Origin of the sequence: Micromonospora phaseoli (assembly GCF_900109115.1) — a bacterium.
Classification (GTDB): domain Bacteria; phylum Actinomycetota; class Actinomycetes; order Mycobacteriales; family Micromonosporaceae; genus Micromonospora; species Micromonospora phaseoli.
The window spans coordinates 226926-272136 of the sequence record NZ_FNYV01000009.1 but is presented as its reverse complement, the minus strand read 5'-3'; the positions used below and the strand labels follow the sequence as shown (position 1 = coordinate 272136).

Below are 45211 nucleotides of genomic sequence, written 5' to 3'. Positions count from 1 at the left end.
TGCTTCAAGATGAGGTATCCCACCATCTTCGGATGGGTAAGGCCCCCAGCTAGACGACTGGGTTGATAGGCCGGAAATGTAAGCCCGGTAACGGGTTCAGTTGACCGGTACTAATAGGCCGAGGACTTGACAACAAAGATTTGCTACGCGTCCACTGTGCAACTCACAGCAAACAAACAAGACCCCAGGATTTTCTGGTGTGGTGTTGTTTGACATGTTGATAAGGTTACGGCGGTCATGGCGGAGGGGAAACGCCCGGTAACATTCCGAACCCGGAAGCTAAGCCCTCCAGCGCCGATGGTACTGCACCCGGGAGGGTGTGGGAGAGTAGGACACCGCCGGACATTCTTCGATTCAGGGCCACCCTATACAGGGTGGCCCTGAATTCGTTTCTACGGCAGGGAAAGTGGCCGCGCGGACCGCGACCATCGTCGCCGCGTCGAGTGGCGAACTGCGGGATGGCGCCCGCTTCCTCTGACATCGGAACGATCCGCGACTCGCTGCTGGCGGCCCCGCTGCGCCGTCGCCTCGGCTTCCGGGCGCGCACCGCCCGACCTCGTGGCCAGCACGGAGTGCTCAGTCGCGGGTCTGCACGGCCTCGCGGATCTCCCGGAGCAACTGCGCGGACTCGTCGACCGAGCGGAGCGGGAACATGGCGATCGCCACGCTGCCGTGGTCGGCCCAGCCGCAGACCGCGAAGTCACCACCCTCGCCGCTGGTGCTGCCGCACTTCATCACGCCGCCCAGCCGGCCCGGCGACACGTCGCGTAGGCCGTTCACCGCACCGGCCTCGTCGGCCATCAGCCCGAACAGGCTCTCCAGGTCGCGCTCCGGCTGCCACAGCAACGTCGTCCCACCGAAGAGCAGCACCGAGCGGCCGGCGTCCGCCGGATCCTGGTAGACGGCGCCGAAGCTGCTGTCCAGCTCGATGTCGGCGGCGAGACCGCTGCGCAGGTAGTCGGCGGTGCTCGACGCCCGCTCGCTGCCGTCCCGGGTCAGGCCGGCGACCTGGTCCGGCGTGGTGATCTGCGCGTCCTTCTGCTGCACGATGCGCCAGCCCCAGGTGCCCAGCGTGCCGATGCCGGCGAGGGCGAGGACCACCAGGACGGCGACCACCAGGCGCCGTCGACGGGAGCGGGCCGCCGGCCGGTCGGCGTCGTCCTCCGGATCGCGGCCGCCCAGCTCGATCGGCTCGTCGGTCAGCTCGACCGGCGGAGCACCCTCGGCGAGCTGGCGGGCGGTGAGATGTGCGTCGGACATAGCCGACACCGTACGCGAACGACCGGTGGTGCACGTCGGGTCCGTCGAAGCGCTCCGTAGACTTTGAGAGTGACCGAGAGCCTGGATGCCCACCGCCCCGACGCCCCGACCCTCGCCGGCCAGTACCAGCCGGGCGAGGTAGAGCAGCGACGGTACGAGCAGTGGGTAGCCGACGGTCGCTTCCGGGCGTCGGCGGACAGTGATCGGGAACCCTTCACCATCGTCATCCCGCCGCCGAACGTCACCGGCTCACTGCACATGGGGCACGCCCTCGACCACACCATGCAGGACGCCCTGGTGCGGCGTAAGCGGATGCAGGGCTTCGAGGCGCTCTGGCTGCCGGGCATGGACCATGCCGGCATCGCCACCCAGAACGTGGTCGAGCGGCAGCTGGCCGAGCAGGGGCTGTCCCGTCACGATCTGGGCCGGGAGAAGTTCGTCGAGCGGGTCTGGCAGTGGAAGGACACCTCCGGGGGCACGATCCTCGGCCAGATGCGCCGCCTCGGCGACTCGGTGGACTGGGACCGGGAGCGCTTCACCATGGACGAGGGCCTGTCGCGCGCCGTCCAGACGATGTTCAAGAAGCTGTACGACGACGGCCTGATCTACCGCGCGAACCGGATCATCAACTGGTGCCCGCGTTGTCTGACCGCCCTCTCCGACATCGAGGTGGAGCACACCGACGACGACGGCGAGCTGGTCTCGATCCGCTACAGCGACGATGTGGTGGTGGCCACCACCCGGGCCGAGACGATGCTCGGCGACACCGCGGTGGCGGTGCACCCGGACGACGAGCGGTACCGGCACCTGATCGGCACCGAGGTCGAGCTGCCGCTGACCGGTCGGCGGATCCCGATCGTGGGTGACCCGCACGTCGACCCGGCATTCGGCACCGGCATGGTGAAGGTGACCCCCGCACACGACCCGAACGACTTCGAGATCGGTCAGCGGCACGACCTGCCCGCCTTGACGATCATGGACGAGCGGGGCGTCATCACCGCGCACGGTCCGTTCGAGGGCCTGGACCGGTTCGAGGCCCGCCCGGCGATCGTCGCCGCGCTGCGCGCCCAGGGGCGGATCGTCGCGGAGAAACGGCCCTACGTGCACGCCGTCGGGCACTGCTCCCGCTGCCGGACCACGGTCGAGCCTCGACTCTCCCTGCAGTGGTTCGTCAACACCTCGCCGCTGGCCAAGGCCGCCGGCGACGCGGTCCGGGACGGCCGGGTGCGCATCGAGCCGCCCGAGCTGGCGAAGCGGTACTTCGCCTGGGTCGACAACATGCACGACTGGTGCATCTCCCGGCAGCTGTGGTGGGGTCACCGCATCCCGGTCTGGTACGGCCCGGACGGCGAGGTCGTCTGCGTCGGACCGGATGAGGAGCCGCCGAGCAGCTCCGGTGACGGACCGGGCTGGCACCAGGACGAGGACGTCCTGGACACCTGGTTCTCCAGTGGGCTGTGGCCGTTCTCCACCCTCGGCTGGCCGGAGCAGACCCCGGAACTGGCCAAGTTCTACCCGACCAGTGTGCTGGTCACCGGGTACGACATTCTCTTCTTCTGGGTCGCCCGGATGATGATGTTCGGCCTGTACGCGATGGACGGCAAGCAGCCGTTCGACGTGATCGCGCTGCACGGCATGGTCCGCGACGACCACGGCAAGAAGATGTCGAAGTCGTTCGGCAACGTGGTCGACCCGCTGGACTGGATCGACCGCTACGGGGCCGACGCCACCCGCTTCACCCTCGCCCGGGGCGCCAACCCCGGCGGCGACGTGCCGGTCAGCGAGGAGTGGTGCCAGGGGTCGCGGAACTTCTGCAACAAGCTGTGGAACGCCACCCGCTTCGCGCTGATCAACGGTGCGCACGCCGTCGGTCCGCTGCCGGAGGCGGAGCGGCTGTCGACCGTCGACCGGTGGATCCTGTCCCGGCTGGCCCACGTCACCGCCGAGGTGGACGAGCAGTTCGAGTCGTACGAGTTCGCCAAGGTCTGCGACCTGCTGTACCACTTCGCCTGGGATGACGTCTGCGACTGGTACGTCGAGCTGAGCAAGCCGGTCCTCGCCGGCGGCGGTGAGTCGGCCGAGGTCGCCCGCCGGGTCCTCGGCCACGTGCTCGACCAGCTGCTGCGGCTGCTGCACCCGGTGATCCCGTTCGTCACCGAGGAGCTGTGGACCGCCCTCACCGGGGGCGAGACGGTGCTGACCGCGCCCTGGCCCGTCAGCGACCGCGCGCTGGTCGACGACGCTGCCGAGGCAGAGGTGGCCACCCTGCAACGGGTCGTCACCGAGGTCCGCCGGTTCCGCTCCGACCAGGGTTTGCGCCCGACCCAGCGGGTCACCGCCCGGCTGGACGGGCTGGCCGGCGCGGGTGTCGCGGCGCACGAGCCGCTGATCCGGTCGCTCGCGCGGCTCGACCCGGCCGGCGAAGGCTTCCAGGCCAGCGCGACGCTGGCGATGCCGGGCGAGGTCAGCGTGGCCCTGGACACCCGTGGCTCGATCGACGTGGCCGCCGAACGGGCACGGTTGACCAAGGACCGCACGGCGGCCGAGAAGGAGGCCGGGCAGGCTCGGGCGAAGCTGGACAATCCGGCGTTCGTCGGCAAGGCTCCCGAACAGGTCGTCGCCAAGATTCGCGAACGGCTGGCCGTCGCCGAGGCCGACCTGGCCCGCATCGACGCCGCTCTGGAGGCGCTTTCCTCGTGACCGACCGCACCGAACGGAACAATCGCGCCGAGCACGCGGCCTTCACCGAGGTGGAGGCCGAGTTGGCCGGGCGCGGCTTCACCCGGATGGTCTTCGAGTTGGACCGCATCTCGTCCCTGCTCGACCTGCTGGGCAGCCCGCAGCGGGCGTACCCGTCGATCCACCTGACCGGGACCAACGGCAAGACCTCCACCGCCCGCATGATCGACTCGCTGCTGCGGGCGTTCGGGCTGCACACCGGGCGGTACACCAGCCCGCACCTGGAGACCGTCCGGGAGCGGATCAGCCTGGACGGCGAGCCGGTGGACGAGGCCCGCTTCACCACGGTGTACCAGGAGCTGAAGCCGCTGGCCGAGCTGGTCGACGATCGCTCGGCCGAGCCGCTGACCTACTTCGACCTGACCACCGCGCTGGCGTTCGCCACCTTCGCCGACGCTCCGGTCGACGTGGCCGTGGTCGAGGTCGGGCTCGGCGGTGCCGAGGACGCCACGAACGTGATCCAGGCCGGGGTGTGCGTACTCACGCCGATCGGGCTGGACCACACCGAATGGCTCGGCGACACGCTCCAGGACATCGCGGTCGCCAAGTCCGGCATCATCCACCCCGGGGCGACGGTCATCTGTGCCGCCCAGGAGGAGGAGGCCGCCCGGCCGATCCTGCAACGCTGCGCCGAGGTGGGCGCCACCGTCGCCCGCGAGGGTTCGGAGTTCGGCGTACTACGCCGGGCCGTCGCCGTCGGCGGGCAGGTGCTCACCCTGCAAGGGCTCGGCGGGGTGTACGAGGAGATCTTCGTCCCGCTGCACGGTGCGCACCAGGCGCAGAACGCGGCGGTGGCGCTCGCCGCCGTCGAGGCGTTTCTCGGCGCCGGCGCCCGACGGCAGCTCGACGTGGAGGCGGTCCGGGAGGGCTTCGCCGCCACCAGTTCCCCCGGCCGGCTGGAGCGGGTCCGCAACGCCCCGACGATCCTGCTCGACGGCGCGCACAACCCGCAGGGAATGGCCGCCACGGTCACCGCCCTGCAGGAGGAGTTCGCGTTCAGCAAGCTCGTCGCAGTGCTGGGCACACTGGCCGACAAGGATGCCGCCGGCCTGCTGGAGCTGCTGGAGCCGGTGGTCGACCAGCTGGTGGTGACCCGCAACAGTTCACCCCGGGCGCTGCCGGTGGAGGAGCTGGCCGCGCTCGCCGCGGAGGTGTTCGGTCCCGACCGGGTCGAGGTGGCCGAGGAGATGCCGGACGCGATCGAGACGGCGGTGGCGCTGGCCGAGGAGGACGTGCCCGGTGAGCTGTCCGGGGTGGGTGTGCTGATCACCGGCTCCGTCGTGACCGTGGCGGACGCCCGCCGGCTGTTGAAGCGATGACCGACGAGCAGCCGCGGCGTCCCGTCGCGGACTCCGACGACGGTCCGTCCGGCCCCGTGGCCGGCGACCCGCAGCCGCGCCGATCGGGGCTGCGCGACCCGCAGCGGGCGGTACGCGGGCTCGGCGCGGGCACCCTCGCCCTGGAGGCGTTGGTGCTGCTGCTGGCGATCCAGCCGATCCGGGTGGTCGGTGGTGATCTCGGCGGTGCGGCGATCGGCGTGATCGTGGCGCTGGCCGTGGCCGCCGCGGTGCTGGCGGGTCTGATGCGCAGGCCGTGGGCCTGGCACGCCGGCACCGTGTTGCAGGGGCTGCTGCTGCTGTCCGGGCTGCTGCACTGGTCGCTGTTCGTGCTGGGTGTCATGTTCGCGCTGGTGTGGGCGTACGCCTGGCACGTGCGCCGGGTGATCCTGGGCTGATCCTCCGGCGCACCGTGCCCGTCACGCCTCGGCGCGTTCCCGCCACTGGGTCAGTGCGATGCCGTGGCCGTCGGGGTCACGGAACGCCGCCGCCCACACCTCCAGCTTGTTGCCCCGGTTGACCACCCGGGGCGCGTAGGTGAACCGGACGCCGGAGTCGCGCAGCCGCTCGTACGCCGACTGGATGTCGTCGACGTCGAGGTTCACGTGGACCAGACGACGGCTGATCGGCTGGGCGCCAGTCACCTCCCGCAGCACCAGCCGGGTCGCACCGGAGGCGAGCACGGCGTTGCCCGTGCCCCGGTCCACCTCGGTGAAGCCGAGCCGGTCCCGGTAGAACTCCAGCGAGCGGGACAGCTCGGTGACCAGCAGGGTGATGCCCACGCCGCTGATCGGTGCGGCCAGGTCGGCGGCGTCCGGGTCGAAGCCGAAGATCGCCTCGTCCAGCTCCCGGTCGGCGGCGGGCGGGTGCGGTTCCGGGTCGTCCAGCGGCAGGTCGAGCGGGTCCGTCGGATCCGCCGGAGCAGGCGGCGGGTCGGCGAGCCGGGTGGCGGACGGACCGGCGAACTGCCCGGCGAGGGGCGGGTCGGCGAACGCAGCGGGTAGGTCTTCCTCGGCGGAGGCCGCGAACCGTTCCTCGGCCGGCGTGCGGGGGGCGGGCGTGGCCCGGCGGGGCAGCTGAGTGTCGCTGCTCTTCTCCACCACGGTGCCCTCCAGCACGACCGGTCCACCCGGGCGTTGGCGCACCCGGACCGGCTCCCGAGGCTCGACGGGCTCGACCGGGTCGTCGCGCAGCGGCCCACCGTGCGGATCTCCCACCGGGTCGTGGAAGTCGTCCTCGGGCGCCCGGTCGGCCCACGGCGGTGCCTCCTGCCCGATCAGCACCTCGTCCGGCGGTACCTGACCGGTGAACTCGGCGGCGAACTCGGGCGGCAGGTCGGCCGTGCCGGCCTCGGCGTGGGTGAGCACCTCGTCCCAGAGCACCCGGACGTGTCGCGGGTCGTCCAACGCCACCCGGATCGGCAGGGTCTGCCCCAGCATCGGCCACTTGGAGACCGGCACCCGCGGCTCGATGATCTTTTTCGAGCGCGGCGGCAGCCCGGGAGCGTCGATCACCAGTTGGAGCTCGCAGCGCCCGAAGGCGTACTGGGTGGGCGGCTCGGTGGCGCTGTGCACGTGCCCAGCACCGACGACCCAGGTGCGACCGCCGCCGCGCACCGTGGCCAGCGCGATCGCCAGCACCAGGAGAGCGACTCCGAGCGCCACGATGGCCCAGCTGGTCATGCCCAGCCCGAAGAGGATCACGAACGTGGCCACGGTGCCGAGCACCGCGGCGATCAACTTGCGTACCGGTGCGATGGGTCGGTTCCCGCCACCATTCGCCACAGTGGACCTCCCGAGGGTCAGGGCCAGGCTAGGCCGGATCGGGGGCCGGGGGAAGGACCGACCACCGCGCCGGCGCCGGGACCGGGTCGCTAGGCTGACCGTACCCAGCCCGACCGGCATCCGCTCTCAGGAGGAACCCAGCGTGTCCAGCAGCATTCCGGACGAGCGCACGCTCGTACTGATCAAGCCCGACGCGGTCCGCCGAGGGCTGGTCGGCGAGATCATCTCCCGCTTCGAGCGCAAGGGGCTGCGGATCGACGCGATGGTGGCCCGGACGATGGACGTGGCGTTGGCCGACGAGCACTACGCCGAGCACGTCGAGAGGCCGTTCTACCCGCCGCTGAAGACCTTCATGACCAGCGGACCGCTGGTCGCCATGGTGCTCTCCGGCGACCAGGTCATCGAGGTGGTGCGCGGCCTGATCGGGGCCACCGACGGGCGCAAGGCCGCCGCCGGCACCATCCGGGGCGACCTCTCCCTGTCCAACCGGGAGAACCTGGTGCACGCCTCCGACTCGACCGACAGCGCAAAGCGCGAGCTGGCGCTCTGGTTTCCCGAGCTGAGCTGACGCCTCAGGCCGCCCACGACAACTTCTCCGGGTTGGCCACCAGGTAGATGTCGGTGATCCGGCCGGCCGAGGTGCCGAGCGTGACCGCGTACGCGAAACCGGTAGCGCTGAGCACGACGGCGGCCGGCTGGCCGTTGAGTTCCCTGCGGTGCACGGTCAGCGGCCCGCTCTTGTCCCGAATCCCCAGCAGGAACCGGGCGACCCGGTCGGCGCCGGTCACCGGGTTGCGGGCGGCCCGCACCCGCCCGCCGCCGTCGCTCCAGGCGGTCGCGTCCGCGGCGACCAGGTCGGTCAGCGCGGCCAGATCGCCCTCGGTGGCGGCGGCGATGAACGCCTCCAGCAGCCGCTCCTGCTCCGCCCGGTCGGCGGTGAACCGGCGCTGGTCGCGCCCGATCCGGACAGCCGCCCGGTGGTGCAACTGCCGGCAGTCCTCGGCGGACCGGTCCAGCAACTCGGCGATCTCGGCGTACGGCAGCTCGAAGGCGGTGCGCAGCACGTACACCGCGCGTTCCGGCGGGGTCAGCCGCTCCAGCAGGTGCAGCAGCGCGGTGGAGAGCGAGTCGCGTAGCTCGGCGCGTTCCAACGGCCCGAACGGTGACGGCACGGTCGGCACCGGCTCCGGTAGCCACGGACCGACGTACGACTCCCGGGAGGCCTGCCGGGCCCGTAGCCGGTCCATCGACAGGTGGGTCACCACCCGGGACAGGTAGCGGCGCGGCTCGGCGACCCCGGCACGGTCGACCCGCACCCAGCGCAGATACGCCTCCTGGAGTACGTCCTCGGCGTCGTACCGACTGCCCAGCAGCCGGTAGGCCAGCCCGAGCAGCATCGGCCGGTGCGCGTCGAGCGCACCGGCCGCCTCCGCCGCGTCGACCGGGCTCACACGTCCGTCGGCAGCTCGTTGCGGAAGGTCACCGCGATCCGGTTCCACACGTTGATTGTGGCAATCGCCAGGACCAGATCGGCGAGGGCCCGCTCCGACCAGACCTTCGCGGCGGCGTCCCAGACGTCGTCGGGCACCCCGTGCTCGCCGAGCTGGGTGACCGCGTCGGTCAGCGCCAGGGCGGTCCGCTCCCGCTCGTCGAAGAAGGGGGCCTCGCGCCAGGCCGCCACCGCGAACAGCCGCCGGCTGGACTCACCCGAGTCCAGCGCGTCCCGGCTGTGCATGTCGACGCAGTACGCGCAGCCGTTCAGCATCGACGCGCGCAGCTTCACCAGCTCCAGCACGGTGTGGTCCACGTTTGCCCGAACGTACTTCTCCAGCCCCATCACGGCGCTGAAGGCTTGCGGGGCCACCTCGGCCACGTTCATCCGCTGCATGACAACCTCCCGGTAGATCGGCGTGACACCGACACGACGGGTCGGACTCGCCGCCCCGTGACAGGTCGGGCCTGTGACGCCGGTCATGTGTCGTTCGGCCGCATGTGCCCGACGCCGCCTGGCCTGTCATGGCAACAACCTCATGATCACCGCGTCGGGAATCCGGAGGTGGGGCTGGGGAGGGTGGGAGTAGGATGAGGGCGGCGATGATCCGGCTATCACCGGGGAGCCTCCGGAAGAACGGCCGGGTGACCGGCTCAGTAGAACCGGACGGGTCCGGCCCGTCACAGCCGGCCAACGAGCGGGCGGTCGATCCTGACCGCCAAGCGGGGTGGTACCGCGGGTCCGACCCGAGGCGCCGGTGACGGCGTCGCGGAGCGGGCTCGTCCTCGCAGACCCACGACTAGTGAGCGTCAGCGAGGAGAACGACCCCGATGGCCTATCCGTTGCACGAACCGACCGCCACCGGTGTCCCGGCGAGCCCGGACCTGCCCGCGGTCGAACGCCGCGTGCTCGAACACTGGACGGCCGACAAGACCTTCGAGGCCAGCGTCGACAGCCGGGCGGCCGGCGCGGACGGTGCCAACGAGTACGTCTTCTACGACGGTCCGCCGTTCGCCAACGGCCTGCCGCACTACGGCCACCTGTTCACCGGGTACGTCAAGGACGTGGTGCCGCGTTACCAGACCATGCGCGGCCGGCGGGTGGAGCGGCGCTTCGGCTGGGACTGCCACGGCCTGCCCGCCGAGGTGGTCGCCGAGAAGCAGCTCGGCATCACCAGCAAGGCGGAGATCCTCGACCTGGGCGTGGCCCGGTTCAACGAGGCGTGCCGCGCCTCGGTGCTGGAGTTCACCCAGGACTGGGAGCGGTACGTCACCCGGCAGGCCCGCTGGGTCGACTTCGCCAACGACTACAAGACCCTCGACCTGGACTACATGGAAAGCGTCATGTGGGCCTTCAAGACCCTGCACGACAAGGGCCTGGTCTACGAGGGTTTCCGGGTGCTGGCGTACTGCTGGCGGTGCGAGACGCCGTTGTCGAACACCGAGACCCGGATGGACGACGTCTACCGCGACCGGCACGATCCCACCCTGACCGTCTGGTTCCAGCTCACCCCCGACGAGTCCGCGCCGGAGCTGGTGCGTGGGCCGGTCCGGCTCGGCGTCTGGACCACCACGCCGTGGACCCTGCCGTCGAACCTCGCGCTCGCCGTCGGCCCGGACATCGAGTACGCGGTGCTGGCGCGCGACGGCGTCAACCACCTGGTGGGCGCGGCCCGGCTCGACGCGTACGCCAAGGAGTTGGAGGGGTACGAGCAGGTGGGCACCGTGCGCGGCGCGGACCTGGTGGGGCGCCGGTACACGCCGCTGTTCGACTTCCTGGTGGAGCACGCCGGCGACAACGCCTACCAGGTGCTCGGCGCGGAGTTCGTGACCACCGAGGACGGCACCGGGATCGTGCACCTGGCGCCGGCTTTCGGCGAGGACGACCAGAACGTCTGCAACGCCGCCGGCATCCCGACCATCGTCACCGTGGACGACCACACCCGGTTCACCGGGCTGGTTCCGCCGTACCAGGGCGAGCAGGTCTTCGACGTCAACAAGCCGGTGATCCGGGAGCTGAAGGACCGGGGGGTGGTGCTCAGGCAGGACACCTACACCCACTCGTACCCGCACTGCTGGCGCTGCGACACCCCGCTGGTCTACAAGGCGGTGTCGTCGTGGTTCGTGGCGGTGACGAAGTTCAAGGACCGGATGGTCGAGCTGAACCAGCAGATCAACTGGACACCGGGGCACATCAAGGACGGCTCGTTCGGCAAGTGGCTGGCCAACGCCCGGGACTGGTCGATCAGCCGGAACCGGTTCTGGGGCTCGCCCATTCCGGTGTGGCGCTCCGACGACCCGAACCACCCCCGGATCGACGTGTACGGGTCGCTCGCCGAGATCGAGCGGGACTTCGGGGTACGCCTGACCGACCTGCACCGACCGGCGGTGGACGAGCTGGTCCGGCCCAACCCGGACGACCCGACGGGCCAGTCGATGATGCGCCGGGTGCCGGAGGTGCTGGACTGCTGGTTCGAGTCCGGCTCGATGCCGTTCGCCCAGGTGCACTACCCGTTCGAGAACGCCGACTGGTTCGAGCACCACTACCCGGGCGACTTCATCGTCGAGTACATCGGGCAGACCCGCGGCTGGTTCTACACCATGCACGTGCTGGCCACCGCGCTGTTCGACCGCCCGGCGTTCCGCAACTGCCTCAGCCACGGCATCCTGCTCGGCTCCGACGGACGCAAGATGTCCAAGAGCCTGCGCAACTATCCGGACGTGTACCACGTCTTCGACTCGTACGGCTCGGACGCGATGCGTTGGATGTTGATGTCCTCACCGGTGCTGCGCGGCGGCGACATGCCGGTGCAGGAGTCGAGCGTGCGCGACGCCGTCCGGCAGGTGCTGCTGCCGCTGTGGAACGTCTGGTACTTCTTCTCGCTCTACGCCAACGCCGACTCCTACCAGGCCAGGCGGAAGACGGACGCCGAGCCGGCCGGTGGTGGCGACGCCGCCGGCAACCTGCTCGACCGGTACGTGCTGGCGAAGACGAACGAGCTGGTGACGACGGTCGGCGCACAGATGGACGCGTACGACATCTCCGGTGCCTGCGCCACCGTCCGCTCCTACCTGGACGCGTTGACCAACTGGTACGTGCGCCGCTCGCGGGACCGGTTCTGGGCCGGGGACGCCGACGCGTTCGACACCCTGTGGACGGTGCTGGAAACGCTCTGCCGGGTGGTGGCACCGCTGGCGCCGTTGACCGCCGAGGAGATCTGGCGCGGGCTGACCGGCGAGCGGTCGGTGCACCTGACCGACTGGCCGCAGGCGGAGCAGTTCCCGGCCGACCACGAGCTGGTCGCCGCGATGGACGCCGTCCGGGCGGTCGCCTCGGCGGCGCTGTCGCTGCGCAAGGCGAAGGGGCTGCGGGTACGACTGCCGCTGTCGAAGCTGACCGTGGCCACACCCCTGGCCGAGCAGCTGCGTCCCTTCGCCGACCTGGTGGCCGACGAGGTCAACGTCAAGCAGGTGGAGTTCACCGGCGAGGTGTCGGCGTACTGCCAGCAGGTGCTCACCGTGGTGCCCCGGGCGCTCGGGCCCCGGATCGGCAAGCAGGTGCAGCAGGTGATCAAGGCGGTCAAGGCGGGGGACTGGGAGCTGCACGACGGCGCTCCGGTCGCCGCCGGGGTCGCCCTCGCCGAGGGCGAGTACGAGCTGCGCCTGATCGTGGCCGACGCCGACCACTCGGCGTCGCTGCCCGGCGGCGAGGGGGTGGTGGTGCTGGACACCACGGTCACCCCGGAGCTGGCCGCGGAGGGGCTGGCCCGCGACGTCGTCCGGGTGGTCCAGCAGGCCCGCCGGGCCGCCGACCTGGACGTCTCCGACCGGATCGTGGTGTCGGTGTCGGCCTCCGAGGAGGTCCGCGCCGCGGTGTCCGGGTACACCGACTTCGTGGCCCGGGAGGTGCTGGCCGACACCGTCGACTTCGCCGAGGGGATCGACGGCTTCGCCGGCGAGGTCGGCGAGGGCGAGCCGGTGACGGTCACGGTCCGCCGACTCTGACGGGTAAGGAAGGGGCCCTTCTTAACGCCTCAGGTGGTAAAGGGGCCCCTGCTTAACCCCCGTCACCCAGCCAGCGGACGCGCCCCACCTCGCGCCGACCGCCGTGCGGCGGTCCGCTACCGTGACACCGCCTCTTCCCTCACTCGATCCGCCGGAGGACCAGTGCCGCTGCTCTACACCATCGGCAAGCTCACCGTGGGGCCCGCGATGCGGCTGGCGTTCCGGCCGACCGTGGAGGGGCTGGAGCACATCCCGGCGAGTGGCGGCGCGATCTTCGCCGGCAACCACCTGTCGGTCGCCGACGAGCTGTTCCTCGGCACGGTGGTCCCCCGGCACCTGGCGTTCTGGGCGAAGTCCGAGTACTTCACCGGCACCAGCCTCAAGGGGCGGTTCTCCAGGTTCGTGCTAACCGGCCTCGGCGCGATCCCGGTGGAGCGCGCTGGTGGCCGCGCCGCGCTCGCCGCGTTCGACGCCGCCATCCCGGCGCTCAAGGGCGGCGACCTGGTGGTCGTCTACCCGGAGGGCACGCGCTCGCCGGACGGGCGGCTGTACCGGGGGCGCACCGGTGCGGTCCGGCTCGCCATCGCGGCCGGCGTGCCGATCATCCCGGTCGGCATGATCGGCACCGAGAAGGTGCAGCCGATCGGCGCCCGGGTGCCACGCCCGTTCACCGGGAAGATCACCATCAGGTTCGGCAAGCCGCTCGACTTCACCGACCGGCCCGATGATCGGCTGTCGCTGCGGAAGCTGACCGACGAGATGATGGGCGAGATCCAGAAGCTCACCGGCCAGGAGTACGTCTCCCGCTACGCCCCGCCGCGCGCCCACCCGCCGGTCGCCGGCGAGCCCGGCGCCGTCTGAGCAGCTCCGGGCGGTGCGGCGGGGAGGCGGTGCCGCTCAGCCGTCCGTGGTGACGATCTGCTCCCGCAGGGTGCCGAGCAGTCGGGCGCTGTCGTCCACCGAGAGCCCCGTGAAGACGGCGCTGGTCAGACTGCCGTGGTCGACCGAGGTGCAGACCACCACCCCGACGCCGTCGGCGCGGCCGACGGCGCAGCGTTCGTGCCGGCCCCGGACGCCGGTCTCCACGACCTTCGTCTCGGCCAGGGCGTACTGGTCGGTGAGGCGTTCCATCTCGGCGTCGGCGTCCGCGGAGGGTGTGAACCGGAAGCCCGTACCGCCGAAGACGGTCACCCGCTTGCCGTTGCTGGTGGTGTAGATCCCGGCGAAGGTGTCCTCGGCGAGCCAGTGCGCCTGGCGCATCTGGGTCTCCAGTTGCCGGGCGTTCTGGGCACTGCGGGGGTCCTCACGCAGGCGCAGGTCGGCGACCTGCCCCGGCAACGCGGCGTTCGCCGGGTACTGGCTGGCCATCGGCACGCCGTAGTAGGCCGGACAGCCGCAGCAGCAGGCCAGGGTCAGCAGCAGCAGCCAGGGCCAGCGGCGTCGCCTGCGCTTGGTGGCCGGGGCGTACCCCGGGGGCGCCTGCCAGCCGGGCGGCGGTGCGACGGGCCCGCCTTTCTTCCTACCTCGCCCACGGCTCGGCGGCGGGGCCATCGGTGGCCCGGCCGGGTTCGGTGGCGGTGCGGGGTGCGCCGGCGGTCGGGCGACCGGCGGCGGATAGGCCGGCGCCACCGGCGTGGGCCGCGGAGCCGATGGCGGGTACGGGCCGAGCGGTTGCGGGTACGAACCGGGCGGTTGCTGGTGCGGGGCCGGGGAGACCTGCGGCGCGGGGGAGACCGGCGGCGCGGGTGGCCCGGAGTACGGCCGGGTAGCCGGCGGGGCCGGGTAGGACAGCGTCGGCGGCAGGGCCGGAAAGTCCGCCGAGGGCAACTCCCAGCCGCTGGTGTCGACGCCCGCCCACGGGTCGACCGGGGTTTGATGTTCCGGCTCCGGCGCCGGTGTCACGGGCGGCGGGGTGGGCTCGGCCGACTCGCCCCATCCGCGGCGGCGCGGCGGCGCCGGCGGAACGGCGGCCGAACCGCTCCAGCGCGGTGCTGCTGCCTCCGGGCCCGCTGCCTCCGATGCGGCCGGATCGGGCAGCACGCGGGTGCCCTGCGGACCGACCTCGGCCTCCGGGGCCGGCCGGTGTTCCCCATCCGGGGCCCGGCGGGTGGCGTCGGCCGGATCGGCTTCGGCCACATCGGCGTCCCGCCGATCGGCTTCGGCCCGGTCGGCTTCGGCCCGGTCGGCTTCGGTTGGTCGGCTGGGCTGGTCGCCCGGCTCCGGGTCGATGGACCGGGTCGGTTGCCCGGTCGCCTCGGGTGGTTCGGCGGGCAGCTCGTGGGTGCCGTCGGGGCCCGTGCGGGGCCCGTCGGCCGGTGGTACGGGAGTGGGGGCCTGCCCCTGGGTGACCGCCGGCTCACCGTCCCGGTGTGAATCCGGAAGGTTCCCGTCGACCGGCCGGTCTGCTCCCGGCTGCGGCTCCGGCATCGCGGCAATCTCCTCTCACGCCGACCCGAGGTTAGTACCGCTGTGCCACCGCCGACGAATCCGGCTGCCCCGCTGTCGCCGTTCGGGGCAGCGTTCGGCGCAGGGCTGGCGGTGGCCCGGCGGGCCCTTCGACAGCCCGCGTCGGACAGGTGTGGCGCGCTGGCCGCCGGGCGGGCGCGTACCCTTGGCCATCATGAGCGTCCCGTCCACCACACCGCGTCCCGTCGCGGCCAACTCCGTGTGGCCCCAGTTGGAGCCGTTGCTGCCCCAGGTGACCAAGCCCATCCAGTACGTCGGTGGCGAGCTGGGTGCGGTGGTCAAGGACTGGGACTCGGCGACCGTGCGCTGGGCGCTGATGTACCCGGACGCGTACGAGGTGGGCCTGCCCAACCAGGGCGTGCAGATCCTCTACGAGGTGCTCAACGAGCTGCCCGACGTACTGGCCGAGCGGACGTACGCGGTCTGGCCGGACCTGGAGGCGCTGATGCGCGCCCAGGGCGTGCCGCAGTTCACCGTCGACGCGCACCGCCCGGTCCGCGATTTCGATCTGTTCGGCATCTCGTTCGCCACCGAGCTGGGCTACACCAATCTGCTCACCGCGATCGACCTGGCCGGCGTACCGCTGCTGGCGGCCGACCGGACCGACGCCGACCCGGTGATCGTGGCCGGCGGGCACGCCGCGTTCAACCCGGAGCCCATCGCCGACTTCGTCGACGCCGCCGTCCTCGGCGACGGCGAGGAGGCGGTCCTGGAGATCACCACGATCGTCCGGGAGTGGAAGGCCGAGGGTTGCCCCGGCGGTCGGGACGAGCTGTTGCTGCGGCTGGCCCGTACCGAGAGCGTCTACGTGCCGCGCTTCTACGACGTGGACTACCTGCCCGACGGTCGCATCCAGCGGGTCGTGCCGAACCGGGCGGACGTGCCGTTCCGGGTGCACAAGCGCACGACGATGGACCTGGACGCCTGGCCGTACCCGAAGAAGCCGCTGGTACCGCTGGCCGAGACGGTGCACGAGCGGTACGCGGTGGAGATCTTCCGAGGCTGTACCCGGGGCTGCCGGTTCTGTCAGGCGGGGATGATCACCCGGCCGGTACGTGAGCGTTCCATCACCACCGTGGGGCAGATGGTGCAGCAGGGGCTGGAGTTCTCCGGCTTCCACGAGGTGGGCCTGCTGTCGCTGTCGTCGGCCGACCACTCGGAGATCGGTGACATGTGCTCCGGCCTGGCCGAGCAGTACCAGGGCACCAACGTGTCGCTGTCGCTGCCCTCCACCCGAGTGGACGCGTTCAACATTGACCTGGCCCAGGAGCTGTCCCGCAACGGTCGGCGGACCGGTCTGACCTTCGCCCCCGAGGGCGGGTCGGAGCGGATCCGCAAGGTGATCAACAAGATGGTGTCGAAGGAAGACCTCATCCGCACCGTGGTCACCGCGTACACCAACGGCTGGCGGCAGGTGAAGCTCTACTTCATGTGCGGCCTGCCCACGGAGACCGACGCCGACGTCCTGGAGATCGCCGACATGGCGCACGAGGTCATCCGGGCCGGACGGGCCGCGACCGGCTCCAAGGACATCCGGTGCACCGTATCGATCGGCGGGTTCGTGCCGAAGCCGCACACCCCGTTCCAGTGGGCGTCGATGGAGCGTCCGGAGGTCATCGACCACCGGCTCAAGCTGCTCAAGCAGGCGATCAACGCCGACCGCTCGCTGGGTCGGGCGATCGGCTACCGCTACCACGACGGCGAGCCCTCGCTGATCGAGGGCCTGCTGTCCCGGGGTGACCGCCGGGTCGGCGCGGTGATCCGTCGGGTCTGGGAGCAGGGCGGCCGGTTCGACGGTTGGAGCGAGCACTTCTCGTACCAGCGCTGGGTGGACGCCGCCGCCGAGGTGCTACCCGGCTTCGGGGTGGACCTCGACTGGTACACCACCCGCCAGCGCGACGAGCTGGAGGTCCTGCCCTGGGACCACCTGGACTCGGGCCTGGACAAGGACTGGCTCTGGCAGGACTGGCAGGATTCGCTCGGCGAGTACGAGCAGGACGACTGTCGGTGGACGCCGTGCTTCGACTGCGGCGTCTGCCCGACGATGGACACCGAGATCCAGATCGGCCCGACCGGCCGGAAGCTGCTCCCGCTGACCCCGGTCAACGGTCTGAAGCTGCCCACCGGCGCTCAGCAGTGACCGCAGCGCGGCGGGCTGGGTCAGACACCGAGGAGCGCGATCATCCGTAAGAAACCACAGCCCGAAGGTGGCCAGGCGCCGGTCGTCCAGCGCGTCCGGATCCGGTACGCCAAGCGCGGCCCGTTGCGGTTCACCTCGCACCGGGACTTCGCCCGGGCCTTCGAACGGGCGCTGCGCCGAGCCGGCGTGCCGGTGGCGTTCTCCCAGGGCTTCACCCCACATCCCAAGATCTCGTACGCCAGCGCCGCGCCGACCGGGGTGGCGAGCGAGGCGGAGTACCTGGAGATCGGTCTGCGCGAGCCGGTCGACGCGGAGCAGTTGCGTGCCGCACTGGACGCGGCGCTCTCACCCGGACTCGACGTGCTCGAGGTCGTGGTGGCCGCCGGCGGTGGGCTGGCCGACCGGATCGAGGCGTCCCACTGGCGGATCGAGCTGCCGCAGGTGGACCCCGACATCCTGGCGAAGGCGGTGGCCGCCTTCTCCGCCGTCGAGGAGGTGTTGGTCGAGCGGATGACCAAGCAGGGGCGGCGAACCTTCGACGCGCGTGCCGCAGTTATCGGCATCGATGTAATGTCGCCATCGGCGACGCCTTCCGGAGACCCGGCCGTACCGTGTGCGATACTCGAACTGGTCGTGCGGCAGGTCACCCCGTCCGTACGACCCGATGACGTCCTTTCCGGCCTCCGCGTGGTGGCCGGCCTGGAGCCGCCGGTGGCCCCGAAGGTGATCCGGCTGGCTCAGGGCCCGCTGACCGCGCAGGGTGCGATCGGGGATCCGCTTGACGCGGACCGCGACGGGGCAACCATCGGCGGGCGCTGACCGACGGTCGGTGCTCAGGCAGGCAGACTTCGCCGGTCGCGCACGCCCGTGCGCCCGGGGAAACACCTTTTGCGGCGACCCTGCGTGGCAGCGCTCACCCGCGCCCGGGGATGCCAGAACTGGAGAACGTCCATGCTCGAGAACGAGCCCGAGGGCGGCGAACGGACCGGCGCTGACCCGGCCGGTGAGACCGCCGACTACAGCACCGCCGATACGGCGAGCGGAACCGGTGCGCCGCCCAGCGGCACACCGGACGGCAGCACGCCGGGGGAGGGCCCCGGCACCGTGAGTGGTGCCGCGGATCTGGGTGGCGCGTCGGACGCCGAGGCAGCGCCCCGGCGCCGGACGACCCGCCGCCGGGCCACCCCGGTCAGTCAGCCGGAGCAGACCGATGCCCCGGTCGAGGCGCCCAGCGCCGCGGCGGTGGGCAGTGGGGAAGCTCCCCAGGCCGAGGTGTTCGCCCCGGTCTCCGGCGACCTCGACCCCGCGGCGAAGACGCCGCGACGCCGCCGCAAGGCCACCACCACTCAGAAGAGCACCGAGGAGCCGCTGGCCGCGGTAGCGGCCGAGGCCGCCGCCGAGGACGTCGTGCCGCCGGTCAAGGTGACCCGTACCCGCCGTAAGAAGGCCGGGCCCACAGCGGCCGAGGCGCCCGTCGACGTCCCGGCCGAGCCGACTGCGCAGTTCCCGCCGGCCGAGCCGGCTGCGCAACTCCCGGCGGCCGAGCCGTCGATCACGGAACCGGAGGCCGGCACCGACTTCGGCTCCGCCGTGTTGCCCGCCGAGGCGGACGCCGCGCCGGTGGCCGCCGCGCCGAGCGGTATCGACGAGCCGGCGGCGCAGCCGGACCAGGAGGCCGCTGTGCAGCCGGCGGCGGAGCCCCGGTCCCGCCGCAGAAGGACCGCGCTCAGTGCACCGACGGTGTTGTTCATGGCACCGGAGGAGATCAACGCGGCCCGCCTCGCCGCAGCCGCGGCGCCGTCGGCCGAGGACGAGACTGCGGAGGAGCCGGTCGAGCCGACGCGTCGTCGCCGTCGTGGCCGCCGGGAGACCGAGCCGGTGGTGGCGGTCGAGGCCGACGAGGAGCAGATCGCCGCGGTGGCCGAGGAGGCCACCGAAGACGAGGACGACGAGGACGACGAGGACACCGCCGCCGGCCGGCGCCGCCGCCGGCGTGGCCGCCGGGGCCGCGGCCGCGGCAAGGGCGGTACCGACGACATCGACGACGCCGAGGACAGCGAGGACGCCGAGGACAGCGAGGCCGAGGAGACCGTCCGGGCAGAGGCGGACGAGGCTGAGGCCGAGGAGGGCGACGACGCCGAGGGTGGGGACGGGATGACCCGCCGCCGTCGTCGGCGCCGCCGCCGGGGCGCCGGTGACACCGACGGCGCCGCCGACGACGGCGTACCCACCGTCGTGAAGATCAGGGAGCCGCGCCGGACGGTCGACGAGGTGCAGGGCGTCTCCGGCTCGACCCGGCTGGAGGCCAAGCGGCAGCGCCGCCGCGACGGGCGGGAGCAGCGCCGGACCCGCCCGCCGATCCTCAGCGAGTCCGAGTTCCTGGCCCGCCGGGAGGCGGTCGACCGGGTGATGGCGGTACGTCAGCGGGGTGACCGCACCCAGATCGCCGTGCTGGAGGACGGCGTCCTGGTCGAGCACTACGTGACGCGTAACTCCGCGGGCACCATGGCCGGCAACGTCTACCTGGGCAAGGTGCAGAACGTGCTGCCCAGCATGGAGGCGGCCTTCGTCGACATCGGCCGGGGCCGCAACGCGGTCCTGTACGCCGGCGAGGTCAACTGGGACACCTCCGGTCTGGAGGGGCGGGCCCGTTCGATCGAGCAGGCGCTCCGGTCCGGCGACTCGGTGCTGGTGCAGGTCACCAAGGATCCGGTCGGGCACAAGGGCGCGCGATTGACGAGTCACATCGCCCTCTCCGGCCGGCACCTGGTCTACGTGCCCGGCGGCAACGCCTCCGGGATCAGCCGCAAGTTGCCGGACACCGAGCGCAAGCGGCTGCGCGACGCGCTGAAGAAGCTGGTTCCGGACGGTGCCGGCGTGATCGTCCGGACCGCAGCCGAGGGGGCCAGCGAGGACGAGTTGGCCCGGGACGTCAAGCGGCTCCAGGCGCAGTGGGAGGACATCCAGGACAAGGCCGCCGAGGGCGGTGCGCCGGTGCTCCTGTACGAGGAGCCGGATCTGGTGATCCGGGTGGTCCGTGACCTGTTCAACGAGGACTTCCGGGACCTGGTGATCGAGGGCGACACGGCCTACGACCTCGTCGAGTCGTACCTGTCGCACGTGTCGCCGGACCTGGTCGCGCGGCTGCGCCGGCACGTCGGCACCAAGGATGTGTTCACCGAGTACCGGATCGACGAACAGATCCTCAAGGGGCTCGACCGCAAGGTCTTCCTGCCGTCCGGCGGTCATCTGGTGATCGACCGGACCGAGGCGATGACCGTGGTCGACGTCAACACCGGCAAGTACACCGGCGCCGGGGGCAACCTGGAGGAGACGGTCACCCGCAACAACCTGGAGGCGGCCGAGGAGATCGTCCGGCAGCTGCGGCTGCGGGACATCGGCGGCATCGTGGTGATCGACTTCATCGACATGGTGTTGGAGTCGAACCGGGAGCTGGTGCTGCGCCGACTGACCGAGTGCCTGGGGCGGGACCGCACCAAGCACCAGGTCACCGAGATCACGTCACTGGGCCTGGTGCAGATGACCCGTAAGCGGATCGGTGCCGGGCTGTTGGAGGCGTTCAGCGAGACCTGTGACTGCTGCAAGGGCCGAGGGCTGATCATCCACACCGAGCCGGTGCCGGAGAAGCCGCGTCCCGGTGGCGGTGGGGACAAGGTGAAGGCGGTCGCCTCGGCTGGTGTTCCGGCCGCCGAGACGACGAGCGCCTCGTCCCGGCGCCGGGGCCGTAAGAACGGCCCGACGGAGCGGACCGTGGTGGAGGTCACCGAGACCGACGCCGCGAGCACCGTCGATGCCGGCCTGCACGACACGATGGGGTACGACCTGTCTCGCTACGAGACGGAGACACCGGCCGAGCCGGCGGTCGCCGACAGCCAGCAGGGCGAGTCGGCCCGGCTGGCCGCCCCGGACGACCCGGACGCACTCGCCGAGGTCGACGAGGAGGACGGCGGCGAGGGTGGCACCGGCCGGCGTCGCTCCCGCCGGAGCGGCGCGCGTCGGCGTACCCGCCCCTGACCGGCGGCCGACTGGTCGAGCGAGGCCCCTCCCGGCGGTGATGACCGTCGGGAGGGGCCTCGCGTATGGTCGACGGCGGCGACGTGCGGCGCCTGACCCAGGGGCGTGCGGCGCGCCCTGGCCCTGGTTCTGCACCAGGCCGCCAGCCACGAAGGCCGGTGCCGGTCGCCCAGAGGAGGCAACGATGCGCCGTCTGCTCACCGCCACGGCGGTCACCGCGGTGCTGGTCGCCGCCGCCGGCTGCTCCGGACCGCAGCGTCAGGCCGACGATCCGGCCGCGACCACCTCGACGCCCGTCGGAGCCACCCTCGCCCCGGTCACCCCCACCCCCGAACTGCCGGTGGCGACACCGGCTCCGGGGACGGCCGGCGGGAACGCCCCCGAGGTGTGTGCGGCCGCGCAGCAGGCCAGTAGCGAGGCCGGTAAGGAGTACGTCGCGCACCTCGGCAGCATGGTCTCGGCGACCGGCGCGGGTGACGCGGGCGGTGCCGAGGCCGCCGCCAAGCGGGCCGAGAAGGCGCTCTCCGGCTGGCGCCAGGCGCTCCGCGAGCAGTCGAGCCGCGCCGACGATCCGCAGCTCAAGACGCTGCTGACCGACCTGGCGACCGAGGTCGGCCGGCTCGGCACGGACATCGAGGCGATCGGGGAGACCTCGCTCGACGGTCTTCAGCAGCGCCTCGACCAGCTCTGCGCCCGCTGACCGGCCGACCCGGTTTGGGTACCGGCCCGACCATGGCGTACGCTGACCTGCGGCGCACTTTGGTGTGCCGTGTTCTCGCGCGCCCAGGCCGCCGTGCCTCTGCTACCCGGCGAGCCGCCGCGGGGACGACCGTCAGTAGCCTCAACGACAGGGAGTCCGCCTCCGATGTACGCGATCGTCAAGACCGGCGGCAAGCAGTACAAGGTCGCCGAGGGCGACGTGATCGAGGTCGAGAAGCTCGTCGGTGCCCCCGGCGACGCGGTGAAGCTCGCCGCGGTGCTCCTCGTCGACGGTGACGACCTGGTGACCGACGCGACGAAGCTCGCTCAGGTCGAGGTGTCCGGCGAGATCGCCGCGCACACCAAGGGCCCGAAGATCCGGATCCACAAGTTCAAGAACAAGACCGGCTACCACAAGCGCCAGGGTCACCGCCAGCCGCTGACCCAGGTCAAGGTGACCGGCATCTCCAGCGGGAAGTAGGTCGTCCTCAGATGGCTCACAAAAAGGGTGCGTCCAGCTCGCGCAACGGCCGTGACTCCGCGGCGCAGCGACTCGGCGTGAAGCGCTTCGGTGGTCAGGTTGTCAGCGCGGGCGAGATCATCGTCCGGCAGCGCGGCACCAAGTTCCACCCCGGTGACCTGGTCGGCCGCGGCGGAGACGACACGCTCTTCGCGCTGACCGCCGGTGCGGTCCAGTTCGGCACCAAGCGCGGTCGCAAGACCGTCAGCATCGTGCCGCAGCAGTAGTTTTCTTCGGGCGAAGCGGGCCGCGGACCTCGTGTCCTGGCCCGCTTCGCCTTTTTCGCGCGAGGGCTCGACCTCGCTGGAAGGATTGACGCCCGTGGCGACGTTCGTTGACCGGGTCGTCCTGCACCTGCAGGCCGGCGATGGTGGGCACGGCTGTGTCTCGATCCACCGGGAGAAGTTCAAGCCGTTCGGCGGGCCGGACGGCGGCAACGGCGGGCACGGTGGCACCGTGTCGCTGGTGGTCGACCCGCAGGTGACCACCCTGTTGGACTTCCACTTCCGGCCGCACGTCAAGGCGGAGAACGGCAGAGGTGGCGCCGGGTCGAACCGGGACGGCGCGAACGGCCAGCACCTGGTGCTCAAGGTGCCGGACGGCACCGTCGTGCAGACCGTCGACGGCACCGTGCTGGCGGACATGGTCGGCGCCGGCACCACCTTCGAGGTGGCCCGGGGCGGGCGCGGTGGCCGGGGCAACGCCTCGCTGGCCAACGCCCGCCGCAAGGCACCCGGCTTCGCCGAGCTGGGCGAGCCGGGTGAGCAGTTGGACGTGGTGCTGGAGCTGAAGAGCGTCGCCGACGTCGGCCTGGTGGGCTTTCCGTCGGCCGGGAAGTCCTCGCTGATCTCGGTCATCTCGGCGGCCAAGCCGAAGATCGCGGACTACCCGTTCACGACCCTGGTGCCGAACCTCGGGGTGGTCCGGGTCGACAACCACACCTACACCGTCGCCGACGTGCCGGGCCTGATTCCGGGTGCCGCCACCGGCAAGGGGCTGGGGCTGGAGTTCCTGCGGCACGTCGAACGCTGCACGGTGCTGGTGCACGTGATCGACACCGCCACCCTGGAGCCAGGTCGGGACCCGCTCGCCGACATCGACACCATCGAGGCGGAGTTGGCCGCGTACGGCGGTCTGGCCGACCGGCCCCGGCTGGTCGCGTTGAACAAGGTCGACGTGCCCGACGGCCGCGACCTCGCGGAGATCGTCCGGCCCGACCTTCAGGCGCGTGGCCTGCGGGTGTTCGAGGTTTCGGCGGCCACCCGGGAGGGGCTCAAGGAGTTCACGTACGCGATGGCGGAGCTGGTTGAGCAGGCGCGGGCGGCGACGCCGCCGGCCGAGCCGACCCGGATCGTGATCCGGCCGAAGGCGGTCGACGACGCGGGCTTCACCGTCGAGGCGGCCGATGACGGCTCGTACACCGTGCGGGGTGCCCGCCCGGAGCGGTGGGTACGTCAGACGAACTTCGACAACGACGAGGCGGTCGGCTACCTGGCGGACCGGCTGGCCCGTCTCGGCGTCGAGGACCAGCTGGCCAAGGCGGGCGCCCAGCCCGGTGACCTGGTCCGCATCGGTGAGCGCGAGTTCGACTGGCAGCCGGCGCTGTACGCCGGGGTCGACTTCGTGCCCGGTTCCCGCGGGCGCGACGTGCGGCTGGAGGACCAGGTGACCAGGGCCGGCGCCGCCGAGCGGCTGGCGGCCCGTAAGGCCCGTCGGCAGCGGCCGGAGGACGAGATCGCGGCGACGGCCGACGGCGGGGAAGACGCCGAGTAGCATCGACGCGCTCCGAGATGGGGCGACTGCTGGTTCCCAGCGGGCGGCCGGACGGGCCTGGTGCCCCCGGCCGCCCGCTGGTTGAAGCCGGGGCACCGCAGGGCGGTCGCGTTGCGTGCTCCGAGGCGAGCCCGTCGACCCTCCATCCGGTGGCCGGACGGACCGTTCCGCGAAGAATTACCGAATCGCGCATGGGCGCGAATGCGCAGGGTAGGTCATTGAGTGGCGGCGGCGACATCACCCGCCGCACCCCGAACACCCGCGACAACCCCCGTAGCGGAAGGGACACCATGACCTACGATCTGTCAACCACGCCCGCGACCCACGGGTCCGATTCGACGAACGGTAGCGGCATCCGGGAGCAGGCCCGGCAGGTGGGCTCGGAGGCTGCGCATGCCGGTGGCGCGGTTGCCGATACCGCCCGTGAGCAGGGCCGGCTGGTGGGCCGGGAGGCGGCCCACCAGGCCCGTGACCTGTACGGCGAGGCCCGCACCCAACTCGTCGGCCACGCCGGTGAGCAGCAGCGCCGCGCGGCCGGCGGCCTGCGCTCCCTGGCCGACGAGATGCGGTCGATGGCCGACAACGGCGGCCAAGCCGGCCCGGTGAGCGAGCTCGCCCGTCAGGCCTCCGACCGGGTGCACGGCCTGGCCGGTTGGCTGGACCGCCGCGAGCCGGGTGACCTGCTCACAGAGGTACGTGACTATGCGCGCCGCAACCCCGGCACCTTCCTTGCCGGCGCGGCCCTGCTCGGTGTGGTGGCCGGCCGACTGACCCGCAACCTGTCCGGGGCGGCCGGTGACGATCGTCCCGGCCATGTGCCGGCTGGCGACCCGGCATCCGACCCCGACCGCACCGCGGTCCGGCCGACGCCGACCCCGTCGCCCGCTGCGCACACCGGATCGGACGCTGTGACTCCGGCCGGCCACCCCGATTCGCTCGCGCACCCCACCGAATTCCGTCCGGCCAGCGACGCCTATTCCGGCACGGACACGCCGCTACGTCCGGTGAACCAGACCGACCCGCTCCCCGGGGTGCCATCGAGCGGCGCCACCCGCCCGTGAGCGCCCCACTCATCCGAAGGGAGGCGACGGGATGACCGCGCCGACGCAGAATTCCGGACCGGGCGCCGGGTACCAGCCGCCCGCGGCGGAACAGGTGAAGAGCAGCTCCATCGGGGAGCTGATGCGCGAGGTCACCAGTGATCTGTCCACCTTGATGCGACAGGAGGTGGAGCTCGCCAAAGCCGAGATCCGCCAGGAGGGTAAGAAGGCGGGCAAGGCCGCCGGCTTCTTCGGCGGCGCCGGCTTCGGCGGGTACATGGTTGCCCTGTTCCTCTCGCTGGCCCTCTGGGCCGGGCTGTCCAACGTGATGGACGCCGGCTGGGCCGGGCTGATCGTGGCCGTCCTCTGGGCCGCGATCGCGGCGCTCCTCTACACCATGGGCCGCAAGAACGCGGAGCGCATCCGCGGGCTGAAGCAGACCAACGACAGCGTGCAGCGCATCCCCGACGCGCTCAAGCCACACCCGGAGGGAGTTACCCGATGAGTACCGATCCCGACCAGATTCGCCGGGAGATCGAAGCCACCCGTAACGACCTGAGTTCCGACGTGGACGCTTTGGCGTACAAGGTCAGTCCGAGCCGCATCGTCGATGACCGTAAGCAGCGGGCGCGCACCGCGTTGCAGAATGTGAGGGACAGGGTTATGGGTACCGCATCCGACGTCGGCCACCGCACCAGTCAGAGTGCCCACTCGATCGGTGACCGCGCCTCGTCGGCGGCGTCCTCGATCGGCGACACCGCGCACTCGGCCGCCTCGACCGTGGGAGACGCGGCACAACGGGCGCCGCAGACCATCCGGCAGAAGTCGGAGGGCAACCCGCTGGCGGCCGGTCTCGTCGCCTTCGGCGTAGGCATGCTCGTCTCCTCCCTCATCCCGGCGACCCGCCGTGAGCAGCACCTCGCCGCGCAGGCGCGGGAGAAGGCCGGCGAGCACGGTTCAGTGGTGACCGAGAAGCTGTCTCAGGTGGCAAGCGAGGTCAAGGACGAGCTGCGCGCCCCGGCGGAGCGGGCCGCCGAGTCGGTGAAGGCCACGGCACAGGACGCGGCAAAGGCGGTCAAGGACGACACCCGCTCCGCCGCGCACGACGTGCAGGATCAGGCGCAGCACTCCCGGGACCAGGTGCGGTCCTGACTGTCAGGGCATCCACGCACTGATCGCGGCGGTACAGCCGCTGTCCCGGCGGTTGCCTCAGCTTCAGTCGGCAGGGGCCCCTCCTCAGCTTTCCGGCGAGGAGGGGCCCCTGCTGGCTGTCCGCTCCGGAGCCTCCGGCGGTGAGGTGGTCGCGGCGTGGGTGCCGCGGGAGTCGTCAGATGCTCAGCCGGTGCGGCGCACGTCGGTGACGACGAAACCACTGGCCGGCAGCGCCGGCATCCGGCTCAGGTCGATCGCGAGGTTCTGCGGGGGTACGTCGTACCGGATGGCCCCGGTCAGCAGGGTCACCGCCCGTTTCATCAGCTCAATGGTGATCCACTCGCCGGCGCAGCGGTGGCCGGTGAGGTGGCCCCCGCCGCCCTGTGGGATCAGCGTGAACGGGTCACCGCGCCAACCGGTGAAGCGTTCGGGTCGGAACAGGTCCGGTTCGGGCCACAGCGCGGGGTGGTGGTCGGTGCCGTAGAGATCCAGCAGCACCCGCCGGCCTTGGGGGAAGTGGTAGCCCTGCCATTGGAAGGAACGCCGGACCCGGGCGGCGGTCACCGGGAAGAACGGGTAGCAACGGCGCACCTCCTGCACGAACCGCTCGGTGCTGTCGTCGTCCTCGCGTACCCGCTGCCGCCAGGCGGGATGGTCGTGCAGGGCCAACGCGGCGAAGACCACGAGTCGGCCCACGGCGACGGTCGGGCGGAGCACGTTGAGCAGCTCGACCGCGGCGACCCGGGGGGCCAGCGGTCGACCGGCGTCGTCGCGGTGCTCGGCGATCACCCGCAGGGCGCTGCCCTCGGGCGCGGCGAGCGAGCCGTCGCGTACCCGCTCGACGAGGTCACCGGCCCAGCGCTCGCCGCGCAGCCGACCCAGCCGGCCACGCCAGTGCCGGGGACCGAGCGCCGCGGCACTGTCGATCATGGCTTTCAGGTCCGTGGCTCGCCGGTCCAGCTCGCCGGCGGCCAGGGGCACCCCGGCCCAGTCGCAGACCGCCCGGGTCAGCATCAGGGTGGCCTCGGGGTGCAGGGTGACCGGTCCGGCCAGCTCCCAGGCGGGGATCCGGGCCTGCCACTCGTCGGCGAAGAGCTGCCCGAGGTGCTGCACGGCGGACGGCGTCATCAGCGACATGAACATGGCCTTGCGGCGCTGGTGGGCGTCGCCGTCGAGGCCCTGTACCCCGCCCCGTCCGGTCAGCGTCCGCTGGCCCCGCAGCGGCATGGCGCCCTCGCGGACGAATCGGTCGACGTCGTAGAAGAGCTCGACGGCGGCCCGGCCACGCAGGCAGATCGTCGGTTCCAGCAGGAGCCGGGTCTGGAAGATGTCGCTGCCGTACCGCTCGCATCGATCGCCGACGAACCGGTAGCCGGCCCGCAGGAAGGACAGGGTGCTGTCCGGGCTGCGGTCCGTCGGAATGGTCGCCATCGAGGCCCCCTGCCGCCGAGCGGAGCCGACACCGACCCGGCTTATTTGTCCGTTATCGGCATATTCTATCCGTTTCTGGACGGCAGGGACCTGCTCGGGCGAACCGAATGGGCGGCGGTGACGCCAGCGCCGCTGGCCCCTCCCAGGAGCGGACAAACCTGGTTCGCTGGGTCCAGCGGCGTCGCCACCGCCCGATCGGGGCGGTGACCCGGGGAGCACCCCGGGCGGCCAGCAGCCCGGCGCGCTGCACGGTTCGGCGCACGACGGGGGAGGACAGATGCGGGACAACAGGCCGGTGTACTGGCGGCGGTGGATGGCCGGGGCGGCCAACGGTGGCGGACCGCCGCTGGTGGCGCCGCCGCGCCGGACGCCCCGGCCGGACCGTTACTTCACGGTGCATCTCGGCTTCACCGCCGCCGATCTTGTCGCCGCGCGTGAGGTGGCGGTCAGCTACGCCGAGGCGTTGAGCATGCTTCGGCCGGAGCTGGCGATCGGGGCGTCCGCACTGTCGCCGGCCGACGCCTGGCAGCGGGCAGAGCGGCTGTTCTGCGGGTCGCTCGGGCCCGACGGGGATCGCTGCACCGACGTGGCCGGCCATCCCGGTTTCCATCACGCGCCCGGGCCCGGTGGCCTGGGCTGGGGCGACGGCGACCTTGGCTAGCGGGGCGGTTCAGTCCAGGTCGAACTCGCCGTCCTGGGCGCCGGCGACGAAGGCGTCCCACTCGGCCTGGGTGAACACCAGCACCGGGCCGTCCGGCTCGGCGGAGTTGCGCATGCCGATGAGGTCGTCGACGAAGGCGACCTCCACCGCCGCCTCCGAGGTGTCGCCCTCGGCCCGCTGCCAGACTGCCCGAGCGAGGTCGAAGTCACCCTTGGGGTGCGCTGTCATGGTCCAGTCCTCCAGTACCAGGGGGGAATGGGGAAGTGGGTTCGTTCCCTCATCGGGCAGGATAAGCGGATGCCGAGCTTGAGCCGTGCAGAGTCGATTGCGCGTGGCGCGTCGATCACCGTCGCGTCCTACCAGGTGGACCTCGACCTGACCGGGGGCGGCGAGCGCTTCCACTCGCACGTCACGATCCGGTTCCGGGCCACCGGCACCGAGAGCTTCGCCGAGGTCAAGCCCGCGAAACTGCTGTCGGTACGCCTCAACGACACCGACCTCGACCCCGCCGCGCTGACCGACAACCGGCTGCCGCTGACCGGGTTGGTCGAGGAGAACACGCTGACCGTCGAGGCGGAGATGGCGTACACGAACACCGGCGAGGGGATGCACCGCTTCGTCGACCCCGCAGACGGCGAGACCTACCTGTACGCGATGTCCTTCCTGGACGACGTGCAGCGCATCTTCGCCGCCTTCGACCAGCCCGACATGAAGGCGCCGGTCACCCTGTCGGTCACCGCGCCGGAGCACTGGACGGTGGCGGCCAACGCCGAGCTGGCCGCCCGCCCGGGCCCGGGGCGCTGGGAGTTCGCCCCCACCCTGCCGATCGCGACGTACTTCTTCACGCTGATCGCCGGGCCCTGGCACGTCCGCCGGGACAGCCACGACGGGATTCCGTTGGGGGTCTACTGCCGCCGATCCCTCGCCGAGCACCTGGACACCGACGCGGCGGAGATCTTCACCGTCACCCGGCAGTGCCTGGACCGGTTTCACCAGCTGTTCGACGAGCGCTATCCGTTCGGCAAGTACGACCAGGCGTTCGTGCCCGAGTTCAACGCCGGTGCGATGGAGAATCCCGGCCTGGTCACCTTCCGCGACGACTACGTCTTCCGGTCGGCGGTCACCGACAGTGAGCGCGAGCTGCGCGCCACCACCATCGCCCACGAGATGGCCCACATGTGGTTCGGTGATCTGGTCACCATGCGCTGGTGGGACGACCTGTGGCTGAACGAGTCGTTCGCGGAGTACCTCGGCACCCGGGTCACCGCCGAGGCGACCCGGTTCGACCGGGCGTGGACGACCTTCGCGCTGCGCCGCAAGGCCTGGGGCTACGCGGCGGACCAGCGGCCCTCCACCCACCCGGTGGCACCTGAGCGGGTGGCCGACGCCGCCGAGGCGCTGCTCAACTTCGACGGCATCTCCTACGCCAAGGGCGCCAGCGTGCTGCGGCAGTTGGTGGCGTGGCTCGGCGACGAGGCATTCCTGGCCGGCCTCAACGACCACTTCGCCCGGCACCGCTTCGGCAACGCCACACTCGCCGAGCTCATGGAGAGCCTCTCCGCCCGCAGCGGCCGGGACCTGGGCGACTGGGCGGCGGCCTGGCTGCGTACCGCGCAGGTCAACACGCTGCGGGCCGAGGTGGCCGTGGACGCTGACGGCCGCTACACCGAGGTCGCCATCGCGCAGACCGCGCCCGCGACCCACCCGGTGCTGCGCCCGCACCGCCTCGGTGTCGGCCGGTACGCCGTGGACGGCACCGCTGTCCGGGTCGAGCTCGACCTCGACCCGAAGACCGACAACGGGCGGACGCTGCTCGCCGGGCTGGCCGGTGAACCGGCGGCGGCGGTCCTGCTGCCCAACGACGGGGACCTGACCTTCGCCAAGATCCGCCTGGACGCCGCCTCGGCCGACGCCGTGTCGCTGCTGCTGCCCCGCCTGCCCGACCCGCTGGCCCGCGCCCTGCTCTGGGGGGAGGCGTTGGACGCGGCGACCGACGGCGAGCGACCGGTCACCGGGGTGGTCGACCTGATCAGCGCGGCGTTGCCGGCCGAGCGGGAGGTGATCATCGTCGAGGACGTGCTGACCCTGAGCCGTTCGCTGATCGACCGGTACCTCGACCCGCTGGCGCGGCAGGCCGCCCTGGCCCGGGTCGCCGAGTCCTGCCGTCGGCTGCTCGACGGTGCCGCGCCGGGGGAGTCGTTGCAGCTGGCGGCGGCCCGTGGCCTGATCGCCACGACCACCGACGTCGACCTGCTCGTCGGCTGGCTCGCCGGCCGGGACGTGCCCGCCGGCCTGGCCGTCGACACCGAGCTGCGTTGGACGGTGCTCGGCCGGTTGGTGGTGCTGGGCGCGGTCGGCGAGGCCGAGATCGCGGCGGAGGCGGCCGCCGACCCGAGCGCCGCCGGCGCGGAGCGGGCGGCCCGGAGCCGCGCCGCCCTGCCCGACCCGGCCGCCAAGCAGGCCGCGTGGGAGATCATCGTGTCGAACACCGAGCTGTCCAACCGGCTGATCGAGGCGACAGCGGAGGGTTTCTGGCAGCCCGAGCAGCTGGCGTTGACCGCCGACTACGTGGGGCGTTACTTCGCCGACATGCCGGCCGCCGCTCGGCTGCGTACGCCCTGGGTGGCCGAGGATGTCGCCAAGCTGGCCTTCCCCCGTCACGCCGTGTCCCAACCGACCCGGGAGGCGGCCGCGGCGCTGCTGGCCCGCGACGACCTCACGCCGGGGCTGCGCCGGGTGGTCGTCGACGCCGACGACGATCTACGGCGGGCCCTGGTGGCACGGACGGCGGTGGCCGCCACGACCGCCTGAGAGGAACCCACCGACACCGACGGTGGCGGCCGGGCCCGGCGGGCAGCGGACCGGGATTAGGATCATGGGGTGGCGGAAGACATCCGGCGGATCGGGATCATGGGCGGCACGTTCGATCCGATCCATCAGGGGCACCTCGTGGCGGCGAGCGAGGTGGCGGACCGGTTTGGGCTCGACGAGGTGATCTTCGTGCCGACGGGGCAGCCGTGGCAGAAGGCGAACGTCCCGGTCAGCTCGGCCGAGGACCGCTACCTGATGACCGTGGTCGCCACCGCCTCCAACCCCCGGTTCCAGGTCAGTCGGGTGGACATCGACCGGGGCGGCCCCACCTACACGGTGGACACCCTGCGTGATCTGCGCGCCCTCTACGGCCCGAAGACGCAGTTGTTCTTCATCACCGGCGCGGACGCCCTGGACCGGATCCTCAGCTGGAAGGACCTCGACGAGATCTTCGAGCTGGCCCACTTCATCGGGGTCACCCGGCCCGGGTTCGAGCTGACCGACGCTCACCTGCCGGCCGACACGGTCAGCCTGGTGCAGGTGCCGGCCATGGCGATCTCGTCCACCGACTGTCGGGCGCGGGTCGCGCGTGGCGAACCGATCTGGTACCTGGTGCCGGACGGTGTGGTGCAGTACATCGCCAAGCGGCAGCTGTACCGGGAGTGATACGCCCCGGTGTGGGGGTTTTCGTGCCTGTTTTCGGCTGAAACTGGCAGGTCGCGATTCCGAGGCGTGTGAGAGGCTGGAAGCATCGCACGGTTGATCGAAGGAGAACGGTGACAGTTTCCGAACGCGCTCACGAGCTGGCAATTGCCGCCGCTCAGGCCGCGGCCGACAAGAAGGCTCAGGACATCGTCATCATCGACGTGGGTGACCAGCTCGCCATCACCGACGCGTTCCTGCTCGCCGCGGCCCCGAACGAGCGTCAGGTGCTGGCCATCGTCGACGCCGTCGAGGAGGCACTGCTCAACCTGCCGGAGAAGGCGAAGCCGGTGCGGCGGGAGGGTGAGCGCGGGGGCCGCTGGGTGCTGCTCGACTACGTCGACATCGTGGTGCACGTCCAGCACACCGAGGAACGCGAGTTCTACGCCCTCGACCGGCTCTGGAAGGACTGCCCGACCATCCCGTTCGTCGACCGGGACCTCGCCAGCGCCGAGGCCGCCGCCGGATCGGGCGAGTGACCAGGCTGATCATCTGGCGGCACGGCAACACCGACTGGAACGCCGCCAGCCGGGTCCAGGGCCAGACCGACGTACCGCTCAACGACCTCGGCCGGGAGCAGGCGCGGACCGCCGCGCCGCTGCTGGCCGCGTTGCGTCCGGACGCCCTCGTCGCCAGCGACCTGAGCCGCGCGGCGGAGACCGCCGCCGCGCTGGCCGCGCTGACCGGTCTGCCGGTGCGCTCCGACACCCGGCTGCGGGAGCGCCACTTCGGGAGCTGGCAGGGTCTGCTGCTCACCGAGGTGGCCGAGCGGTTCCCCGAGGAGTACGCCCGCTGGCGGGCCGGTGATCCCGACCCGGGCGCGGACGTCGAGCCGCTGGACGACCTGGGCAAGCGGATCGGCACCGCGTTGCAGGAGACCGCCGACGAGGTGAGTGGTGGGACGGTGGTGATCGCCACCCACGGCGGCGCGGCCCGCCAGGGCTGCGGGCAGTTGCTCGGCTGGGACCACGGGGTGCTGCGCTCCGTCGGCTCGCTGCGCAACTGTCACTGGACCGAGCTACGTCACGACGCCGCGCGTGGCTGGCACCTGCGCTCCCACAACGTGGGTCCGACGGACCTCGCCGTAGCTCCGGCCGGCAACGCCGCGCCCGCCGTCCCGGTCGCCGCCGAACCGGTCTGAGCCGACGCGGCCGGGCAGCCATCCAGCTTGATCGGCTAACGTGCCGGGCATGCCCGTCGCGGTCGTGACCGATTCCACCGCCTACCTGCCCGCCGAGCTGATTCCGACGCACCGGCTGACCGTGGTGCCGCTGACCGTGGTGCTCAACGGTGTCGAAGGCCTGGAGGGGGTGGAGACCTTCCCGGAGGACGCCACCCGTGCGCTCGGCGGCCGGCGGGTCTCGGTGAGCACCTCCCGCGCGTCCCCCGAGCAGCTCGCCCGCACGTACCGCGAGCTGCTGGACGCCGGGGCGGAAGGCGTCGTCTCGGTGCACCTGTCGGCTGGGCTCTCCGGCACGGTGGAGGCCGCCGAGCTGGCCGCCGCCCAACTGGGTGACCGGGTGACCGTGGTGGACAGCCGCTCCTGCGGCATGGGTCTCGGCTTTCCGGTGATCGCCGCGGCCCGAGCCGCCGAGGAGGGCGCCGACCTGGCCGGCGTACGCGCCGCGGCCGTCGACGCCGTCGGGCGAACCAGCATCTACTTCTACGTCGACACCCTGGAGTTCCTGCGTCGGGGCGGCCGGATCAACGCGGCCGAGGCCCTGCTCGGCACGGCGCTCTCGGTCAAGCCGATCCTGCACATGCCGGACGGCAGCATCGTGCTGCGCGACAAGGTGCGCACCGCCAGCCGGGGCGTGGCGCGGCTGGTCGACCTGGCCGTCGAGGCGGCCGGCGACGAGCAGGTGGACCTGGCCGTACACCACCTCGCCGCGCCGCAACGGGCCGAGGCACTGCTCGGCGCCCTGACCGTCCGGCTCGGCGACCGCCTGCGCGGCGTCTACGTCTCCGAGGCCGGCGCGGCCGTCGCCGCTCACGTCGGCCCCGGCCTCGCCTGCGTGGTCATCCACCGGGTGGCCCCTTGATCGTCTGCGTCGTGGCGACGACACGCCGCTCGGCGAGTCACTGATCCGTAGCCGGCCAGGGTTGCCTCCCGGGAGTTGTCATGCGGTGCTTGCGGGGTGACGGTGGTGGCTGACGGGCGACGAAGCGGACCGGCTGGGAAGGTGGACGAATGTCCTGTGTGGTGACCGGCGGTGGGCGCGGGGTCGGGCGGGGAATCGTGGAACGGCTGCTCGCCGACGGCGGTACGGTCGTGGTGATCGAGCGCGATCCAGGCGCGTTGTCCTGGGTGGAGCGGCACACCGGGCCAGGCCGGCTGGTGGCGGTGGTCGGTGACGCCGCCGACGAGGGCGTCGCCGGCCGCGCCGCCGACCTGGCGGAGCGCGCCGCGCCGTTGACCGGCTGGGTGAACAACGCCGCCGTGTTCCGGGACGCCTCCGTGCACGACGCCCCGGTCGGCGAGGTCGTCGACCTGATCACCCGCAACCTGCGCCCCGCCGTGGTCGGATCCGCGACCGCGGTACGCCGATTCCTGGCCGCCGGAACCGGCGGCGCCGTGGTGAACATCTCGTCGCACCAGGCCAGCCGGCCGGTCCCTGGCTGCCTCCCGTACGCCACCGCCAAGGCCGCCGTCGAGGGGCTGACCCGGGCGCTTGCCGTGGAGTACGGCCCGCACGGCATCCGGACCAACGCCCTCGCGCTCGGGTCGGTGACCACGGAGCGACACGAGGCACTGCTCGCCGGTCTGGAGCCGGACCAGGCGCGGCGGATCCAGGCGGAGCTTGCCCGGCTGCATCCGGTGGGCCGGATCGGCCTTTCTCAGGACGTGGCGGAGGCGGTGGCGTACCTGCTCTCACCGACCGCCGGCTTCGTCAACGGGGTCACCCTGCCGGTCGACGGCGGGCGCTCCGCCCTCGGCCTGGACCCCGAATCCCGCTGACCGGTGGCGCCGGTGAGGGCGGCGGCATAGCACCAGGCGGGCATGATCAGGGCGTTGTCCACAGTGGGTCGGTCGTCCACAGCGCAGGCCCGCTCGACACCCGGGACCGGGCCGTGTCGTCCTAGCCTCGCGCCGTGCCCAACGACGAGGAAACCGCGGTACGGCAACGCCTGTGGCGGTTGATGCCCGGCGCGGCGGCGGACTGGCCGACCGCGCTGCTGCCCCTGCACGTCCCGCCCGACTCGACACCGACCTCGCCGTTCATGCCCGATCGGCACGCTACCTCCGATCCGGTGCGGGTGGCCGATCCGGTCCGCGTGGCCGATCCGGTCCGCGCGGCGAGGGAGGGCCTGGCGGAGCCCGGGCCGGAACAGCACGCCGACGAAACGCTGCCGGTGTCCCGGTTGCCCGGCCCGGGGGCGTTCGACCCGGGCCGGCGGGGAGTCCGGGCACTCGCGGCCGTCGCCGTCCTGGTGGTGCTCGGCGCCGGCATCTGGACGTGGCGGTCCCGACCGCAGGTGGAGCCGGTGGTCGCCGTGACCGGCGCCGCGGTGACACCGGATCCCAGCGGCCTGGCCGGTGACGAGTCGGCTGCGCCAGCCGAGGCACCGACCGGTGAACTGGTGGTCGCCGTCGCGGGAAAGGTCCGCCGGCCCGGGTTGGTGCGCCTGCCGAGCGGGTCGCGGGTCGCCGACGCAGTCGACGCGGCCGGTGGCGCGCTGCCCGGAGTCGACGTGGCGATGTTGAACCCGGCCCGAAAGGTCAGCGACGGGGAGCTGATCCTGGTCGGTGTGCCGGCACCCACGCCACCGGCGGGCGCTCCGCCCGTCGCCGGTCCGGGCAGCGATCCCGGCCCGGGCGGACGGGTCAACCTGAACACCGCGACACCGGCGCAGCTGGAGACGTTGCCCGGGATCGGGCCGGTGCTGGCCCAGCGGATCGTCGAGCACCGCGACCAGCACGGTGGCTTCCGGAGCGTCGGCGACCTGCGCCAGGTCAACGGCATCGGCGACGCGCGGTACGAGGAGCTCAAGGACCTGGTGACGGTGTGAGGTCCGGCTGGACAGCCGCGTCCGGGCCGGCGGGTCCGGTCGACGGCACGGTGCGGGCGGGCCGGGCGCACCCGGCAGAACCGGCGCCCGCTGGGGCGATCGGCGGCGCGGTCGCCCCCGACCTGCGGTTGGCCGGGCTCGCCGTGGCCGCCTGGCTCACCGCGCTGGCCGGGCTGTACCTCGACGCCCGGCGGTCGCTGCTGATGGGCGTCGTCGCGGCCGGCCTCGCCGGTCTGGCGGCGCTGCACGTGCTCGGGCTCGCCGGCCGCCCCGGCCGGCTCGTCCGGCGTCACGGCTGGATCGTGGTGGCGGTGCTGATCGGCGTGGTCTGCGGCGGGGCGGCCACCTCGTCCCGGTTGGCCGTGCGGGACGCGGAGCCGCTGCGCGCGCTGGTCGACGAACGAGCCGAGGTCACCGCCGAACTGGTCGTCCGGGATGACCCCAGGGCGGTACGCGGTGGCATCGTCGGCCGCCCGCCGACCCTGCTCGTGCCGGCGAGGCTGGTGAGCGTGACCGGCGGGTCGGGGCAGCGGATCGCCGTACCGGCGCGGGTGCTGGTGCTCGCCAACGATCCGGCCTGGCGGGAGCTGCTGCCCGGGCAACGGCTCACCGCCGAGGGGCGCCTGGCGCAACCACGCGGCGGTGACCTCACCGGCGCGGTGCTGATGGCCGTCGGCGCACCTGCCGGGCTCGGGTCCCCGTCGGCCCTGCAGCGGGCCGCCGGTCTCCTGCGGGCCGGCCTGCAGAAGGCGTGTGCGCCACTGCCCGACGATCCGGGCGGCCTGCTGCCCGGTCTGGTCGTCGGGGACACCAGCCAGTTGCCCGACACCGTGGAGGAGGACTTCCGGGCCACCGGGATGACGCACCTCAACGCCGTCTCCGGTTCCAACGTCGCGATCGTCGTCGGGGCGGTGCTGCTGGTCGCGCGCTGGGCCCGCGCCGGTCCGGCGCTGGCCGCAGGGCTCTGCGGGCTGGCCCTGGTGGGCTTCGTCATCCTGGTACGGCCGTCGCCGAGCGTGGTGCGCGCGGCGACCATGGGCGCGATCGGGCTCGCCGCGCTGGCCGCCGGCCGGCCCCGGGCGGCGGTGCCCGCGCTGGCTGCTGCCGTGGCGGTGCTGGTGCTGGTCGACCCCGAGCTGGCCGGGGACCCCGGCTTCGCGCTGTCCGTGCTGGCCACCGGCGGCCTGTTGCTGCTCGCTCCCGGCTGGCGGGACGGTCTGCGCCGATGGGGCGTACCGCCGGGTGTGGCCGAGGCGTTGGCGGTGCCGGCCGCCGCGCAGCTGGCCTGCTCGCCGGTGATCGCCGGCCTGACCGGCACGGTCAGCCTGGTGGCGGTGCCGGCCAACCTCCTCGCGGTGCCGGCGATCGCTCCGGCCACGGTGCTCGGGGTGGCGGCGGCGATCGTGTCACCGATCTGGCCGGCCGGTGCCGAGGTGGCCGCCTGGTTGGCGCACTGGCCGGCGTGGTGGCTGGTGCTGATCGCCCGGTACGGCTCCCGGCTCCCGGCGGGCAACCTGCCCTGGCCGGGTGGGGCGTCCGGGGCTCTCCTGCTGGCAGCGCTGACCGTGGTGCTGCTGGTCGTGGCCCGGCGACCCGTGGCACGTCGCCTGGTCGCGGTGCTCACCGTCGCGGTCATCGTCGGCACGCTGCCGGTTCGGGTGATCTCCCCCGGTTGGCCCCCGACCGGTTGGGTCGTCGCGGTCTGCGCGGTCGGTCAGGGCGACGCGGTGCTGCTGCCGGTGGCGGCCGGCGCAGCGGTCGTGGTCGACGCCGGCCCGGACCCGACGGCGGTGGACGGCTGCCTGCGCCGGCTCGGCGTCCGTAGGGTGCCGCTGCTGGTGGTCAGCCACTTCCATGTCGACCACACCGGCGGTGTCGCCGGGGTCTTCCGAGGGCGGCGGGTGGACACGGTGCTGACCCCGCAGTGGCCGGAGCCGGCGCTCGGGCGGGACCTGGTGCACACCACCGCCGCCACGAACGGCACCCCGGTGGTGGCCGCCCCGGCCGGGTGGCGTTACCGGGCCGGCGCGGTCGACCTTGTCGTCGTCGGACCGCCGTACCCGATGCGGGGAACCCGATCGGATCCGAACAACAACTCCCTGGTGCTGCGAGCAAGCGTCGCGGGAGTGCGGATCCTGCTGACCGGTGATGCCGAGACCGAGGAGCAGCAGGCGCTGCGGGAGCACCTGCCGCCGCAGGCGTTGCGGGCCGACGTGCTCAAGGTTCCGCACCATGGCAGCGCGTACCAGGATCCGGCGTTCCTGGACGCGGTCGCGCCCTCGGTCGCGTTGGTCCCGGTGGGCGCGGGCAACACGTACGGCCACCCCAACGAGGCGGTGCTGGCCCGACTGGCCCGGGGCGGGGCGCGGGTGCTGCGTACCGACGTCGACGGGGATGTGGCGGCGGTGCGGGGACCGGCCGGGCTCGCGGTGGTGACCGCCGGGTCGACCAGGGGCGGCTGACGCCATGAGCGATGGCGATTTATGGGTAAAGGAGCAAAAAGAGGTAGATGTCTGGATTTGCGTTGAGTGCGGGGCCTGCCGGCACAGTACCGACGAGCAGGCTGGACCAGGCAGCCGAGCGTGCGAATATGGGCGGCGTGACCGCCGCCAGTGCCGCTCCTATTGTGCTCGTCCTCGGCGACGAGGAGCTGCTCGCCACGCGTGCGCTGGCCGAAACCGTCGCCGCTGCCCGGGCCGCCGACCCTGGCGTCGACGTGCGCGAGTACCAGGCCGGCCAGCTCACCGTCGGCGAGATCGACGAGATGCTCAGCCCGTCGCTGTTCGGCGGGCGCCGGGTGCTGCTGCTCCGGTCCGGTCAGGACGCCCGCAAGGATCTGGTCGCCGCCCTGTTGTCGTACGCGAAGAATCCCGACCCGGAGGTGCAGCTCGTCGTGCAGCACCTCGGTGCGGCGAAGGGCAAGGCGTTCGCCGACGGGCTCAGGTCGGCCGGCGCCCAGGTCGTGCCGGCCGCCAAACTCAAGGGGCATCGCGACCGGGTCGCCTTCGTGCGCGACGAGATCCGCCGGGCCGGCGGTCGGTGCGCGGACGACGCCGCCGAGGCGCTGATCGCTGCGGTCGGCAACGACCTGCGGGAACTCGCCGCGGCCTGCGCCCAGCTGATCGCCGACACCGACGGCCGGATCGGCGCCGACACCGTCGCCCGTTACTACCGGGGTCGGGTGGAGGTGAGCGGCTTCACGGTAGCCGACGCCACGATGGTCGGCGACCTGCCGGGTGCGCTGGAGGCGCTGCGCTGGGCCCTGCACGTCGGCGTGGACCCGGTGCCGATCGCCGACGCCCTCGCCGACGGGATCCGGACGGTGGCCCGGGTCGCCTCGGCCGGCCGGGGCAGTCCGTATCAGCTGGCCAGCAGTCTGGGCCTGCCGCCGTGGAAGGTAGAGCGGGCCCAACGGCAGGCCCGCGGCTGGACGCCCGATGGGCTGGTCGAGGCCATGCGGGCGGCGGCGGAGTGCAACGCGGCGGTCAAGGGCGGCTCCGACGACCGGGCGTACGCGCTGGAGAGGGCCGTCTTCTCGGTGGCTGCGGCGCGGCAGGGTAGCGCCAGGTGAGCGGAGCCCTCCGTGGCTCGTGGGCCACCGTCCCGGCCGACGAACAGCGGTACCGCCCGCTCTACGCCCGGGTGCTCGGGCTGCGTTTCGTCAACCCGGGCGGGGTGCTCTGCTTCGTCTTCTTCGAGGGGACGATCGCGCTGGCGGCCCTGCTGGCGCTCGCCGAACTGGTGACCTGGTGGGCGGTGCTGGTGCTGCCTGCGGCGGTGGCGGTGATGGTCAAGCTCAACGACCTGGTGGCCGCCGTGGTGGTCCGTGCCGCCGCCGCCGTACCCGAACAGGAACGTGACCGGTTCCGGCGGCAGATGGAGCCGGTGGTCGGCCGAGCCCGGGTCGACTGGCTGCGGCACAGCGTGCCCGCAGCGGTGATCCGCGCGGAGCCACGGCCGGCCGAGCCTCCTGGCGTGGCGCGACCGGTGCGGCGCGCGGTGCCCTCCGGCGGGACCGAGCGGGATGCCGGCGGGCACGGACGCGACCCGGGGCCGGCGGCAGTGCGGCGACCGGGCACCGCCGAGCCCGGCTCCTGATCAGGCCGACGAGCGCGAGGCAGTACGGATCGACCCCGCGCCTGAAGCGGCGCGGGCCGGTGGGTGGACGTGCGGAAGCCCCGGGGCAGCAGCCCCGGGGCTTCCGTCAGGTCTGGGTCAGCCGGCTCAGGCGGCAAGCGACGCGACGCGCATGGCGATCGCGGACTTGCGGTTCGCAGCCTGGTTGCCGTGGATCACGCCCTTGCTGGCCGCCTTGTCCAGCTTGCGCGAGGCATCCTGCATGAGAGCGGTGGCCTTCTCGACGTCACCGGCCTCGGCAGCCTCGTGGAACTTCCGGATGGCGGTCTTCAGCGACGACTTGACCGACTTGTTACGCAGCCGGCGCTTCTCGTTCTGCCGGTTGCGCTTGATCTGGGACTTGATGTTCGCCACGCGACAGCCTCGTCTTGATAGCTCGGGTTGGTCAGCTTGTGCGCGCGACAAGCATGCGTCATCGCTGCGCGAAGAGCCAGGTTACCAGGTCGGTCCGGGACAGGCCAAAACGGCACCGATCATAGGCGTCGGACCGCGGTGCGGCCGTCAGCCGCCAACCCGTCAGCCCAGCCGTCAACTGCCGACTCGCCAGCCGTCAGCCGCCGGCACCAGGTTGGTGTCGCCGGTGGCGGTCAGGTCCAGCCCTGGCGGCGGGCCAGCCAGCCGAGCGCCTGCTCGCCGGTCCACCGCTGATGGGCGGGCAGGTGGGCCGATGCGGTCGAGGGCGCCGACGCGGCGGCGGTGAGGTGGTAGCCGGCCAGCGCGGCCAGCGTCACGTCGAGCGCGTCGGCCGGCGCGTCGGCGGCGGCGGGGTGCGTGTCGAAGAGCGAGTCGACGTCCAGCCCGCCCGCGTACCCGGTGATCAGCAGGCCGGCCAGGTCGAACCAGGCCGGTCCGTGACACAGCCACGGCCAGTCGCAGAACCTGGCGGAGCCGGAGCGGTCGATCAGCACGTTGTCGACCCGCAGGTCGCCGTGGGTCAGGCCGGTGGCGTCGGCGGCGTACCCGGGCAGGAGCGACTCCAGCGCGACCAGTTCGGTCAACCGTCCCCGGACCGGGTCGGGCAGCGGCGGCGCAGGTTCCCGGCCGGCGGCGACCTCAACCCACCACAGGATGTTGTCGCGGGCGAGGTCGGCGAGCCGGGGCAGCCCGAGGGAGGTCAACTCGGCGGGCGGGTCGGCGAGCGCGGCGGCGACGTCGGCGAAACCGGTGAGAGTGCTGGCCAGCTCGGCCGGATCCCAGGGCAATCGGGGGGTGCGTCCGTCGACGGGTTCGAGGCAGAGCGCGTACCAGCCCGCCTCGCACAGCGTCCAGCGCAGACCCGGCACCGGTAGCCCGGTGGGCAGCCGGGTGAGGATCGCCGCCTCCCGCGCGTACCAGTCGACCAGTCGGGGTTGCTCCGCGCGGGCCGCGGCCTTGACGAACGCGCTGGCACCGTCGGCCGTGCGCAGCACCGCGGCGAACCCGCGGGTGAAGCCGGCGCCCGCGACCCGGGCCTCGACCACCGGGGCGCCGAGCCGCGTCGCCACCGCGGCCCGCACCGACGCCGGCAGCGCCTCCCACCCGGGTCGCTGGGCGGTCGCGTGGTACGGCACGGGTGGCAGGGACGGATCGCTCACCCGCCCATGCTGCCCCGTCTCGTGCCGCCCCGGCGATACGCGGCGCGGATCCGGGTATCCGGGCCGGCGTCTGCGACACTGCCAGGCCATGAGGACCGAAGACTTCTGGCAGTTGATCGACCGCGCCCGTAGTGGCGGGGGAGAGCCGGACGACATCGCCGTCCGGGCGGTCGCGCTGCTCGCCGAGCGTGATCCGGAGGAGATCGTCGGGTACGCCGAGCATCAGCGGCGGGTGCTCGCCGCCTCCTACCGGGTCGATCTCTGGGGCGCCGCGTACCTGATCAACGGGGGTGCCTCCGACGACGGCTTCGAGTACTTCCGTGGCTGGTTGATGGCCCAGGGCCGGGAGGTCTTCGCCCGCGCGGTGGCCGACCCGGATTCGCTGGCTGAGCTGCCTGCCGTGCGGGCCGCCTCGCTCAGCGGCGAGGAGTTCGAGTGCGAGGACATGCTCGGCGTGCCGTGGGACGCGTACCGCAAGGCGACCGCGAGCGACCTCCCGGCGGACCGCGGGGTGGCACCTGAGCCGGACCTGAACGACTTCTGGGACTTCGACGACTCCGACGAGGCGCGGCGCCGGCTGCCCCGGCTCGCCGCCCTCTTCGCCGAGCCGCCGCAGGAGTGATCGGGCGGGGTTCGCCCGCGCGGTGGCTGCCCTTCGGGGACGTGGGAGCATAGAGGGGGCCGGCGGTGCCGGCCCGCTCACGTCAGCCGACCAGAACGGACCGCTGTGCCACCGACGCTCGATTCCGGCGCGAACGCTCCTGGTGCCACCGACCCGGCGCGGATCAGGAACTTCTGCATCATCGCCCACATCGACCACGGAAAGTCGACCCTGGCCGACCGGATGTTGCAGCTCACCGGCGTGGTCGATCCGCGGCAGATGCGCGCGCAGTACCTCGACCGGATGGACATCGAGCGCGAGCGCGGCATCACCATCAAGAGCCAGGCGGTCCGGATGCCGTGGACCATCGCCGAGGGTGAGCGGACCGGCGAGCAGGCCGTGCTCAACATGATCGACACCCCGGGGCACGTCGACTTCACCTACGAGGTGTCCCGGTCGTTGGCGGCCTGTGAGGGCGCGGTCCTGCTGGTCGACGCGGCCCAGGGCATCGAGGCGCAGACGCTGGCCAACCTCTACCTCGCGCTTGAGAACGACCTGAAGATCATCCCGGTGCTCAACAAGATCGACCTGCCGGCCGCCCAGCCGGAGAAGTACGCCGAGGAGTTGGCGCACCTGATCGGCGGCGATCCGGCGGACTGCATCAGGGTCTCCGGCAAGACCGGCGAGGGGGTGCCGTACCTGCTCGACGAGATCGTCCGGCAGTTCGTCCCGCCCGTCGGTGACGCGGACGCCCCGGCCCGCGCGATGATCTTCGACTCGGTGTACGACGTCTACCGGGGCGTGGTCACCTACGTCCGGGTGATCGACGGGCGGATCAGCGCCCGGGACCGGATCAAGATGATGTCCACCGCCGCCGTGCACGAGCTGCTGGAGATCGGCGTCATCTCTCCCGAGATGGTGAAGGCCAACGCGCTCGGCGTCGGCGAGGTCGGTTACCTGATCACCGGTGTGAAGGACGTCCGCCAGTCCCGGGTGGGTGACACGATCACCATCAACTCCCGGCCGGCGAAGGATGCCCTGGGCGGTTACAAGGACCCGAAGCCGATGGTCTACTCCGGGCTCTACCCGATCGACGGCTCGGACTACCCGAACCTCCGTGAGGCGCTGGACAAGCTCAAGCTCAACGACGCCGCGCTCGACTACGAGCCGGAGACCTCCGGTGCGCTCGGCTTCGGCTTCCGCTGCGGCTTCCTCGGCCTGCTGCACCTGGAGATCATCCGGGAGCGGTTGGAGCGCGAGTACAACCTCGACCTGATCTCCACCGCCCCGAACGTGGTCTACCGGGCCATCACCGAGGACGGTGAGGAGATCGTGGTGACCAACCCCAGCGAGTACCCCACCGGCAAGATCGCCGAGGTGTACGAGCCGGTCGTCCGCGCCACCGTGCTCACCCCGAACGACTACGTCGGTGCGGTGATGGAGCTGTGCCAGGGACGCCGCGGCAGCCTGCTCGGCATGGACTACCTCTCCGCCGACCGGGTGGAGCTGCGGTACACGCTGCCCCTCGCCGAGATCATCTTCGACTTCTTCGACCAGTTGAAGAGCCGGACCAAGGGGTACGCCTCGCTGGACTACGAGCCCTCCGGCGAGCAGGCGTCCGACCTGGTGAAGGTCGACATCCTGCTGCACGGTGAGCCGGTGGACGCGTTCAGCGCCATCGTGCACAAGGACAAGGCGTACGCCTACGGCACCACGATCGCCGCGAAGCTGCGCACCCTGATCCCGCGCCAGCAGTTCGAGGTGCCGATCCAGGCCGCCATCGGCAGCCGGGTCATCGCCCGGGAGACCATCCGGGCCATCCGCAAGGACGTGCTCGCCAAGTGCTACGGCGGTGACATCAGCCGCAAGCGCAAGCTGCTGGAGAAGCAGAAGGAGGGCAAGAAGCGGATGAAGATGGTGGGCCGGGTGGAGGTCCCGCAGGAGGCCTTCATCGCCGCGCTCTCCTCCGACTCCGGCGACGGCAAGGCCACCGGAAAGAAGTGACCGTGGCCCGGCGACGGGCGGCGACCCGATCCGCGTGACGGCGCGGGGTGAACCGATGTGCCATCGACGGACGACATGACCGGCGGTGGGTGGATGTGTGGCTGATCGGCGCTCTGGTCGGTTTGGGAATTCGGGGCCGAGGGAAATGGATCGGCACGACAGGAACCCGCCGAAGGACATCTTCTGTTAAGGAGACAGCCACTATGGAGCTCACCGTCTGGGGCATCATCACCGCGCTGTTCGTCGGTCTGATCATCGGTGCGCTGGGTCGCCTCGTGGTGCCGGGCCGGCAGGACATGCCGATCTGGCTGCACATGCTCATCGGTGTCGGCGCCGCGCTGCTCGGCACCGTCCTGGCCCGCGCGATGGGCATCGCCACGGTGACCGCCGGCATCGACTGGGCCGAACTCGCCGTGCAGGTCGCGCTGGCCGCGATCGCGGTGGCGCTGGTCGCCGGCGTGGGTAGCCGCCGTCGAGGCGTCACCCACCGGTAGAAACACCTCCGCCTCACGGGCGCCCGGCCATCATGGCCGGGCGCCCGTCGGCGTCTCGGGCAGCCCCGGAGAAGACTCGTCGGTACCCGGCGGCCAACCCGTTCTGGGATGTCTGATGCCCGCCGCGATCTCTCTGATCCACCGCGGCGTGTCAGCCGGAAAAGCCGGTTTGGGATCTTCGCGGGTCGGGCATTAGGCGGTCACGACAGGAACTCCACAGAATGTGGAACGTCTTTTGTGAAGGAGAGCGACCATGGAGCTCACCGTTTGGGGCATCATCACCGCGCTGATCGTCGGTCTGATCATCGGTGCGCTGGGCCGTCTGGTGGTGCCGGGCCGGCAGA

40 protein-coding genes and 2 rRNA genes (1 of these 42 running past the window's edge) are annotated in these 45211 nt (G+C 72.1%); 33 read left to right on the top strand and 9 right to left on the bottom strand.

Features of this window, described 5'->3' with window-relative positions; genetic code table 11:
* A 23S ribosomal RNA gene (locus tag BMY89_RS22660) occupies positions 1 to 134 on the top strand; the annotation flags it as partial.
* Positions 135 to 227: 93 nt separating this feature from the next.
* A 5S ribosomal RNA gene (rrf, locus tag BMY89_RS22655) occupies positions 228 to 344 on the top strand.
* 232 nt (positions 345 to 576) lie between these two features.
* Here the strand turns inward: rrf and BMY89_RS22650 are convergent.
* Complete coding sequence (locus tag BMY89_RS22650) at positions 577 to 1260, bottom strand: hypothetical protein (protein ID WP_092382038.1); 684 nt, start codon at positions 1258 to 1260, stop codon at positions 577 to 579.
* Positions 1261 to 1329: 69 nt separating this feature from the next.
* Here BMY89_RS22650 and BMY89_RS22645 point away from each other — a divergent pair, with 69 nt between their 5' ends.
* The 3 genes from BMY89_RS22645 to BMY89_RS22635 all read left to right on the top strand — a co-directional run bounded on the left by BMY89_RS22645 (position 1330) and on the right by BMY89_RS22635 (position 5734).
* Positions 1330 to 3960 (top strand): valine--tRNA ligase, encoded by a 2631-nt coding sequence (locus BMY89_RS22645; RefSeq protein WP_092382037.1) that lies wholly within the window; start codon positions 1330 to 1332, stop codon positions 3958 to 3960.
* Between the two features lie 86 nt (positions 3961 to 4046).
* The gene (locus tag BMY89_RS22640; RefSeq protein ID WP_232521498.1) at positions 4047 to 5318 is read left to right on the top strand and encodes a bifunctional folylpolyglutamate synthase/dihydrofolate synthase; all 1272 of its coding nucleotides are present in this window, start codon (positions 4047 to 4049) and stop codon (positions 5316 to 5318) included.
* Positions 5315 to 5734: a DUF4233 domain-containing protein gene (locus BMY89_RS22635; protein ID WP_092382036.1), complete on the top strand. Its 420-nt coding sequence runs from the start codon at positions 5315 to 5317 to the stop codon at positions 5732 to 5734. Before BMY89_RS22640 ends, BMY89_RS22635 begins: the two co-directional genes overlap by 4 nt.
* Positions 5735 to 5755: 21 nt before the next feature.
* Here BMY89_RS22635 and BMY89_RS22630 read toward each other — a convergent pair whose 3' ends face one another.
* Complete coding sequence (locus tag BMY89_RS22630) at positions 5756 to 7120, bottom strand: VOC family protein (RefSeq protein WP_092382035.1); 1365 nt, start codon at positions 7118 to 7120, stop codon at positions 5756 to 5758.
* A gap of 142 nt (positions 7121 to 7262) precedes the next feature.
* On the opposite strand from BMY89_RS22630, the gene ndk reads away from it, so the two are divergent.
* A complete protein-coding gene (gene ndk, locus BMY89_RS22625; RefSeq protein ID WP_092382034.1) occupies positions 7263 to 7688 on the top strand; it encodes a nucleoside-diphosphate kinase in 426 nt (141 codons plus the stop codon).
* Positions 7689 to 7692: 4 nt separating this feature from the next.
* Here the strand turns inward: ndk and sigJ are convergent, their stop codons facing one another.
* Both sigJ and BMY89_RS22615 read right to left on the bottom strand, forming a co-directional pair.
* Complete coding sequence (gene sigJ / locus BMY89_RS22620) at positions 7693 to 8571, bottom strand: RNA polymerase sigma factor SigJ (RefSeq protein ID WP_092382033.1); 879 nt, start codon at positions 8569 to 8571, stop codon at positions 7693 to 7695.
* A complete protein-coding gene (locus BMY89_RS22615) occupies positions 8568 to 9008 on the bottom strand; it encodes a carboxymuconolactone decarboxylase family protein (RefSeq protein WP_092382074.1) in 441 nt (146 codons plus the stop codon). The genes sigJ and BMY89_RS22615 overlap by 4 nt, the downstream gene beginning before the upstream one ends.
* 434 nt (positions 9009 to 9442) lie before the next feature.
* Here BMY89_RS22615 and ileS point away from each other — a divergent pair, with 434 nt between their 5' ends.
* Positions 9443 to 12616, top strand: coding sequence for an isoleucine--tRNA ligase (gene ileS / locus BMY89_RS22610; protein ID WP_092382032.1), 3174 nt, complete (start codon positions 9443 to 9445; stop codon positions 12614 to 12616).
* A gap of 162 nt (positions 12617 to 12778) precedes the next feature.
* Positions 12779 to 13477, top strand: a complete 699-nt coding sequence (locus BMY89_RS22605) for a lysophospholipid acyltransferase family protein (RefSeq protein ID WP_092382031.1) — start codon at positions 12779 to 12781, stop codon at positions 13475 to 13477.
* A gap of 36 nt (positions 13478 to 13513) precedes the next feature.
* Here the strand turns inward: BMY89_RS22605 and BMY89_RS31070 are convergent, their stop codons facing one another.
* Complete coding sequence (locus BMY89_RS31070) at positions 13514 to 15043, bottom strand: hypothetical protein (RefSeq protein WP_170147680.1); 1530 nt, start codon at positions 15041 to 15043, stop codon at positions 13514 to 13516.
* A 193-nt stretch (positions 15044 to 15236) separates the two neighbouring features.
* Here BMY89_RS31070 and BMY89_RS22595 point away from each other — a divergent pair, with 193 nt between their 5' ends.
* The 10 genes from BMY89_RS22595 to BMY89_RS22550 all read left to right on the top strand — a co-directional run bounded on the left by BMY89_RS22595 (position 15237) and on the right by BMY89_RS22550 (position 26441).
* Positions 15237 to 17222: a TIGR03960 family B12-binding radical SAM protein gene (locus BMY89_RS22595; protein WP_092382030.1), complete on the top strand. Its 1986-nt coding sequence runs from the start codon at positions 15237 to 15239 to the stop codon at positions 17220 to 17222.
* A gap of 99 nt (positions 17223 to 17321) precedes the next feature.
* Complete coding sequence (locus tag BMY89_RS22590; RefSeq protein ID WP_092382029.1) at positions 17322 to 18041, top strand: TIGR03936 family radical SAM-associated protein; 720 nt, start codon at positions 17322 to 17324, stop codon at positions 18039 to 18041.
* A 132-nt stretch (positions 18042 to 18173) separates the two neighbouring features.
* Positions 18174 to 21257 (top strand): Rne/Rng family ribonuclease, encoded by a 3084-nt coding sequence (locus BMY89_RS22585; RefSeq protein WP_092382028.1) that lies wholly within the window; start codon positions 18174 to 18176, stop codon positions 21255 to 21257.
* A 184-nt stretch (positions 21258 to 21441) separates the two neighbouring features.
* Complete coding sequence (locus tag BMY89_RS22580; RefSeq protein WP_092382027.1) at positions 21442 to 21957, top strand: hypothetical protein; 516 nt, start codon at positions 21442 to 21444, stop codon at positions 21955 to 21957.
* Between the two features lie 165 nt (positions 21958 to 22122).
* Positions 22123 to 22437: a 50S ribosomal protein L21 gene (gene rplU / locus BMY89_RS22575; protein WP_092382026.1), complete on the top strand. Its 315-nt coding sequence runs from the start codon at positions 22123 to 22125 to the stop codon at positions 22435 to 22437.
* Between the two features lie 11 nt (positions 22438 to 22448).
* Positions 22449 to 22703 carry a 50S ribosomal protein L27 gene (gene rpmA, locus BMY89_RS22570; protein ID WP_092382025.1) on the top strand — a complete coding sequence of 85 codons (255 nt, stop codon included), beginning with the start codon at positions 22449 to 22451 and terminating at the stop codon, positions 22701 to 22703.
* A gap of 94 nt (positions 22704 to 22797) precedes the next feature.
* On the top strand, positions 22798 to 24249 hold the full coding sequence (gene obgE / locus BMY89_RS22565; RefSeq protein ID WP_092382024.1) for a GTPase ObgE: 1452 nt from the start codon (positions 22798 to 22800) through the stop codon (positions 24247 to 24249).
* A 290-nt stretch (positions 24250 to 24539) separates the two neighbouring features.
* Positions 24540 to 25310, top strand: coding sequence for a hypothetical protein (locus BMY89_RS22560; RefSeq protein ID WP_092382072.1), 771 nt, complete (start codon positions 24540 to 24542; stop codon positions 25308 to 25310).
* 31 nt (positions 25311 to 25341) lie between these two features.
* Complete coding sequence (locus tag BMY89_RS22555; RefSeq protein WP_092382023.1) at positions 25342 to 25794, top strand: phage holin family protein; 453 nt, start codon at positions 25342 to 25344, stop codon at positions 25792 to 25794.
* Positions 25791 to 26441 (top strand): DUF3618 domain-containing protein, encoded by a 651-nt coding sequence (locus BMY89_RS22550; RefSeq protein ID WP_092382022.1) that lies wholly within the window; start codon positions 25791 to 25793, stop codon positions 26439 to 26441. The genes BMY89_RS22555 and BMY89_RS22550 overlap by 4 nt, the downstream gene beginning before the upstream one ends.
* A 183-nt stretch (positions 26442 to 26624) precedes the next feature.
* Here the strand turns inward: BMY89_RS22550 and BMY89_RS22545 are convergent, their stop codons facing one another.
* Positions 26625 to 27872 carry a cytochrome P450 gene (locus BMY89_RS22545; RefSeq protein ID WP_092382021.1) on the bottom strand — a complete coding sequence of 416 codons (1248 nt, stop codon included), beginning with the start codon at positions 27870 to 27872 and terminating at the stop codon, positions 26625 to 26627.
* A 277-nt stretch (positions 27873 to 28149) separates the two neighbouring features.
* On the opposite strand from BMY89_RS22545, the gene BMY89_RS22540 reads away from it, so the two are divergent.
* Entirely contained in the window at positions 28150 to 28533 is a 384-nt protein-coding gene (locus tag BMY89_RS22540) for a hypothetical protein (RefSeq protein ID WP_092382020.1), read from the top strand.
* Between the two features lie 9 nt (positions 28534 to 28542).
* Here the strand turns inward: BMY89_RS22540 and BMY89_RS22535 are convergent, their stop codons facing one another.
* Entirely contained in the window at positions 28543 to 28761 is a 219-nt protein-coding gene (locus BMY89_RS22535) for a DUF397 domain-containing protein (protein WP_092382019.1), read from the bottom strand.
* Positions 28762 to 28830: 69 nt separating this feature from the next.
* On the opposite strand from BMY89_RS22535, the gene pepN reads away from it, so the two are divergent.
* The 10 genes from pepN (at position 28831) to BMY89_RS22485 (ending at position 40155) form a co-directional block, all read left to right on the top strand.
* Entirely contained in the window at positions 28831 to 31344 is a 2514-nt protein-coding gene (pepN, locus tag BMY89_RS22530; protein ID WP_092382018.1) for an aminopeptidase N, read from the top strand.
* A 69-nt stretch (positions 31345 to 31413) separates the two neighbouring features.
* Entirely contained in the window at positions 31414 to 32010 is a 597-nt protein-coding gene (nadD, locus tag BMY89_RS22525) for a nicotinate-nucleotide adenylyltransferase (RefSeq protein WP_092382017.1), read from the top strand.
* A gap of 110 nt (positions 32011 to 32120) precedes the next feature.
* Complete coding sequence (gene rsfS / locus BMY89_RS22520; RefSeq protein ID WP_092382016.1) at positions 32121 to 32525, top strand: ribosome silencing factor; 405 nt, start codon at positions 32121 to 32123, stop codon at positions 32523 to 32525.
* The gene (locus tag BMY89_RS22515) at positions 32522 to 33187 is read left to right on the top strand and encodes a histidine phosphatase family protein (protein ID WP_092382015.1); all 666 of its coding nucleotides are present in this window, start codon (positions 32522 to 32524) and stop codon (positions 33185 to 33187) included. The genes rsfS and BMY89_RS22515 overlap by 4 nt, the downstream gene beginning before the upstream one ends.
* A 49-nt stretch (positions 33188 to 33236) precedes the next feature.
* Positions 33237 to 34088, top strand: coding sequence for a DegV family protein (locus BMY89_RS22510; protein ID WP_092382014.1), 852 nt, complete (start codon positions 33237 to 33239; stop codon positions 34086 to 34088).
* A gap of 149 nt (positions 34089 to 34237) precedes the next feature.
* Positions 34238 to 35005 carry an SDR family NAD(P)-dependent oxidoreductase gene (locus BMY89_RS22505; protein WP_092382013.1) on the top strand — a complete coding sequence of 256 codons (768 nt, stop codon included), beginning with the start codon at positions 34238 to 34240 and terminating at the stop codon, positions 35003 to 35005.
* 134 nt (positions 35006 to 35139) lie between these two features.
* Positions 35140 to 36057: a ComEA family DNA-binding protein gene (locus tag BMY89_RS22500; protein WP_092382012.1), complete on the top strand. Its 918-nt coding sequence runs from the start codon at positions 35140 to 35142 to the stop codon at positions 36055 to 36057.
* A 98-nt stretch (positions 36058 to 36155) separates the two neighbouring features.
* Positions 36156 to 38519: a ComEC/Rec2 family competence protein gene (locus tag BMY89_RS22495; protein ID WP_232521497.1), complete on the top strand. Its 2364-nt coding sequence runs from the start codon at positions 36156 to 36158 to the stop codon at positions 38517 to 38519.
* A gap of 128 nt (positions 38520 to 38647) precedes the next feature.
* On the top strand, positions 38648 to 39628 hold the full coding sequence (holA, locus tag BMY89_RS22490; protein WP_092382011.1) for a DNA polymerase III subunit delta: 981 nt from the start codon (positions 38648 to 38650) through the stop codon (positions 39626 to 39628).
* Positions 39625 to 40155 (top strand): hypothetical protein, encoded by a 531-nt coding sequence (locus tag BMY89_RS22485; RefSeq protein ID WP_232521492.1) that lies wholly within the window; start codon positions 39625 to 39627, stop codon positions 40153 to 40155. The genes holA and BMY89_RS22485 overlap by 4 nt, the downstream gene beginning before the upstream one ends.
* 126 nt (positions 40156 to 40281) lie before the next feature.
* On the opposite strand, the gene rpsT is transcribed toward BMY89_RS22485, so the two are convergent.
* Together rpsT and BMY89_RS22475 are read right to left on the bottom strand one after the other, a co-directional pair.
* Positions 40282 to 40548, bottom strand: a complete 267-nt coding sequence (gene rpsT, locus BMY89_RS22480; protein WP_092382010.1) for a 30S ribosomal protein S20 — start codon at positions 40546 to 40548, stop codon at positions 40282 to 40284.
* 233 nt (positions 40549 to 40781) lie between these two features.
* Positions 40782 to 41768, bottom strand: a complete 987-nt coding sequence (locus tag BMY89_RS22475) for a phosphotransferase family protein (RefSeq protein ID WP_232521491.1) — start codon at positions 41766 to 41768, stop codon at positions 40782 to 40784.
* A gap of 88 nt (positions 41769 to 41856) precedes the next feature.
* On the opposite strand from BMY89_RS22475, the gene BMY89_RS22470 reads away from it, so the two are divergent.
* The 4 genes from BMY89_RS22470 to BMY89_RS22455 all read left to right on the top strand — a co-directional run.
* Positions 41857 to 42390, top strand: a complete 534-nt coding sequence (locus BMY89_RS22470) for a DUF4240 domain-containing protein (RefSeq protein ID WP_092382008.1) — start codon at positions 41857 to 41859, stop codon at positions 42388 to 42390.
* Positions 42391 to 42495: 105 nt separating this feature from the next.
* The gene (gene lepA / locus BMY89_RS22465; protein ID WP_092382007.1) at positions 42496 to 44373 is read left to right on the top strand and encodes a translation elongation factor 4; all 1878 of its coding nucleotides are present in this window, start codon (positions 42496 to 42498) and stop codon (positions 44371 to 44373) included.
* Positions 44374 to 44576: 203 nt separating this feature from the next.
* Positions 44577 to 44867, top strand: a complete 291-nt coding sequence (locus tag BMY89_RS22460; RefSeq protein ID WP_092382006.1) for a GlsB/YeaQ/YmgE family stress response membrane protein — start codon at positions 44577 to 44579, stop codon at positions 44865 to 44867.
* A gap of 253 nt (positions 44868 to 45120) precedes the next feature.
* Positions 45121 to 45211, top strand: the 5' end (the start) of a protein-coding gene (locus tag BMY89_RS22455; RefSeq protein WP_092382005.1) for a GlsB/YeaQ/YmgE family stress response membrane protein. The gene runs 194 nt beyond the window's last position; the window shows 91 of its 285 coding nt (coding positions 1-91); its start codon is at positions 45121 to 45123; the stop codon falls past the right edge of the window.

What these genes read in the sequence shown, in the direction of transcription:
- BMY89_RS22650 (WP_092382038.1), bottom strand. Translation starts at nt 1,260, where the DNA reads ATGTCCGACGCACATCTCACCGCCCGCCAGCTCGCCGAGGGTGCTCCG.
- BMY89_RS22640 (WP_232521498.1), top strand. Translation starts at nt 4,047, where the DNA reads ATGGTCTTCGAGTTGGACCGCATCTCGTCCCTGCTCGACCTGCTGGGC.
- BMY89_RS22635 (WP_092382036.1), top strand. Translation starts at nt 5,315, where the DNA reads ATGACCGACGAGCAGCCGCGGCGTCCCGTCGCGGACTCCGACGACGGT.
- BMY89_RS22615 (WP_092382074.1), bottom strand. Translation starts at nt 9,008, where the DNA reads ATGCAGCGGATGAACGTGGCCGAGGTGGCCCCGCAAGCCTTCAGCGCC.
- ileS (WP_092382032.1), top strand. Translation starts at nt 9,443, where the DNA reads ATGGCCTATCCGTTGCACGAACCGACCGCCACCGGTGTCCCGGCGAGC.
- BMY89_RS31070 (WP_170147680.1), bottom strand. Translation starts at nt 15,043, where the DNA reads ATGCCGGAGCCGCAGCCGGGAGCAGACCGGCCGGTCGACGGGAACCTT.
- BMY89_RS22595 (WP_092382030.1), top strand. Translation starts at nt 15,237, where the DNA reads ATGAGCGTCCCGTCCACCACACCGCGTCCCGTCGCGGCCAACTCCGTG.
- BMY89_RS22585 (WP_092382028.1), top strand. Translation starts at nt 18,174, where the DNA reads ATGCTCGAGAACGAGCCCGAGGGCGGCGAACGGACCGGCGCTGACCCG.
- BMY89_RS22580 (WP_092382027.1), top strand. Translation starts at nt 21,442, where the DNA reads ATGCGCCGTCTGCTCACCGCCACGGCGGTCACCGCGGTGCTGGTCGCC.
- rplU (WP_092382026.1), top strand. Translation starts at nt 22,123, where the DNA reads ATGTACGCGATCGTCAAGACCGGCGGCAAGCAGTACAAGGTCGCCGAG.
- rpmA (WP_092382025.1), top strand. Translation starts at nt 22,449, where the DNA reads ATGGCTCACAAAAAGGGTGCGTCCAGCTCGCGCAACGGCCGTGACTCC.
- BMY89_RS22560 (WP_092382072.1), top strand. Translation starts at nt 24,540, where the DNA reads ATGACCTACGATCTGTCAACCACGCCCGCGACCCACGGGTCCGATTCG.
- BMY89_RS22555 (WP_092382023.1), top strand. Translation starts at nt 25,342, where the DNA reads ATGACCGCGCCGACGCAGAATTCCGGACCGGGCGCCGGGTACCAGCCG.
- BMY89_RS22550 (WP_092382022.1), top strand. Translation starts at nt 25,791, where the DNA reads ATGAGTACCGATCCCGACCAGATTCGCCGGGAGATCGAAGCCACCCGT.
- BMY89_RS22545 (WP_092382021.1), bottom strand. Translation starts at nt 27,872, where the DNA reads ATGGCGACCATTCCGACGGACCGCAGCCCGGACAGCACCCTGTCCTTC.
- BMY89_RS22540 (WP_092382020.1), top strand. Translation starts at nt 28,150, where the DNA reads ATGCGGGACAACAGGCCGGTGTACTGGCGGCGGTGGATGGCCGGGGCG.
- BMY89_RS22535 (WP_092382019.1), bottom strand. Translation starts at nt 28,761, where the DNA reads ATGACAGCGCACCCCAAGGGTGACTTCGACCTCGCTCGGGCAGTCTGG.
- pepN (WP_092382018.1), top strand. Translation starts at nt 28,831, where the DNA reads ATGCCGAGCTTGAGCCGTGCAGAGTCGATTGCGCGTGGCGCGTCGATC.
- BMY89_RS22510 (WP_092382014.1), top strand. Translation starts at nt 33,237, where the DNA reads ATGCCCGTCGCGGTCGTGACCGATTCCACCGCCTACCTGCCCGCCGAG.
- BMY89_RS22505 (WP_092382013.1), top strand. Translation starts at nt 34,238, where the DNA reads ATGTCCTGTGTGGTGACCGGCGGTGGGCGCGGGGTCGGGCGGGGAATC.
- holA (WP_092382011.1), top strand. Translation starts at nt 38,648, where the DNA reads ATGGGCGGCGTGACCGCCGCCAGTGCCGCTCCTATTGTGCTCGTCCTC.
- BMY89_RS22470 (WP_092382008.1), top strand. Translation starts at nt 41,857, where the DNA reads ATGAGGACCGAAGACTTCTGGCAGTTGATCGACCGCGCCCGTAGTGGC.
- BMY89_RS22460 (WP_092382006.1), top strand. Translation starts at nt 44,577, where the DNA reads ATGGAGCTCACCGTCTGGGGCATCATCACCGCGCTGTTCGTCGGTCTG.